This is a genomic window from Moritella sp. JT01 (assembly GCF_001574435.1).
Classification (GTDB): Bacteria; Pseudomonadota; Gammaproteobacteria; order Enterobacterales; family Moritellaceae; genus Moritella.
Genome location: NZ_LOCN01000019.1, coordinates 299,829 through 357,499, shown reverse-complemented (window position 1 = coordinate 357,499; position 57,671 = coordinate 299,829). Strand labels below are relative to the sequence as shown.

The following is a 57,671-nucleotide window of genomic DNA, read 5'->3' as shown; positions in this document are numbered from 1 at the left end:
GCTTTAATAAGCGCTGACCAATATCAGTCGCAACAATCGGTTGGCTACGGATCAACACAGGCTGTGCCACATATTCTTCTAACGACTTGATACGCTGTGATACTGCGGGCTGTGAAATACACAAAACATTGGCCGCTCGTTCAAAATTCTGCTGCTCTATCACCACTTGTAAAGCATGTAATAATTTATAATCCACTGCGTATTTCTCCCGCTTTATTATGCCAATATTACTCATTCATAATGACAGTTCTGAACATTCAAACAACATCATCCAAACACAAAAATAAGTTTAACCTATCAAGTATAACAATTATTAATTATACTTATCACCTTATTTTTTGTAATCTCTACAGCCTATTTTCTAGAGGTTCATTATGCTAACAGCAACAATTCAAGGGCTACTGCTTGGCGGTAGTATGATCATCCCTATCGGGGCGCAAAATGCGTATATTTTAAATCAGGGGATCAAGCGTAACCATCACTTTTTAACCGCGAGTATCTGCATTCTGTGTGATGCCTTACTAATCAGTGCTGGTGTGTTTGGTGCGGGTAGTTTGTTGGCATTAAACCCCGACTTACTACAAATAATCACTTGGGGTGGCATTGTATTTTTATCGGTTTATGGCGCAATGTCATTTCGCAGTGCATGGCAATATCAATACGGAAAAACCGAGTTAGATAGCACCCATAAATCCCGTAAAATGGTGGTAATGGCAACGCTAGCGGTCACCTTACTTAACCCACATGTGTATTTAGATACTGTGGTTGTGTTAGGAAGTGTCGGTAATCAATTTAGTGGCGATAACCGATTGGCTTTTGCCGCGGGGACGATTTTAGCCTCAATCTTATGGTTTTATGGCCTCGCCTTTAGCGCCGCTAAGTTTTCTAACTGGCTCAACCAACCCAAAATACAACGTGTTATCGACATCACGGTCGGTTGTATTATGTGGGTGATCGCCAGTAGTCTGTATCGCAACCTCGCATGATCTAACCACCGATTACGTATTGCTTGGCTTGTTGTTTTAATAGTTTTGCAAACAGCAAGCCAGCAGCGCCTAAGGTTTTTTATTGGCGTATACCAAGTATAACGACAAATCAAGGCGCACATGATCTTCGATGATGAGTTCCACCAGCTCACCATTCGCTAATTCATCTTGGATGCGACTAATGAGTATACCCAAACTACTTCAAAATGCTATATCAGAGACTAGCTGGGATATCAGTACAAGACGCAATATACAGATAATGGCGATTCCCTTTTCAAATATTGTAACGCTGTACTGTTATTCCAGCTAGCCTCCCGTAGGGCAAACCGAAAAAGGTATCTTCGGCGTTATTAAGCCTTGATTTAGAATAACTAAATCTTCGACTTAATGCCTTGAATATCCTCTCCTTTCGGTTTTCTGATTGTGCATCTTGAAGTAGCTTGGGTATTAATTGTTCACTATACTTTGCGCTTATAGCGAAAAAGGCAGATAATCAGCCCACCTATCCAAACGCGTTACCGACTCGTTTGGATATATTCCTATAACACCATGACAAAAGTTGAACATAAATGCGTTTAGATAAGTTTATTTGCCAAAGTACTAACCTGACCCGTACCCTTGCCAAGCGTGAGATTGCACGCAGCAACGTGAAAATTAATGGCGAAGTTGTACGTAAAGCAGACCATAAAGTAACAGCAGACATGGATGTTTGGTTTGGTGGTAAATCATTAAGCCAACGCCCACCGCGTTATATCATGATGCATAAACCATTAGATGTAATTTGCTCAACAGTAGATGAAGAACACCAATCAGTGATCAGCTTGATCGAAGCAGACAAGCGTGACGAGTTGCACATCGCCGGTCGCCTTGATGTTGATACCACAGGTTTAGTCTTGATCACCGATGATGGCCAATGGTCACACCGTGTTACATCACCTAAGCGTGAGTGCAGCAAACTCTACCGCGTACAACTTGCAGAGCCAATTGCACCAACAGCAGTGGCTGATTTCGAAGCCGGTATCCATCTGCGTAGCGAAGACAAACCTTGTCTACCTGCGAAATTAGAGATCTTAAGCGAAAAAGAAGTACTGCTTACGATCCAAGAAGGCAAATATCATCAAGTTAAGCGTATGTTTGCTAGTCAAGGCAATAGCGTTGTTGGTTTACATCGCGAACAGATCGGTTCGATCGTACTAGACCCAGCACTAGAATTAGGTGAATGGCGTTTCTTAACAGACGAAGAAGCTGCAAGCATCTAATCTGTACGTCCATCTAGACTAGAACGGTCATGTAAATCATAACAATCCGCAGCGATGACGATAGCGCGGGTTGTTATGATTCTTCTCTTAACACTTTATTTAAACCTTGATCGCTGTCACTTTATAGGCACAACGTCTTGCCCCTTCGACAATATGCTCTTCGCGCTCGACCGTTGCATACGGTGCTAACAACGTTTGAAATAAATTCAATTCTGAACGGCAAAAATTTAGACATTTCGATGCTGCGGCACAAATAGGACAATGGTTTTCCATCAACCAATAAACCGCCTTGTCATCAACAACAACTGTCGCCATATACCCTTCTTCACTACGTAACTCAGCTAACGCTTCCAGTTTACCCAGCAAATCAACTTTGCTCGCCAACCTGTCACTATAAAGCGCCAATGACGCTTGTTCTCGATGTGCAATAAGTTGCTCAAGCCCTTCATCACCAAAAATTACTTTAACTGAATCGATAAGCTGTATAGTCAATTCTTCATGCCGATCTGAGAAATGGCTATTACTCTGCGTTGTCAGTGACCAATACCGGGTTGGCCGTCCTCGCACAGCCTTTTTATCTTCAAAGCTAATATCGCCTTCATCTTCCAATGCTTGCAAATGTTGGCGCACGCCCATGGTCGTTAACCCTAATTCACTGGCAAGCACCTTGGCAGTTAATGCCCCTTCAACCTTTAATAGGCTAAGAATTTTCTCACTGGTCTTTTCTTTCATTTTGACTCCGCGTTACCTGACTACAGACACATTCGGCGTGCCTTCAGATGCTTTTATGCTTAGTATTATTACCGATACAAATATTAAGTAAACTTTTTTATTTACTTTATTTCAGTTTCAACCTTTACAAACTTAAGTAAAGCGTTTACTTTACTTAACAACTAACAAACAAAATGGTTACTTAATATGAAATTAGTTATCGTCAGTGGCAGTCAAAGAAACAATTCAGAAAGTGCAAAAGTAGCGGCTTATATCGCCAGCGCAGCAAACCAATTTAAAACCGTTCAACATATCGAACTGTGTAAATACCAACTACCCTTTTGGGATGGTGATGATGAAAGCAAATCAGCACCAGGTTGTGATTGGCCATTGATCAGTGAAGCGTTAATGCAAGCCGATGCATTCGTGCTTATCACCCCAGAATGGGAAGGTATGGCAACGCCGATATTGAAGAACTTTTTAATGATGTGCGCAAAGGATGACACTGCGCATAAGCCTGCATTGTTAGTGTCTGTCGTTAGCGGTATTAGTGGTGCATACCCGATTGCAGAATTAAGAATGAATGGCTGTAAAAATAATAAGTTAGTGGCGATACCAGATCACTTAATCATTCGTAATGTCGGCGATGTATTAAATGCAGGCACGGATGATCCGCAACTCAGCGAACGCGACCACAGTATTAGACACCGTATTCGTTACAGCTTGCATACATTACATCAATACGGCCATGCATTAGGACAAGTTCGTCAGTTACAACAACAGCAACCTTATTCCCAGCAAGAAAAATACAGTTACGCAATGTAGGCACAAATATTTATAACAACAATATTTATAACAACAATAAAAGGATATTATTATGATACATCTTGAGCATGTGAATTTAATCGTACGCGACATCGAAGAAACATTAACATTTTATCGCGCCGCATTTCCACATTGGTCAATACGGGGTGGAGACAAAGGTGAATGGTCTGGCAAACCAAGAAACTGGGTCCATTTTGGTGATGATTATCAATATTTGGCGTTTGGTGATAACGGTGTTGGTGAAAACCGCGACTTAGCAGGGCACCAAGTCGGCCTTGCGCATTTTGCCTATGTCACCGATGATATTACCGGTGTTATAAAACGCCTCTCAGATGCTGGTTTTAGCATTGCAAAAGATGGGATGGACGATGAATATCGCCAAAATATTTACTTCCTCGACCCCAATGGATACGAAGTTGAGTTTGTACAATATAATACTGATGTACCCAATTTAAGAAATCGATATTAACCTCTACTAAGTGCGCTAATTCAAGCCGCAATAAGCGCACTTAAGTCAAAATAAAAACATAAATAGTTGTCAAATAGGTTTCATACCGATGAGTTAAACCTATTACCGTTCCGTGATGATAATTATCAGTTTTGTGATGAGTCTCTAACTATAAATCTGAAACTTTGCATAACATCAAAAAATAAGTAATTATGAACCTAATATTAAGCGGCATAATGATCTCACGATACAGTCATGATGAAACCAAAACTTCACACTCTCCGTAGTGCGGTCATGCTACCGTTCACATTATTGCTTTTACTGACAGTCGCCATCATAACCCTTGTTCAAAATAACAGTTACGAAAGAATGCAGTCAAAGATTAGCGCTAAACTGCTAAATTCATACTCAGAAAATATTAAAACTAATCTCGATCATTTTTTAGAACAGCCTTTCAACACAACGCTCGCTATCGCAGACAATATTCAACGTAATCAACTCTACCAAGCATCAGATCTAACCAAAATAGAAGATTATCTACACTCTGCTATCAGCGATATCTACTATCAACAAAAACAAATCAGTACCATCTCATTTGGCAGTGAAAATAAAGATTATGTCGGATTTCGTAAAAACGAAGATCAAGATGTTTCGTTAATTTTACAAGATAAGCGTACTAACTATGAGCTAGAGTTTTATCATGGAGAAAGCAGTGATGATATTGTCGATTATAGTATCAGTCATTACGACCCAACAATTCGACCATGGTACGCGCCCTTCGCAAAAGAAAAAGCCGCAGGATGGGCGAAGATATACAGTAACGTAGATGAAAAAAATACCTTTACCATTTCCAGTATTTCACCAGTAATAAATGACGGCACATTAGTTGGTATCGTTGCTACTGACATCAATCTTCGCCATTTGTCTCATTTTATAGAACCTGAAAACCGCCATTTCAAAGGCATCACTTACATCACCGATAATCAAAATAAACTCATTGCTAGCTCACTAAAAGCATCGTTAACAGATAATGATAATAACCGCATCCAAGCAAAAGAAAGTAACAATGACCTTATTGCCGCTAATGCTCTATATATTGCCAATAGACAATTGCAGAATAAACATGCGCCAGCGACGTTTGAATTTGACCAAAATGGTATTCGTTACTTTAGTCGTATTACCGCTTACAGCAACAATAATTTACAATGGTTTATTATCGTTACTTTACCAGAAAATGTATTACTAGATGGGCTACCGAGTCAACAACGCTTAGGTTTAATCGCCGCACTGGCACTGGCCTTTTTTGGCCTATTAATGGGGTTATATTTACTGCGTATTATCACCCAACCCATTATGGATATTGCCGCAATATCACAGCAACTTGATCATAATAACTGGGATGTAACGATTAGAGAAGACATCAAACTCCATGAAACGACTCAACTTATTTCTGCCTTCAAATCTATGTCATCTCGTTTAGAAAGCTCATTTACTACATTACGCAAACAGTTACTGTTTGACAGCCTTACCGGCTTATTAAGTCGTGATGGTTTTGTTGAAAAGTTGAATAATCCAATTGCGCAACAACAAGGTATCCTTGTCTTGCTGGGGCTACGTTCATTTCGTCATACCAATAACAGCTTAGGCCAAAACAAGAGTGATCAGTTGCTTGTTACTATCGCCGCACGTTTACAACAAAACCAGGCTGACAACGTGACAATTAGCCGTATTGATAAAGATACTTTTGCTGTATTTACCCCGAACTACCAAGATCTCGAGCACAGCCATGCGTTTGCCGAAAGTCTATTAACCGACTTTAACCGCCCCTTCACGATTAATGGTACAGAGGTATTAGTGGGCGCTAACGCAGGCATAATGAGTGGTAAGTTCCACGACATAGACATGGATGTATGGTTACGCAATTCAAGTCTGGCATTGACGTATGCAGTGAAACAAGAACAAGTACAGCGTTGTCACTATCAAGATTACATGATCACCGCCTCGCAAGATAAAACCCGGTTAACTACAGATTTACAACGTGCGATCACCAATAATGAATTTGCCGTGTACTACCAGCCAGTGATTGATTTAACCAACGACACAATAGCAGGTGCAGAAGCTTTGGTGCGATGGCACAGTCCAATTCGAGGCATCGTATCACCGCTAGACTTCATCCCTGTAGCAGAAGACACAGGAATGATTGTCGACATAGGCAAACAGATTTTATTACAGGCATGTTCAGATACTAAATTACAAATAGAGCGTGGTCACTGGCCAGCAAACTTTGCGTTACACGTGAATATGTCTGTGTGTGAATTGCTGCACCCTGATTATATATCAACAGTAAAAGAGATCTTGGCGATCACTCAACTGCCCGCCGCCAATTTAACACTCGAGATCACTGAGTCGCGGTTAGTCAGCCAGCCATTACTCACCAATCAGCTGCTTGGTCAATTACGCAGTTTAGGCATACACATTGCGATTGATGATTTTGGTACCGGTTATTCCTCGCTTGCCTACCTCACTCAACTGCAGTTTGATGCATTAAAGATTGATCGCTCCTTTGTCAGTCAAATGCTCGACAGTGAAAGCCATGCCGCTATCGTTGCAGCTATTATCACCATGACCAGTAAGTTCAATGCTGAGATTGTTGCCGAAGGTGTCGAAACCGCCGAACAAGCTCAACATTTAAAACAACTGGGCTGTCGTTATGCACAAGGTTTTTATTATTCTCGTCCTAAACCATTAACAGAATGGGACACTGAGAATATTTGTACCGACTAATGACCGTTGATTAACAAGAAAGAGAAAGCAACGCCGTAGAAAACAAAACACCTTCACTTTACCTTATATATGATTTTTCATATGTTATGTATAACGTAAATAGGCATAATTCACTGTTAATAACGATAAGTCCATATATCCCACCAATTTACAACATTACGAACATCTGTAAGCTCAACCATACGCAGCGATCACAAAACAACCACAAATGGAACTACGTGTCACGAAATGGCGTAATATTAAGTAAAAATGAGATCTAGACTGAAAAAAATATTACATAAATGCGATAGCCTTCAAGTCCAACAACAATTAATTAACATTCGAAATCACAATAACAGTTATTCGATTACGATATATAATGCTTGGAGCTACAAATGCGCACTATTTTTACGCTACTAATATCTGCACTTAGTTTTAACAGTTTTGCCCTCGATAGTACTTATTTACAATGCTATGGTGTGAAAGACAGTTTCGCATCGCGCTCAGATTTAATTAAAAAATCATGGGCAGTCAACCCTAACAACCAGTACTTGAAACTTGACGGTTATTGGAAAGACAATAGTTATAATGCCGATACCGAAAACTACTTTATCGTGAAAGCCATTGATTCAGTGCCAGTCACTTCTGAGCAAGTACACAGTGTATTAGCCAGCATGTGTAGCAATACGCTAGTCAATAAGTATTCCGATGAGTTTATTAGCAATATTACTTATTTTGCTTCAAACAATTCTTACGGTTATGAATACCCTGTCATGACGGAAGCTGATGCGCTAGCAATCAACAATAGCGACTTACCCGTCGCGTATAACAACATGCTGCGTTATGCGTTTGCATCAAGTTATGTCTACAGCACAGAGCAAGGAGCAGATTCTTTCTCATTTACTGACAACGCAACATTCAAGCAATTAATGATCGATGCCAATAGCGCCGAGCTGAATATTATTGCAACTTATGCGGGTGATAGCGGTGTTCACGGTGTGGCGATTAAAGTACCAGCAGTGCCAAGTAAAAACCTAGAAGAAGAGATTATTATTTCCTTTAAAGGTACTAGCAGTGGCAGTGATGTGATGCAAGATGTCGAGCTCATGCTTGCAAATATCTCTGAAACGGATGAAGACTGGCAGGCTGAAGCATATCAGTTTACTCAACAGATCCTAGCGCAATACCCCGCTAACATAGCGTCGTTAACCCGTGGTTATAAAGCATCATCAGCAGCAAAGACCTATAACGTGGTACTCACTGGTCACTCACTTGGTGCGTATACCGCGATTGATACAGGCGTGAGAACGGGCATTTTAACACGGGTATTCTCATCACCAGCAACACGTATTATTGAAAAGTACATTCATGCGTTTGCCAATAAAATGCGTTACAACAACGTAATTAATATGGTACGAGAAAAAGATCCAGTCGCGACTATGTCGGGCCGTCATAACGAAAACATGATCTATTTCCCGAAAGCAGCAGGTTTAAACCCAGTCGACAGCCATTACTTAACCCCCTTCATTAACGATATCTTAATGCCACTGGCAAACGGTCAAGCAACCGTTGCCAACAAAGCGAGTCATGTTTATATCACTCCTGACTCCACCGTTGGCGCAGGCTTAACAGAATCAGTTAACATGTGGGGTCATACAAATTAAGACCATTTGAATTAGGCTATATAAGAAAAGGAGGGCATATCCATCATGGTATGCCCGTTATAGCCAGACTTACTTACAATAGACATTACGCAGCAAAGACATCCAATAACAATTAATTGACTTGAAACCAATCAATATAGTGACTTGGCATCACATCAAATTCACGACTTAAATCAGCCACCACAGACGCTACAATCACATCGTCTTTCGTTGCCATTTTAGCGGTCAGATCTTCAGCATGAATACCCGTGGTCAAAAACAAACTAGATATACCTGCTGTATTCGCGCCGCGGATGTCATGCTCTAAACTGTCGCCTACCGCAATCGCGTTATCCCAACCGTCTAATAAGGTATGACACATATCATAGACTTCGGCTTGTGGTTTACCATGCCAATGCACCTTGCCACCCATGGAGACGTAAACATTGGCAATCGAACCTGGACAGAGTTTTAATTCACCGTTTGGATTCATTGCCACCAGATCAGGATTACTCACTACCATTTCTAGTCCACGCGCATAAGCTATTTCCAGGTCAGCTTGGTATTCCGCCACACTGCCACGACCAACGCCGTAACACATAATAAGTGTAGCGTCTTCTATACCCACACTAGTTAAGCCACAGTCTTCTAGCACATTCGCATTGGTATTATCATCAAATGCAAAGGTCAGCGCTTTACTACCGAGATGGTCAAATTTACCCTGCTTAAAATTGTGACGCATGTGATCGCCGGATGTCAGTACATCGATATACAGATCGCGGCTGATACCCGAATCGGTTAAACGCTGATAAGAGAAATGGTGGCTATTACCACTGTTCGACAAGATCACGACTTTTTTGCCATGCTGTTTTAAAAATTGTAATGTCTCAATCGCGCTTGGAAACGCATCACCGCCATTGTGCAGTACGCCCCATTGATCCAAGATAAAGGTATCAAACTCGTTAATAATGTCTTTAAGACCGGAAATCATTTTCACTTCGTCATTACTCCAACAGCATCTGCTATTAGCCTTAAGTTGGTAATAGCCAGAACAAGATAACCCCACTATATACTTAAACCTACAAATTTGAAGAATATTAATATGGGGAAGGATCGTGTTAATAAGGTTAAATGTGATTACAGATCCAGTTTTATGGACTAGAAATTGTTAACTTAACTGTATTTTCTGTTGTGGTGAAGGTCTAGTGTCAAATAAGTTTAAAATTATAGCCAGTATCATTTTGGGCTGCGTAATAGCAACAACATTTACGGTACGTGAAATATGTCGAGATTGGCTTTTAGATTCAGCTCGTGAGCAAGCAGAAAACCAATTGCTCACCTATGTAGTTGATATTCGTCGGGTACTCGCTAGCTACAAATACCTTCCCTACCTTATAACAGAACAAGAAAGTGTTACCGCTGTACTCACTAACCCCCAAGCGTCAATAGCCCCCCTGAAACACACATTAACGCAGTTTGATAAAGCGGCCAACACCAAGGGCTGGTATTTACTTAGACCGGATGGTTCGCTATTAATATCAAGTCGCCATAATGCTCATTGGGATGCGCATAAAGCGGCAAACATTACCGCTAATCTACGTAATAAGAACGGAGAATTGGATAATGACAAAGGCGTATTCACATCCAGCTATATTGCCAATAGCACGGCTAATTATTATTTAAGTTTACCGATAAACCTCAGCGGAAAATTGATTGGTATTGCAGTCATTGAAGTCGACTTAACCGCATTAAGTGAACCTTGGCTTGCCGCCAATGAATTTATTCTCATTAGTAATACTAAAGACCAGTTCTTTTTGTCTAGTCATCCGCAAATTTCGGCGACAGAAATGAATACGCGAGGGACGAACGGTATTAAAGCTCGCCAACTCAGCAATGACGCTAATATCTATCACTGGAAAATTCATAATAACGATTATCAAGTGCAACAGGTTCAGCTAGATGATCTCAAGTGGCATATTTATTACCTAACCCCCTTAAGTAATCTATATAAAACCGTTGATATAGCCGGATTCATTACCGCTATTTTAATGTCACTGTTACTGTCAATTCTATTATACCGCCATGAACGTAGGCAAAAACTCTATTCGCACGCCGCATTAAAACAGATGATAGCAGGGACGAATGTCGGCTTAGTCTTATTGAATGACGATCGCAGTATCAGTTATATAAATCCAACCGCAATGTATTATTTTGGATTAAACAATGATGATGACAACAGCTTATATGCGAGCCAGCTACTCAGCCAACAACATGATAATAAAAATATTATCGAACAATTAAATGATCTATCAAAGATCCCAACCCTGACCGGTATTGAAGTTTTCGCGCATAATCATCAGGGACATAGCTTTCCCGCGTTACTGTCTATCACCCCACTAGCTTGGTCACAACAGCGCGGTTCGCTAATGACATTTGTTGATATCAGCAAACGTAAACGCGCAGAACACGCACTTTCACAAGCCAATGCACAACTGGAAACACGAGTACAAGAGACCACAGCAAAGCTTTACACTGCCCAAGAAGAATTATTGTTAAGCAGTAAGATGGCCGCTCTCGGTCGTATGTCCAGCGCAATCAACCACGAGTTAAATCAACCACTCACCGGTATCAGAACCTTACTATCAAGTAATATTTTATTTTTAGAACAAGGTAATACCAAGGTACTACGTTCCAACATGGCTTTAATCGATAAGCTCGTTGCACGTATGTTATCGATGACGGCACAGCTTAAAGTATTTGCCTTCAATCGTCCTGAGCGCTTAATGGCAACGTCAATAACCGACATATTAACAGAGGTATTCACGCTGCAAGAGTCTAAGCTAGCCAATATAGATATTAAGGTTGATGTGCCTGATTCATTGCCACAAGTCTTAGCTGAACCGCATCGATTACATCAAGTATTCGCAAACTTAATCAGTAATTCAGCGGCAGCGATGCAACATACTTCACAGCCACAATTATTCATTAACGCAAGTTTGATTAAAGGCATTATTTACATCAAGGTCACTGATAATGGATCGGGCGTGGATGATGACGCGTTAGCACATATATTCGAACCTTTTTATACCAGCAAAAAAATCGGTGAAGGACTGGGACTTGGGCTGTCCATAACAGCTAATATCATGCGCGATATGCAAGGTGAAATAACGGCAAATAACAACCAGCATCAAGCAGGGATGACCTTTACACTCACGCTTCAGGCCTGTAGTAATAATGAGTAGGTAACAACGCCGAGATTGAGGTGTTCACCTTAAAACACATTATTAAGCGCGACCCCGATACCGAAACGAGTCTGACTGTGATTATAATCAATCAGGCTTTCACCATACCCATTAAATATAGTGAAATAGCCTTTCAGTTTACCATATAAAGGCGTTGTTAAATTTAGTTTCACAGCGCCTTTACTGGTTGCAAAATTCTGACGTATTTCAGCACTCAATTCATATTTTCCAAAAGCATAACCGATACCGTACTCAACATGTCCCATATAGTCAGAAATATCCGGATTATCATCTCCATTAGGGCTAGCTGGATCCGTTTTAGCATCTTCTGGTATACGATACCAAGGCCTAACACTCCACACGAAATCACCCTGCTCATAAATAAACTCGGTATATACACGATTCCATGAACGAGACGATATTCCAGCACGGCCATTGGATTGATGCTCAAACCCAACCATGACAGCCGTATTGGCATCATTAGGATGCCAATCTAATGGCGCGACATAAAATATTTCAGGTCTATAATTCGTTTCTCTGAAGGGACTGGAAATTTCATGGGCATAAACTTGCCACCAAGCCTCGAGGGTAAAACCAGCATAGATGCGATCGCCGTCAACGAATAAAGAACTGTAGCTTAACGGCAGTTTCAGACTTAATTGAAATTTAGCTTCGACTTTTTTATAGCCATCGTCAAGGGAATTTAGAGTACGATAGGCTTCAGGGTTAATTTGATTAGTGCTATAAACAGGTAGAATATAGTTCATTCGGTGTGGAGTGAGTACAAATTCAGATGTGTCAGTTTGACGCTCTTCAATAATTCGCTTTGTCAGTAGCCCTGCTTTCACTTTTTTACCGCGGATAATGACTGAACCGTCTTCTTCAAGGCTGCTTTGCGCTTTGCATATCGCCCTTATTTCCCCTAATGTTACTTCTGCAGCACTATTAGCGACTTGCTTTTCAATACACTCATGTTCTGTCACCGCTTGAGCTTGATCACTAAGAGAAATACTGAGAAACACTAAACAGAAGTTTTTATAGTTTAATCGTTGCAAAATTGATTCCATTCCTGATAAACGCGAATATCCAGTTAGCGTATATAATATACTTAATAATATGCATAAGATATCACCCTTATTAGTACCACTCAGCGGCGATTAACCTCGGTATAGAGGTGACAGTATTTTATCTACCCCGTTTAGTTTAGTTTACATCTGATACCAGCTTATCACGTACCTTATTACAAATATAATCACCAATAGGGATCGCAGAAGTCGCCGCAGGGGATGGCGCATTACAAACGTGTAAACTACGTGGACTCTCTGCGAATAAGAAATCATGCACCAGACTGCCATCTTTCAATACCGCTTGTGCACGAATACCCGCTGGGTAGTCTTCTAGGTCAGTCACCTTTAATATCGGGCAGTACTTATTGACGAGTTTTAAGTAACCCGGTTTCCACCACGAATTTTTGGTTTCAATTAAACCCGTTTTTAAATTTTTAGCACTCACCCGCCAAAAACCAGGAAACTTAATCATGTCACAGATATCACGCAAATCTATATTTACTTTACCATAGCCTTCTCGTTTCCATCCTTGTACCGCATTCGGGCCGACCGTCACCGAGCCATCAATCATGCGAGTCAAATGCACCCCCAAAAATGGCAATTCAGGATCAGGAATGGGGTAAATCAAATGATTCACAATGTTGTTATACTGAGACTGTAAACGGTAATATTCGCCTCGATATGGAATGATTTGAAATTCGGTATCAATATTCAGCATTTTAGTTACCCTATCCGCCATTAAGCCTGAACAGGTAATTAAGAATTTGGCGACATACTCACGGTTCTCGAATGAATGCCCCAATACCGATTTTTTTTGACATCGAACGTTAATGTGATCACTGGTTTCGATTAAGTGAGTCACCTCAGTCTCCATCGCCATATCACCACCGAGCACACAGAATTCTACCGCCATTTTTTCGGTCACTAAGCGGTAATCAACGATACTGGTTGAAGGTACAAAAATTGCCCCTAACCCAGTAATATTAGGCTCTTTTTCAGCGAGTCCAGCGGCATCTAATAATTCAACGTCGATGCAATTATCACGACAGCGTTTATAAAGCGCTTCCATGCGTTGTAACTCTAATACATTGGTGGCAACCAATAGTTTCCCGCAGTTTTCAACCGGAATATCATGTTTGTGACAAAATGCTTTAGTCGCAGCAACACCCGCCTTACAAAAATTGGCTTTCATACTCCCCGGTTCATAATAAACCCCGGCATGGATCACACCGCTATTATGTCCAGTTTGATGCTGTGATAACTTGCCTTCCTTTTCGATTAATAATATCCGTTTTTCAGGCTCTCGCTGCAGTAATTGCCATGCAGTTGATACACCCACAATACCGCCACCGATAATAATATAATCATAAACGCTATTATCAGGGCTATTAGTTTCCGAACTACTTTTATCAAAACCCTGTGTAATCAAAGTCATTTTCATTATCCTTAATAAACAGCTGCGGCTGCAGGTGTCGTCACCACTGATTTATAACGACGATTACTGTAAATAAATAATCCCACAAAACTAAGCATCGCAGCAACTCTCACCACTAATGGTACATCAGGCCATGTCAGCGCTAAACCCAGTAATAATGAAAAACCGCGCAAGAAGATATTCAGTTCACTTTCTAAGTAACCTTCAATACCGGCAATAAATGCATAAGTACCTATGATGGCAAAAAAGCCAACCGTCACAACAGTCATCACATCCCAGCTAACAAGTGAGGTATAAGCCATTAAGATCGGCACAAGATAAAGCCCTTTCGCGATCTTCCATGCTGTTAAACCGGTTCTCATTGGCGGTGTACCTGCAATTGTCGCCGCGGCAAATGCGGTTAAACAAACAGGTGGCGTAACGTTACTGTCTTGCGATAACCAAAAAATAATTAAGTGCGCCGAGAGTAATATTAACGCTACTTTTTCTAGCCCTAACCCTTGCTCTAACAAAGTGCCCATAAAATCAACCGGCACTAAGCTTAATAAGGTTTCAGCTTGAACCTGCGACATCGGCTGAGTTAATGCTGCCATTTGGTCCGGTGCAGCGAGCATGAATATGCCTTGCGCCTGTGCTGGTAGTTGGCCATCCATTAACATTTGAATTAAGTGGCTTTCTGCTAATAGTGTATAGAGTGCGGGGGCAGATAACGTCCCTAATACAATATAAGCCGCCGTCACAGGTAGTCCCATGCCGAGGATTAATGACGCCAGTGCAATCAAGGCTAACATCAACATCAAGCTGCCACCCGCCCATTCGTTGATCATTAACGAAAATGTATTCCCAACACCAGTGGTACTAATCACATTAACAACCAAGCCTATACCGACCAGTAATACCGCGGTCGTCGCCATATTACGGGCACCTTGTTCTAAAGCTTCGAATACCGCTTTAAATCCCATTTTATTGGGTGACAACCAAGACGCAACAACCACTGAAATAATGGATAAACCCGCAGAATACGTTGGCGTAAACCCAGAAACTAATAAAAACACTAATACACCGAGTGGAATTAAGTTATACCAACCCGACAAAAACACTTTTGAGAATGACTCGTCAGAGGCAGTGACTTGTTGAATGTTACTGCGCTTCGCTTCGATGCGAACAAAAAAAGCAACAGAAAGAAAATAAATTAACGCAGGTACAACCGATACCGCGATGATATTTACATAAGGTACTTGCGTATAAGAAGCCATAATAAACGCACCCGCACCCATCACTGGCGGCATTATTTGCCCACCTGTTGATGCTGCTGCTTCTACGCCCGCTGCAAATCGAGCGGGGAAACCAGCTTTACGCATAAGTGGAATGGTAATAACACCTGTCGAGACAGTATTCGCCACACTTGAACCTGATACCGAGCCCATTAATCCAGATGCTATGACCGCGATAAATCCAGGGCCGCCAATCACTTTGTTTGCCGCCGCGCGAGAAAGGTTAATAATATAATCACCCACACCAGAGCGAACCAGAAAAGCACCAAACAAAATGAACATGAACACAAAGCTCCAGCTGATACGTGAGATAGCCCCAAACATACCCTCTGAGCTATAAAAGCTGCGATACAATAATGTTTCTACACTTAACCCAGGAAAATGGAACATACCTGGTACTAACTGACCCCACCACACCACATAGGTCAATGAAATCATAATTAATACCGGAATAAACCAACCAATAGTACGGCGGATCAATTCCAATACAATGATAATAGCCATGATTGAAAATACCCAATCACTGGTAACAAAGCGCACGCCACGTGCATACAGCGCATCTTCTGCAAAGGGGATATACGCTAAACAAGCAAGTGCCGCCAGCGCAATAATGATATCAACACCGAGTGCCAACTTACTGCTTTTTAGACTTTGATGTGCAGGATACCAAAGTGCACAAATAACAGAAAATCCAGCAAAGTGAGTCGCAGATGCCCATAATTCAGGGATCGTTGCAAACGTATTAAACCAGATGTGTAATATCGACAACACCACACCAAACCCTGATATAAACGCGGTTACCCAGGGGAAATCAATACGGGTAACTGACTCAAATTGTTCTAATTTTTCTTCGACCTGCTTGTCCATAACAAATTCCTTGTTGACTGCTGCCATCATGACAACAGTCCTTATCAGTATTTAATGTTGTTTGTTACAGTGCCGTTGGTAGCAATTCTGCAGGGATTGTTAAGCCGATTTCTTGGTAATAACGCACAGCACCAGGATGTAATGGTACTGGCAAGCCTTTAATGGCTTTTTCGACAGCCATCGCTTTCGTTGCTTTATGGATGCTGTTTAAGAAAGGTAGGTTTTCATAGATATTTTTAGTTAATAGATAAACATCTTCTTCAGATACATCATCACGCACCGCTAAGAAGTTAGGCTGAGCTATCGTCGTCACGGCTCTGCTTTGACTTGGGTAAGTATTTGCAGGGATCGTAAATTTAGTCCACAGCGGATATTCGCTGTTTGCTTGCTTAATTTGTTCGTCGGTAAATTGCAATAATGAGATATCATCCCCCATCGCCGCAAATGCACGCGTAATCGCACCCACAGGCATACCCGCAGGAATATTCATGCCATCAATAGCACCATTTTGCATCGCGTCCGTGCTTGAGCTATAGCCTAAATAGGCAAGGTTAAAACTATTTACATCGACGTTAACGCCACTCATGATCTGACGGCCCGAGTGCTCTGTGCCTGAATTTTTCTTACCGATTGAGAATTTTTTACCTTTTAAATTATTCAAATCACTCATCGTTCCCGTTTCAACTAACGAGCTACGCACCACAAAATGTTCCACGTTTTGCCACAGCATACTGACTGAGCGTAAATGTGTCTGTGGCCCTGTTTGTTTGAATTGCCCCTCACCTTGCCAAGCCCATGCGCCATACAAACCTTGTAGAATAGCAAATTGCGCTTCATCATCACTCAGCAGTTTTATATTTTCACCCGAGCCCGCAGAGCTAATAGCCGCTAATGAAAAACCATATTTAGGCTCAAGTTTAATCTTGCTCAACGTCGCGAGTGCGACACCCACTGGATAATAAGTACCTCCCGTCGATGCAGTCGCTAAAATATAACTGCGCTTCTCTTCTGCAATTGCAGAGGTCGCTGCCAAACTAAGCAGCACACTACTTACTAATAATGATTTTTTTAACATTCCTTTAAACATGGTCTTTCCTTGTTACTTTATTGTTATAAAAACTGCATTGCATATCGTTTGTCAGCACAAGGCAATGTCATCACTTCCGTTACGCATGACATATTGCAACAACAGTGCCACAAAGTTAAATCACTGTTAAATATAATTAAAACATTAAAACAGACGATAAATAAGCAAGATCATGCCTATATGGCGATTTTTGATAAGCAAGAAACAGCGCATAGCAGTAGTAAGGAGATAAACATCACATTAACAATATAAAAACATAACTAATTTATAATACGAGTTTGAAATATAATATAAACAGGTAACAAACACATACTAAAGAGGTAATTAAAAAAACAGTAATGAGTCATGTTAAATAAGATAGGTAGGATAAATAAATGGCAATAAGCAATATATTGCCACTTTGATTAAATATAGTCAGCTCGATGCAGATCATACTTTTGCATTTTCTGATTTAAAGTGCGGCGTGGTAAATCAAGTATATCCATGACCTCGATGATACTGCCTTTATGTAATCGCAATGCTTCAGCAATAACCTTCCTCTCAAAGTTTTGAGTTTGCATTGCAAGTGACAACTCGCTAGCGCTAGTATCAATCATTGAAAGCGGTTTAGTCACTAAAATATCAGCCACGGTTAACGCCTCATCTAACGCGAAACGGGTCGCTACATTAATCAATTCACGCACATTACCAGGCCAACCATACGCCAACAGGGTTTTTTCATCCATACCAGATAAGGGCTTGGCATTGATGTTGGCCAAATTAATGTAGTGTTCAAATAACAACAAAATATCCTCACCACGTTCACGCAATGGGGGTAAATATAACTGGGCAACGTTCAAACGATAAAAAAGATCTTGGCGAAATGCTTCATTGTCTTTCAAGCTTTCTTTGGCTGCGGCAATCACACGTATATCAATCGCAATCAACTTATTCCCCCCGACACGCTCTATTACCTGCTCTTGTAAAATACGTAACATCTTGACCTGCATGTTAATGGGCATACTTTCTACTTCATCTAAGAATAGCGTGCCTTTATCTGCATATTCTAGCTTACCCACTCGCTTTTTGATTGCGCCAGTAAAGGCACCGGCTTCATGACCAAACAGCTCGCTTTCAAATAGTGCTTCAGGAATAGCTGCACAATTTAAAGCAACAAAATCTCCATTCGAGCGTGTGCTCACCTTATGTAAGCAATCGGCAACCAACTCTTTACCACAACCGGTATCACCATAGATAATAACGTTGGTATCTATCTTGGCAATCTTAACCAGTTGTTGGCGTAACTCAACCATGCCCGGACTGGAGCCAATCAGGATCTGGTCTAAACCTTGTACCTGTTGTAAGTATTCCTCACGCTTATTCGCACCAAGTTGTAACTGGCGTTTCTCAATAGCACAGCCGACGGTCTCAATCAGCTTGTCGGGATCAAATGGCTTTTCCAAAAAATCAAAAGCACCATCACGTAATGCATTCACAGCCATATTGATATCGCCATGACCCGTCATCAAAATAATCGGCATTTCAGGGTTATTAGCCAATAATTTCGGTAACAGTGCTAAGCCTGAAATTTCAGGTAAACGCACATCAGAAATCACGATACCTGGAAAGGTTGTTGGTATGAGGCTTAATGCCGACTCGCCATCTGCACATTCGATAACATCATAGCCAGCTAGCTGTAGTCGTTGACTAATCGCCAAACGAACAATCTCATCATCTTCAATTAAAGCGACTTGAATAACTGATTGTTGTGACATAAATAATCCACGTCCTTGTATAAATAAACAATGCAGACAGGGTAAGAAAAACAGTGCCGATTGAAAAGGAGCTAGCTCGCAAATTACAGACTTAAAGGATCCATAAGCCCAAGAACAGTCAGTTAATCTGTATTCAGCCACTCATTCAAATACTGTTTTGTCATTTGGTTTTGTTTTTAGGCTACCAATTAGCTACATATTGCGCCTTATTCTGATATTCCTGCTCGTCTCTGATATAGCATCTTGAAGTAACTTAGGTATATACTGGGCGATATAACATTTAAAGAAAGAACCAAGAAAATAGGAATTGAAATGACGACTGTGATGTACGGAATTAAAAACTGCGACACCATTAAGAAAGCCAAAAAATGGTTAGAAGCAAACGAACTTGAATTCACATTTCACGATCACCGCGTTAACGGTTTAGATAAAGCACAACTGATCAGCTGGTGTGAAACACTCGGCTGGGAACAAGTGCTAAATAAACGTGGTACCACTTATCGTAAATTAACCGATGAACAAAAAGCAGGTCTCACAGAAGCAACTGCGATCGAATTGTTAATTGAACAGCCAGCGATGATCAAACGTCCAATTCTTGAAGTAAACGGTCAACTTACCTTAGGCTTTAAAGCCGATACTTACGCTGCACTATTCGCTAAATAATATATAAAAAGTACTTGCAGCACTGGCGGCTAAAGTAAGCCAGTGCTAAAAATAGGCTGTAAAAAGGAATTACTCATGTCAGACAGTTTAGTATTACAACTTGCCAAAGATCTACTTAGTCGTAAATCAGTGACACCCGAAGATGCGGGTTGCCAGCAAATGATCATCGAACGCCTTGAAAACCTCGGGTTCACTATCGAAACCATGGTATTTGAAGACACGACTAACCTTTGGGCTCGTCGCGGTACCACTGCCCCGGTATTTTGCTTCGCCGGTCATACCGACGTTGTACCAGTAGGTAAAATCGAAGATTGGGATACTGACCCGTTCGTACCCACTATTATTGATGGCTATTTACACGGTCGTGGCGCAGCAGACATGAAAGGTTCTATCGCATCATTCTTAGTCGCAGTCGAAAATTTTGTGAACGAACACCCTGATCACCAAGGTTCAATTGCATTATTAATCACCAGTGATGAAGAAGGCCCGTTCATCAATGGCACAACCCGTGTGATTGATACCTTAGAAGCGCGTAACGAAAAAATTGACTGGTGTATTGTAGGTGAACCATCAAGCACAAATAAAGTCGGTGACATTGTTAAAAATGGTCGCCGTGGTTCATTAACCGGTGACATCGTCGTGAAAGGGATCCAGGGTCACGTTGCTTACCCGCATCTTGCCGAAAATCCAATTCATAAACTCGCGCCAGCATTGACTGAGCTAAGCCAAGTGGTGTGGGATCAAGGTAATGAGTACTTCCCTGCGACAACGTTACAAATCACCGACATACGCAGTGGTGCAGGTGCAAGTAACATAGTACCGGGTGAAGCGACTTGTCAGTTTAACCTGCGTTATTCTACCGAGCTGACTGCGGATCTAATCAAATACCGCATTGAAGGTATTTTCGAAAAACACGGTTTAAATTACGAGATCAGCTGGATCCACAGTGGCCAACCCTTCTTAACAGAACCGGGCAACTTGCTAAATGCCATTACCGATTCAATTGAGAATGTGTGTGGTTATACGTCAGAGCTATCGACATCGGGAGGGACATCGGATGGTCGTTTCATCGCGCCAACCGGAGCACAAGTTGTCGAATTAGGTCCTGTAAACGCGACTATTCACAAAGTAAATGAATGTGTTAAGATTGCAGATATTGAGCAATTAGCTGAAATATACGAGCAAACGCTGGTTAAACTACTCGCACAATAAACACCGAACTTGTAAAAAGTGATGATCGTTATATAACGATTAACGCGAGCAGAATGATGGCTTCCCCCCTAATAAGCCATCATTTATTCCGCAAAAATGACTTTCCCATGACAGAATATCCTGCAAATCACCCCGTTATTGTCTAAACACCCCCATAACATCGGCTAGTAACCATATAAAAAACCGATAACCCCATCACATTCCATAACAAATTTTATAATTCATTAACAAAGTATAAAATTCAGTATTTACAACGTATTAACACATTTTAAATACCCATTACGACATTTTTCAGTGCCGTAAAATGGTTTTCTCATACCCTCCATTAATTGACTTTAATCAATCCCTGGCATATTGTTTATGCAGTTGCATAGTTTTTCAGAATGAATAATTTGTTAATGATATTGTTTTAATAAAAGGAAGTTGTATGGCTTTAATCCAAGCGCCAAATTCAGTTGTAATGGTTCGACCGTGGAAATTCTTCTCGAATCCAGAAACCGCAGTTGATAATGCATTTCAAAAAACCGGCCTCGATGAACAAGACTCGCTTGAGTTAGATCGTACTGGTATATCACTACAAGCAAAAAATGAATTTGATATCGTCGTCACAGGATTAAACGAAAACGGCATCAACGTCCACGTATTTGATGACTTTGGGGAAAAAGAAACCCCAGATTCAGTGTTCCCGAATAACTGGTTCTCGACCCACAGTGGTGGTCATGTTGCGCTATACCCAATGTTTTCACAAAACCGCCGACGTGAACGCCGCAGTGACATTATTGAAATGTTAAAAGCCAATTATCGGGTGCAAGATGTTATCGATTTCTCTGGTTTAGAGTGGGATAACCTATTTCTTGAAGGCACAGGCGCGATGGTATTAGATAACGTTAATCGCATCGCCTACACCGCTAAATCAAATCGTTCTAACGAAGTAATCCTTGAACGCTTCTGTACCACGTTCCAATACGAGCCAATGGCGTTTGACACGGCGGATGCCACCGGCACTGCGATTTATCATACCAATGTGATGATGTGTGTTGGCTCTAAATACGCCCTTATTTGTTTGGACATGATCCCAAATGAAGTACGCCGCGAAGCAGTTAGACAGCGTTTAGAAGAATCAGGCATTGAAGTGATTGAACTGAGCTTCGACCAAGTTGATAACTTTGCTGGTAATGCTATCGAACTCACGGGTAACGGCGATAGCCACCTGGTTATGTCACAACGTGCGAGAGATGCGTTAACAACCGAGCAAATTGCACGTATTGAACAACATTCAAAAATATTAAGCTTTAGCGTGCCGACCATTGAGTTAGCAGGTGGCTCGATCCGCTGCATGATCGCAGGGATCCATTTAAGCCCACGAACGTAATCTGGCATTAAGCTATTACAGTAAAAATGACCATCAACAAAATTTAGAAGATATGACTTATGGAAAAGGAAAAGGTTATGGAAACCAGTTATGTAAAATCAGCGACAGGTGAATTGAAGCAAGTATTACTTTGTTCTCCCACTTACCTTAATCTTTCACCAATCAACAAAATTGCTGAAGATTGGTTAGAAAAAGGCGAGAAGATTGATCAACAAAAATGCTTAAACGAGCACCAACAGTTGATTGATATCTACGAGCAAAACGGCATTAATGTCGAAGTACTTACGCCGACTGAAAATTTATCAAGTCAAGTATTTGCCCGTGACTTTGGTTTCAACATCAAAGAAGGTTATGTACTTGGTCGTTTTAAAGAAAAAATTCGCCACGCAGAAAGCCTGCTGTATGCAGAAAAACTCGCCGAACTTGGTGTGCCAATCATTGCCACTTGCCATGAAGGTGTATTAGAAGGCGGTGACTTCTGGCAGTTGGATGAAAAGACCTTAGCCATTGGTACGTTACAGCGTTCTGATGAAAAAGGTATCCAAAGTATTCGTGAACAGCTTGAGCCATTAGGTTATACGATTATTGCGGTGAATTCGAAACCAGAATACCTGCATCTCGACATGATCTTTAATATTGTCGGTGAAAAAACTGCCGTGACTTATTATGATGGTTTACCACAAGAATTCAAAGATTACCTTGATGAAACGGGCTACGACCTGATTAAAATTGAAGAAGAAGGGGTGTTTAAGCACTTCTGTAACCTACAAGCATTGGGTAACAAACGCATTATCTCGTTAAGTGCAAATACAGCTGTAAACGCGCAATTACGTGAACGTGGTTTCACTGTATTTGAACTGCACTCTACCGAGATTTTAAAAACCGGCGGTGGTCCACACTGCATGACGTTCCCATTAGAACGTCACTAAAAATTAATACGGCAGTGTGTTTCTTATAAGATCTGCGTTAAATATTTTCTAACGAAATAGACAAGATCGCAGACGCACTGTCGATACCGATATTGACCAGTTCATTATCTTTGAATTTGTACGAGGCCATGCTGCCTTCGAGCCATAAACCATCAATTAATGCATTGATTTTAATGGCGAGTACTTCACATTCATGATGATCAACTGAGATGTCTTCGGTCGCTAATGCAGCACGAATTAACGGTTCTAAAATTTTGGTTGTTTTAGCATACTCATTAGTACGAATAGCCGCCATTTCAGGGTCGATGTAAGTCATCGGCAAGAAATTGGCCCATAACAATACGGTACGTGGTGACACAATAGGCTCTGATAGAGTCGCTTGAATAAAGTGCTGTAATCGAGTTTTAGCGCAAACGTCTTGGTCGTTAATTTCGCAACGGGCATTGACGTACATAATCTCGAGTAATGCGGAATACGCTGCGCGGATCAGTTCGTCTTTACCGGAAAAGTAAAAACGGATCAGACCGTTAGTGACATTCGCATATTCAGCCACATTACGTACTGTGGTTTTTTGTAAACCTTCGTTAGCAATGCAATCAAGTGTGGCATTGATTAACTCTTGTTTACGGTTTTTACCTTTTGTTCCTTTCGCTGGCATAGGCAGGTATTTAATCCGTATTTAAGTATAAGAGGTGTTTTACAAAACAAAATTAATCATACCCCTAGGGCGTGATGCTGGCAATTTATTAAGCTAAACCGAATAAAAATAGCACTTAACCCGATGCACATAACTGATGTGTATCTCATGATTAAACGTATTAGATAAACCACTCATTGATTGTTGTAATCATGAATGTAATGGAAAAATTCGATTTTTCTCTTTTACCTTAAACAGAATTTAACAAGGATCACCATGATTGTTTTAGAGATAAAAGATATTAAAGCGGTAATTGCGAAAGTTGGCTACCAAGACTTTTTTGCACAGCTTAATGATACATTGACTGAAGATTATAAAAACTGGCACGACTTTGATAAATGTCCACGTGTTGCCAACCATGTTGACGATGGTGTTATCGAATTAATGCCGATTTCTAATGCTGAAATGTACTCGTTTAAATATGTAAATGGCCACCCAAAAAACCCAGCGCAAAACAAAATGACAGTAATGGCGACAGGCCAACTATCGTTAACTGAGACTGGCGAACCGCTTATGTTCTCAGAAATGACTCTGCTTACTGGTTTCAGAACGGCTGCAACATCAGCAATGGCGGCGAAACACTTAGCCAAGAAAGATTCAGAAGTATTAGCGTTAATCGGTACTGGCGCACAGAGTGAATTCCAGTTCTTAGCGTACTCGTTCATCTTTGATTTAAAAGAAGTACGTTACTTTGATACTGATCCTGCAGCAATGCGTAAATTTGAACAGAACATGGCGCGCTTCGACATTCGCCTAACACCGTGTAAAGACGCAAGAGAAGCGGTTCAAGGTGCTGATTTAATTACCACGTGTACAGCAGACAAGAAATACCAAACAGTATTAACCAAAGACATGATCAGCAAAGACGTATTCATTAACGGTCTTGGCGGTGATTGCCCTGGTAAAACAGAAATCGAAAAAGAGTTAGTAGAAAGCGCAACGATTGTTGTTGAATACCTACCACAGTCACGCATTGAAGGTGAGATCCAACAACTGGGTCCAGACTTTACTTGTACAGAACTACACGAGATTGTGAAAGGCGAGAAAACACTGAACGTTGCTACAGACGGCACTATCTTGTATGACTCAGTAGGTTTTGCACTGGAAGATTACTCAGTACTACGCTTGGTCTACAAGCTTGCTAAGCAACATAACATCGGCAGCGAAATGGAACTAATCCCTGAACTGGATGATGTGAAGAACTTATTCTCACTACTATAAAATTAGCTCCCTAGTCTGTCGCGGCTAGTCAGCAGTTGTTAAAATGAATAAGCCTTTGGCCAAAACACCCACGGTAAGCACTGTACTGCCGTTGGGGTTTTGGTCTTTTTTCGTTCTCTTCCGCTGCCTCTACTGTTTAAAATATGGCATTCACTGGTTATAAAATTATTTTAAACTTTTTAAACACCGCCTAGACCCGCATAAATACTGACTTACGGGTCAGGAAATAACGCTTACGCCCCCCCCTATCTAAAATAAAGCCTTTACAACATATCAACCCTTGGACTAATATCTATTCGTATAGGCGCGTTGATGAAACGCGACTTCCTCGCACACACGATTCGCTTGTACCGCTTAAACTAAAATCCTTATAATTTTTTGCACAGTACCATCCATGAACCCATTGAATTAGGGTTTTCCTTGCGCCCGCAATATCTTACAGCGCAAGAATAAGAGCCTGTGCAGACAAACAGAAGATAGATGTCATGCGTATAGAACAAGAATTGAAGCTAGGTTTTAAAGATGTACTTTTCCGCCCAAAACGTTCGACTTTAAGAAGTCGTTCACAAGTAAGCTTAGAGCGTACATTCACTTTCCCTAACAGCAAGTACACTTGGACAGGTGTACCGGTTATTGCTGCAAACATGGATACTGTAGGTACATTTGAAGCGGCAAAAGAACTTGCTGCGCACAAGATGCTAACAGCTGTACATAAGCATTATACTGTTGCCCAATGGAAAGAGTTCCTAGAAGCAAACCCAGAAATCTTTGACCATATCTTTGTATCAACTGGTACATCAGATTCGGATTTCGAAAAACTTCAACAAGTTCTAGCATTAGATGAGCGTTTACAGTTTATCTGTATCGATGTAGCTAATGGTTACTCAGAGTTTTTTATTGAATTCGTACGTAAAGTGCGTAAAGCATACCCTACCAAAACAATTATGGCTGGTAACGTAGTTACTGGTGAAATCACAGAAGAACTTATCCTGTCTGGCGCAGATATCATCAAAGTTGGTATCGGCCCAGGTTCAGTATGTACAACACGTGTTAAAACAGGTGTTGGTTACCCACAACTTTCTGCAATCATCGAATGTGCAGATGCTGCACACGGTCTTGGTGGCATGGTTGTTGGTGACGGTGGTTGTTCTTGCGCTGGTGATGTTGCTAAAGCATTCGGCGGCGGTGCTGATTTCGTAATGCTTGGCGGCATGTTAGCTGGTCACGACGAAAGCGGCGGCGAGCTGTGTGAAGTTGATGGCAAGAAAACAAAGAAATTCTATGGCATGAGCTCTACCACTGCGATGAACAAACACGCAGGTGGTGTTGCTAAATACCGTGCTTCAGAAGGTAAAACTGTAGAAGTACCTTACCGTGGTCCAATCGAAAATACTATTTTTGATATCCTAGGTGGCGTTCGTTCTACTTGTACTTACGTTGGCGCAGCGTCATTAAAAGAGCTAAGCAAACGTACTACCTTTATCCGCGTACTTGAGCAAGAAAACAACGTATTCGGTAAAGAATAAATTAGTTATTAGGTATGTAGGTCTAGAACTACATACCTAAGCTAACAAAGGCGAGCATTGATTTTATCATCATGCTCGCCTTTTCGTTTTTTGGAATTTGAATAGATTTTAGCTAAAGTGAAAAATCAGATGGGTTTCATATTCCAGTATTTATGATAATAATATGAGGTACACGATGCTTGCTCTGGAGAATACATTAATACTAGAATCATACACAGTCCCAACAATAGGCCAATCACAAGACCTATTATTGGTGAACTACTTGATATTAAACTTATATCTTTATATTTTTATCGCTAAAAAGAATATTTTCAATATTAATTAATTCATCACTACCAATATCACTTCCTGAAATGGTCGTATGACCAGAACTTGATGTATTGGTCATGTAATTCCCTGACACCCCTGAAACCTTATACGTATCATTACCCTGACCACCGTCGATTACATTATCGGCACTGTTACCTTCGATTTGATTGTCTTGCGCATTACCTAAAATATTCAATGCTTCATTGCCTACGATTTTAACATTCTTAAAATATTGTGATTTAAATGTGTACTTTTCATTCGCATCATCAGAACGAACAAGTTTAAACTCACTTGTACTGAGGTTTTTATTAATGCCAACACTGTCTAAGCGCACTGTAAACTCATGGAACTTTGGCAAAAATTCATTTGCAAAAACGAAACCACTCGTATCTGAAGGTAATGTTTCACGAGTAATATATCGGTAATTATCCATCCCTTCATACTCATCTCTAAAGCCTTCATACATACCATAGTAAGCATCTGCAACAGCAGCAAAATATTCATGAGAAAAAGTTTGCCCCATAACATGCTCACTAGGTATATTTTTAGGTATATCATCCCCACCCCAGTCATCATCCCACTGAGCCTTACGCTTTTGATCATTAGTTGCTCCATTCCCCTCAGGACTCCAAATGGAGCTTTTATTTATATAATCGTTCGAAGCATCCTTATCATCATAAATATATAGCCCTGTTATTGGATTAAATTTCCAATCCTTATAAATAGACAAAGCATGATCAATTATGCGTTTTTGTAATCCGCCATAATTACCATCAGAAGTTAGAGGCGAAATGCCGTGGGCTTGAACAAAATGTAGGATTTCTTCTACTGACGCATCTCTAACCTGACCTTTTCCATATCCAGTAAAAAATGGGGCTTCACCTGGATAAATAGTTTCGTCGTAGCCAAGAGATTGAGCTCGTACAATCCAATCATACTTTTGTAACAAATCCGAGTTTCCTACAAGTATTGGTATGTAAGAATCTTCATCAAGACCCGATAGTCTAGGATCGCCAGTTGCTTTTAACTCATCAATAATTTTCTGAGTTAAATCCCCTATTTTACCTTCCGTTGCAGCAAGATTTAGAGCAGCGCCTCTATCAGCTATTGATTCTGCTACAGCCTGCTTTGTCAATTCAGTATTCTCTCCAGTTTCTGTCAAGAAAGAAATAAGAATACCTATAGCATAACGAAGATCTTCATCACTTTCATTTGTTGCCAAGATAGTTATAGCTTTACTCTTGTTACTAGTAAGTGGAAGCTGTATGAAGTAGTCATAACCAGCATCCTTAGCTATTTTAAACTCAGTAGGGAATACGGTATTAAACGGTTTATTGAAATCATATGTAACCGCACTTATTAAAGTTGGAGTTGGAGCAGGAACAGGAGCAGGAACAGGAGCAGGAACAGGAACAGGAGCAGGAGCAGGAGTTGGAGTTGGAGTTGGGTCAGCTGAGTCTCCTCCTCCACATGCTGTTAATAATACTGTGGCAGCAAGAAGTGATATTTTTTTCATATGATAGGCCTACGACTAATTAACTAAGTAAAAATACATTGTAAAAAGACATTAAAACAAATACCACAAGAGCACCCTTGAAATTTATTAAAAATCTATTAAAAATCATGATGGTGCAACAAGGATCACAAACTATCATTTAACAACTGTACGATATTGAGACAATTGAAAATAACATCAACCAACACCTCACAAAACCTTAGTTAAGCTTGTTATATATCTTGAAATCTCTTTGATATATATAAATACTCCTCATCACACAGAAAACAATGTTTTGACGAACACTATGCACATGGAGTGAGAAACTTAGTGAATAATCGTGACCTGCTGTCAGGACAGTTTTATGAATGATTGAACAACAAATCTTACACACACTTACGCACGCACTCTTTACAAATGGCAACGCGACTGTAAAGTAAATGCAACATTTTGAATAAATTTAGGTTGGACTTTAATGGGCAGTATACAAAAAATTCTAGTTATATCTCTATTAACGACTTTGCTGGCATCATGCGCCTACCATGAATACGACCCATCGAAACCTGATGAATATGCTAAATATTGGTGTGAATCTGAGAACAGAAATAATTCCATATTTTCTGCTCTTGATTCTAACCATGAACGATCTGTTCTTGATTCTTACCGTGGACGAAAAGATCCAGCTCAAGATGATTGTGATATATACTTTAAATAGTATCGCTAAGATCACAACAGCAACAAGATAGAACCTAAAAATGCAGGTAATCTATAAGACTTGTTGAAGCAAAAGCATCGACATACTTAAAGAGAACGAATACAACTAAAGCAGCCAATAGATTTGTGATCAAGGTAACTTTAAATAGGTTTATCATGAACAGCCCTTTTAGAATATAACATTTGTATAGCAGGTCATCTCGATTCCCACATCAATCGGATATTAAAATCGACACTAAGATAATGTGCGTTCCTGTTATTTATTTTCAAGTCCGGTTAATAATTAACAATGACCAATATACAACTGATTCTATTATTATTTTAATTTATAGCAAAGGAAATAAAGGCTGTTTTTGGTAAACCGTGATTGAACTTATAAATATGCACATACCATATGTTAATAAGAGCCATTAATGGAACTCTAATAGGACATTTAATCGGGTACGGTTGGTTTTGTTAAAAACCCATTTAAAATGCCATGTGTTCTCACCAATAGACCGCATATCGCTGAATTTATCCCAAAACCAAAAAAGCCTCCAATCTGGAAGCCAAACTCAATGAACCACTACATAGCGAGTCTATATCCATATATCATTTGTTGCAGTAAGACTGTCAACTTCATTATCTCCTGTATTAAGAACACCACGAGGTTCAATTAATAACATTTTCACTTCACCATCAGCAAATGGTTTATGCTCGACGCCTCTAGGGACAACATACATTTCTCCACTATTCAAAGTGACATGTCCATCACGAAAATCTATACGAAGGTTTCCCTCCAGCACTATAAACGTCTCATCTGTATTTTGATGTTCATGCCATTCGAAGTCACCTTCTATTTTTACTATTTTAATTTGGTAATCATTCATTTCAGCAATTACCTTTGGCGACCAAAGCTCATTAAATAAACTTAACTTTTCTTTAAAATTGATTGCTTTATAATTGTCGGAGGCCAAATGATCAGACATAATATATTTCCTTTTTTGAATGTATATCGATGTGAGTGTATTCATGAGCCATGATTTAAAACGGTTTGCCCCAAATAGTCTTGAACGTTTGTGCAAAACTAAGTTGGTAGATAAAATGCGTAGTAGCAAACCTGTTAACGGGGTGGAAATATTGCAGGCATGGTTTGCAGGTCCAGCATATGATACGCATCGCCACGATACATATGCTATTGGGCTGACGGATCAAGGGGTTCAGTCATATGACTATCGAGGCGCAAAACGAACAAGCACTCCAGGCAAAGTGATGGTCTTACATCCGGATGAGTTGCACAATGGTCGCGCTGGCTCCGATGAAGGCTTTGGATATAGAATGTTATACGTTGATCCGGCCTGTATCTCTGACGCAGTTAGAGTGATCGTCGGCCGCCCCTGCCCGTTACCATTTGTTAGGGAATCTGTATCAGAAAATAAAGTGCTGGCTCATGCTATTCAACTTGTATCAATGTGCTCAGAAAAGGCAAAGGAAACCTTGGCCAGAGATGAAATAATCTTGCACTTGGCAAACGGTTTGATTGCTGGAGATCCCGATTGCAATAAATTAAATAGAAAGTACACAATTAATTATCAAGCAGTTGATAGAGCTCGTGAATATTTATACCATGCTAATAATCGAATTGTGCACTCTACTGAATTGGAGAAAGTCACAGGTTTAACTCGCTATGACTTATCTCGGCAGTTTCGCAAAGTGCTGGGAACCAGTCCATATAGATATTCAGTCAATCGTCGTTTAGATGCTGCACGTCAATTGATCCAACAGAATAAACCTATTGTGGAAGTTGCTTTTGAAACAGGGTTTTCTGATCAAGCACATTTTAGTCGACTGTTTAAATCTGCGTGTGGTATTACACCTGGCCGTTATGCATCGATTGCTAAGTGAAACTATCTAAATGTATTGATTAGAACTCTATCTAACATATTGTATGTAACAAGCATAACCAGAACTTAACTTAACTGAAATAGATAAATAAAAATCAGTTAATCCGTTATGCGCACTTTTCTACGCCCTGCTGCAAAAAACGCGATGCCAACACCCAAAATAAGCAAGGTAGATGGCTCAGGGACTTCTTCGCTTGCTGTATAACCGATGATGTTATCAATAGAGAAGGCTGCTCCACCGCCAGAAAATTCAGCATGAACCAAATCTTGGAAGGCATTAGAGACTGTAAATAGCTCAAAATCATCAACGCCGTTACGCCCATCAAAAATACCGTCCAACACAAAATTTTCTGAGACATTAACCCCTAGATCAGTAATACCGGAAAGTGTTATTGCGTTCGCATTTGCCTGTCCGTCTCTCCAAAACTCCGCACCGTCAAACTGGGAAATCTCAAACGTGTCGCCGGAAATAGAATCCACATTGATGGTAAAAGAGCCATTATGCACAAAAGCAACCTGTGTGCCGTTGTTTGTATACAGCACTTCATCATTACCAAGATCAATATGGCCGTTTCCATCTCTTGAAAGCACGAAATCATTGGCTATAAAACTGTTAACAATTAAGTGTGTATTATGAGTAACAGCAACATCTTCGAAATCAATAATAGTTGCCATAGCAGTGGCTGCCATGCCCCACAAACTGACTACAACAATAGAGTTCCGTAAAAAAATCGCTATTTTTTTAATTTTCATATTCAGCTCTCCTAAAATATTGCTTGAGAATTATGTGAAATATAAATCAGCACTAAACTACTTTTAGCATGTATCGTTCCAACATATGCAACCTATTGTTATTTATGTGTATTTTAAGAATGACATATAGTTATCTGTTTATTAGGTGTAAAAAATACTGACATGCAAGAAGGGGGATCAGATGGAGGTAGAATTGATAGCATTATGTATGTGTTGGTAGGCAAATGGGCTGGCACATACGTTTTAGAACTGAGTATTCAAGCTTGTCCGATATCTTGAAACCTCTTTGATATATATATTAATACTCTTCGTTACACAGAAAACTTTTTTTGTATATTTTAACTTTTTTTTAGTAAAAGGATAAACATGGATAACAAGACATTAGTATTATGCACCATAGCTGCATTTTCCCCATTTTTTACAAGTGCGGCTTCTGAGCAAGAGGTTATTTCTCATGTTTCAGATAAACAAATAAAAGAACAAAGATCAGCCTTAGCAGCCAATACTCAGACTAAAGGCTTCGGTCCTCAGTCACCACGTGATATAGACTTAATACAAGGCCGAAACAAACAAGTATTTTCACAAGCTCCTGAATACACAAAAATGAACCTCTGTAATATCCATTTTCATAAAAATGCAGAGCATAAAGGCGGGGAATTTACCCAATATGCAGGTAACGGAGACGGTCAAGGCTATCAAAGCGGTTATAAATACTCAGGTATATTAACCCAACAAGAATTATCTCCACTTAAATATGAAGTCGGTGCAAGTAAGCACGGTAGTTTATACCCTGGCGATACAATTGAAGCTCACTATGTCTATTCAACTGCTCAAGTGAGCCCGGGTCCAACTTTAGGCTCATGTTTCAGTGATACAAATAAAAACCCACAACTTAGAGTCGAGACTCAAGTTTACGTACTTGTTAACGATCCAGAAGCGAACAACTTTATTGAGTTAACTAAGCTCGGTATGGCCAATGGTGTTAATCAAGCAGTCAATATCCCAAGTAATACAGGTACTCCAGTACAGTATGCTGGTTCAACAACTGGACCGAGTTATAACGAAATAGGCTCTCCTTTTCAAGTTAGCTGGAGCGTACGTCCACAAATAATGAAGGTGAGTATAAATAGCGTAGGTAAGTGGCTAAAAAGCAATGTTTTTGACGAACACTATGCACATGGAGTGAGAAACTTAGTGAATAATCCTGACCTGTTGTCAGATCACTAACCTCAGTTCAGCTTAAGCCATTGCCATTGCCATTAACCTATTCTTTTTAATATCGGTAATATTAAGCGATGGCTTTGGTGAATTTATCACAACTTGAATGACATGATATACATCATATTTGGTCTGAAGAATACGTCTAACATCAAATGTAGAATTTAAGTTATATTGATTTGTAACCAATTGTAATTGTTAAACATAAGTCACACTATTTGGGGACGGACACACTATTTCCTACTGCTTATCCGTCTGTTCTTATAAGATACCGACGCAGCTATAAAAATGTTTATAATTCAAATCCATATCATCATTTATCTATCATCTATGGTCTTAATTTAGCCATTTTTACAGTGGCAATGTTCCAAGTCCATAACAAGGCTGTATGACCTTCTGTTACTATCAATTATTAACGAGTTATTTTGACCATGATGTTTTTTAGAAAATTATTAGTGATTTCTTTTGCCCTATTCGCCCTGTCTAGCTGTGCTAGTAATCCCCACCAAACTGACGCCATTGCGACGGTAAGCAGTAATACGTTTGATAATGGTTTCTTTTATGCCATTCATGCTAAGCAAGAAAGCTCAGATAAAATTGAGTTACGCTTAATGATAAACTCTGGGTCGTTAAGTGAAACAGATGAACAATCTGGCTATGCGCATCTACTTGAGCACATGGCCTTTAACGGTACCAAAAACTTTCCAAAGCTGAAAATTTTTGAGCTATTCGAAAAGTCTGGGTTAACATTAGGTCATGATATTAATGCCTATACCTCTTTCAATGAAACGGTTTACACACTTTCTATCCCTAAATCTAATCCTCAATTACTCGCCGATACCCTGTTGTATCTCCGAGATATTTTAATCGATATAAAATTGGAACAGAGTGAATTAGACAAAGAGAAAGGCATCGTAGAAAATGAATATCACCTGAGCACACAACAAGAGAAGTCTTATGATTATGCTCTGTTCGATGACTACATAAAAGACAGTGAATACGAAAATCGCTTACCAATAGGCACTATTGATAGCATTAAAAACAGTACTGTAGCTTCTGTTAACGCTTTTTACAAAGATTGGTATCGCCCGAATAATGCAAGATTACTGATCACCGGTGATGTGGATAGTGAGAGTACGACTCAATTAATCACAGCGTTGTTTGCCACAATAGATAAATCAAAAAATAACCAGAAACAACCCGTCTTAACCCCCCCGGCATTAAACACCGAGACTCAGGCTTATAGCAGTAAAGTGATTAATTTTTCACAAACAGACCTGTTCTTCGAAGTCCCTGAATTTAAAATTACCAACAGCCTAGATCTCAGCCAAGCATTCAAGCTCGATATGTTAAGCATGCTATTCAATTACCGTTTGAATGCAGCCAACGATCAGCGTGAGGAACCCTTTCGTTATGTGGGTATTTTCCATAATTCATTATTAGGTGATAAAGCGGTTGAGAACATCGCAGTGAGTCATCAAAAAAATGAAAGCCAACAGGCCGTTAAATTTATTGCTCAAGAGCTAGCACGCATCCAGCAATACGGTTTTAGCCAAGCTGAATTTTACCTACAACTAGCGCAGATAAAATCAGCTCAAGCCCAGCTCAACAATAGCTATATCAATCAAGACGCGATGCAATTAGCTGAAGGGACGATGGCTGCTTGGTCAACCGGGAATATTGAATTCACACTGGATATTGAACAGCAGGCTTATCAGTTATTACTGAGCACAGTAAGTCTTGAAGAGCTTAATCAGCTCGCCAATGAGCTTATCAACAGCCCACGTAAGATGACCTTCGCTACGCCTTATCAAGCAGACAAGCCTGATTTGTTCGCGGCAGATAAAATATTTGCCAATACCATTAATCAACCGATTGACAATATTGTCATTAACATTGAAACGTTAACCTTACCAATCGTTAAAAATAGTGCTGGAGCAAGTCAAATTAGCAGTGAACGTTATGATGCTGAACAACAGCTAACCCAGTGGCAATTAAGCAATGGTGTGAGTGTTGTTTTACAGCCAGATCACAGCATTAAAAACTCAATACATATTAAGTTCACAGCCCCCGGCGGTACCAATGCATTTACCAAGCAACAGCGCGCTGCGAGTTATCTGTTGATTAATAGTTATTTAAATAGCGGTTTAGAAGGACTATCAGCGCAAACAATACAGCAAAGATTTAACCAAGAACGTATCGACATTATGCCAATTATTGATGCCAACAGTCATGGTTTCAACATGTACTCGATTAATGAGCCTGAGAGCTTGGAGCTGTTGTTCTCAATGCTATACAGCAGTATGACCAACGCGACAGTAAATGATCATCAATTTTCCCTAGAAAAGAAAAGCACCATTGAATACCAACAAAATAGCCTCGCGTTACCAGAAGCCGAAACATGGATAAAAACAGGTGAAATTCTATTCCCTCATAATCCTCAGCAGGAACAAATTTCGGTGCAGGAATTAGCCGCGGTACAACAGACTGATATTGAAGCCCTTTATCAAACACTGTTTAATAACGCCAATGACTATAAGCTAACTATCGTCGGTGACTTTGATACTGCGCAGTTAAAACCGATTATACTACAATACGTTGCGACGCTGCCCAAGGGTGAAAAAAATACCTTTGACCACCCTGCTCAATCGTTAATCGCCAAGCCAGCTGATCTGGATGAAACAACGAACCCGCAAAATAATGGCCAGGTACTGTTTTACACTGTCACCAATACTCCAAACCAAAGTATTAAAGCCGTTTATCAGGCCGAATTAATGCAGGCTATGATTAGCCAAACGCTGACTAAGATCGTCAGAGAGCAATTATCGTTAACTTATTCTCCTTCAGTCAGGGTTCGCGACCAAGCTGCAGGCCTTGCGTTTACCGAAGTGATGATTGAGTTAATTACTAAAGTTGAAGATATCGAAACAACTCAACAGGTTGTTGATGACATCATTGATGATTTACTGACTAACGGCATCACACAAGCACAACTGGACGAAAACAAGAAAATAATAGCGCAAGATCTGGCTTATTCACTCAATGAATCACCAAGTAAACAGTGGCTGTTACACCGTGACCATTTGTTTAACTATGCATTAGGCTCAACTGAAAATGCACCGGCGATATTCAACAGTATTTCAGTTGCAGACATGAACCAGTTTATTCGCGTCTATCTGGACCCAAGTAAAACCCTTCGACTGACTAACAGACCGCAACAATAATAATCAATTCCGACAAATCAGCACACCACCTTTGGTAAGCCTACCACTGGTGGTGTATTGCGACCAATAGCGACAAACTCAATGAAAAATAAGCTATAAATATAAATGAACAAATATTCAGCACAATATTAAATATCTATTTAACAAAGGTTAATTGCGTATTTTATATGCGCATTTAAAGACTTAATATCTGCTTTCATGTTGATATGTATAGCTAATCTGGTTATTTAATTGTTACTGATGGAAAAACTAGTGAGTCATACTGTTACAATATGTTTCATTAAAGTTTAATAAAGATATTGAAAAATGTAATTTCTATGTTATTTTCCTGTGATCTCAGTGATTTATATTAAATCACTCTTTCCCGAAATTGAGTCTAATGAAAATAACAATCAAAATTAAATTAACACTTACAATTTGCGTAATGCTATTACTTGTTAATGGATTCTTTATTACCAGTATTTTCATGACTGAAAAGACAGTTCTAGAGGCAGAGAAAGTTAACATTCGTACGAAAGTCGAAAGCTTAATAAAGAATAACTTACAAGGTCAAACCGACAACCTTAGCCTCTCTTTAGCCAGTTTATATGAATCATCTTCCGCCAATAATATTAGGCAAGAACTCCGCACTGAGATCTTAACATTCAAAAAGACAATTACAGGTATGTATACAGACTCCCCGTCGGACGACGATGCAAAAGCAAATATCTATGCATTTATAGATAACTATCGTTGGAATGGTGGACGTTACATTTTTGCTTATGATGCGGATTCATCTGAATACATGGCAAATGGTGCAAACCATCGCATTATTGGAACGTCGAGCTATAACTCACAAGATAAAAAAGGCAATTACTACGCTCGGGATATTATCAATAGTGCTAAGAAATCAACCGTGGGTTATAGCCAATATTATTTTCTAAACCCTGCATCTGGAAAAGTTGAAGAGAAAATGTCAGCATCTTTCTATTTTGAACCGCTAAACCTTGTTGTTGCGACAGGTGAATATACGAGCCGATTAAAACAAAGCAAAATTGATATGGCATTGAATGCGGTCGGTCTTACTCAGTATGGTAAAGATGGCTACTTTTGGATTCAAGATGCAAACGGTAAAATCCTTATGCATCCAGACGCGAAGTTAATCGGTACTACTGCGGACTTTACCCTTAATGCAGCAAATCGTCTTCAAAATAAGTCTGATATTTTTATGTCTGCGGCATTTAAAAATGAAAAAACGAATAAAGTAGAAAATAAGATCCTGTATGTACGTAACATCTTCCCTGATTGGGGCTGGTCATTAGGTACAGGTACTTATGAGAGTGAAATCTTAACCATTGAAGATAGCTTGACTACCGCGACAGCTGATATTTTCGATACTGAAATAATAAATAACTTTAAATTCGCGACTATACTTTTCATTCTTGCAATTGTGCTTTCACTTTGGATTATCAACCGAATTATTCGTGAATTACTTGTGCTGAAATTAAGTATTGATAATTTATCGACCGGCGAAGCGGATCTGACTTCGAGATTAGTCATTAAGGGGAATGATGAGGTCGCTGATATTAGCCATTCTGTGAATAACTTTATTGGTTACTTACAATCAATGATGTTAGAGATTTCCGGCGCGTCAAAAAATATTACACGTGGTATTCATGATATTCATTCACAGTCCGAGCGTAATACGCAAGCACTGGATAATCACAGTGCAGAAACAGAATTAGCAGTAACGGCTATTACCGAGATGAGCACAACCGCAGACATTGTAGCCCAAAATGCACTCCAAACAGCAACCAGTACACAAGTCGCAAATGATAACGCGAAAGCATCTAAAGTAACGGTTATCGAGGCATCAAATAGTGTCATGTCTTTAGTGACTGAAATGGATGATACGGCAAAAAGTATCCATGCGATGAATGAAAGTACGAATAATATTGCAACGGTATTAGAAGTCATTGGTGGCATTGCGGATCAAACGAATTTGTTAGCATTGAATGCCGCAATTGAAGCGGCAAGAGCAGGTGAACAAGGACGTGGTTTTGCCGTTGTGGCAGATGAAGTGCGTTCTTTAGCAGCCTTAACCCAAGATAGTACCGCTAAAATTAATGATATGTTGCAAAGCCTGACTGTTCGAGCCAGCTCTGCCGTCACCGCAATGAATAATACGACGGAAAGCTGTCAGAAAGTGGCAGAACACACATCATTAGTAACCAAGAGCCTAGATAGTATGACAGGATCTATCGTTGAAATTAATGATTTAAGTACGCAAATTGCAACCGCGTCTGAAGAACAGAGCTCTGTGACTGAAGAAATAACACGTAATATGCATACCATCCAAGAGATGGTGCAAGTGTTAAGTCAAAACGGTCAAGAAACAAAGATAAGTGTGCAGAGTCTTACCGACGAAAACGAGACACTCGCTGCGTTAGTTGCGCGTTTTAAATTAAGCTAATACGGCTTATTTCAAAAAAACCAAAGCAATGCAGCCCGCACAAATCATAATGCCCATCACGCCATTCAGCTCAGTAAAATCCGTGTACGACAATAGAGAATGACCCAATAACATGGGTCATTCTCTAACGTAATACATATCAATATGAGTAACACATGATGATAGATTAGAGACTCAGGTCAAGTAACGCCCTGATACGAGCGTCGAGCTTGACTGATTTATACCCAAGCTACTTCAAGATACACAATCAGCAACTTGAAGTAGTTTGGGTATATTATGCGATTTCTTTGAGCTCACTAATGCTTTTAAGGCCGCGTCTGGTTTTTACTTGCAAGGTATCTAACGCTGAGCCCAATTCAACAACATTAGAACCAATGCTAAATTTACTATTAGTAAGATATTGATGCTTCACACTGAATTTACTAAGCAGCAAGCCCATATTACTTTCAGGCATTAGTTTTGCGATTACGACACCAAATAAAAGAAATGTTTCGCCACAATCCGGATCATTGTCTCCAAGGCCTTTAATCGCAGTCACTTTGCAAAAAGTACTTACCTTTCTTGTGCTTGTGACTACACAAACGATACTTCCTTCTCGAAGCTCTTTCCAAGCAGCATTTTTAACATTCCCTAATTGCTTTTCCGAGATATCAAATATGACATCTGATTCTGTTGGGTAGCATTTTTTGTAATTTTTATTATGTATGTTATTTAGCAAAAACATGTCTATTTCCTAATTATGTACAACGCTGTCATGATACAGGTAGTTGTAACCACGCAATTATAATCTTTCTATATTGTTTTTATACTATGTCTATAAACGTAGTCAGCTCTGTTAGCGGCTGATTAAATAACAGCTAACCGTCCTATAGTAATCCTACCTGCACCACCAAGCAAGGATTCCAGCTTACTCAACACTTAAGCTTAGGTCAATTATACCACTTAGCAGTATATGCGATGTTAACATATTACATCACATGTCCCATTTTCATCTATGCCTAGCGCGTCTAAAAACAAGCTATCATGACCATAATACTGATTCCGGTCATGAAACAGCTCATAGGCAAGTGTCGTTGGTTGTTTTGGTTACATCAGAAGTTGATAATCGGTTTACCACGCCAAGTACATTGAGGCGTTTTGTTCCAAATCCATTTGTTTGCTAACGAGAACCTTAGATACAAAAAAGCCTCCAATGAGGAGGCTAAATTAAAGGCGCTATCAAATAAACAGGGTTTATTTTATAGACGGCTTTGCGCAACCTTAACTGCAGCGTCTAAATCAGGAATTGTCGTCAGCTCAGGTACGCGCTGAAGATAAATAATCTGATTGTTCTCATCTGTTACGATAATGCTACGAGCTAACAAACCAAGTTGTTTGATCAATGAACCCGTTTTTAGACCAAATGAATGATCTAAAGAATCTGATAAGTAAGTCACACCATCAAGGTTATGTTCCTTGATAAAGCGTTGTTGAGCAAAAGGTGTATCTGCGCTAAGTGCGTAGAATTCAATGCCTTTCAAATTATCATTTGAGTTAACATAACTTGATAAGTCAACGGCTTGCTGCACACATACTGGCGTGTCAACTGATGTCAAAATACTGTATACTTTGATTTTTTTGCTTTCTGCACTCGTATCGTACGACTTTAAGCCAGACGTCATAAGTACAACAGATGGCATAAAGTCACCCACTTTTAGTGCATTACCAGTCAAGTCAAACTTGTTGGTTTGCTCAAGTGTTACAATTTGACCAGTACCAAAACTTGCACTTTCTTTTGTCGTTTCAAATTGTGCAAATACACTAGTTGAAAGTAAAGCAGATAATAATATTACTATTTTTTTCATCGTATTATCCTAAAGCAGCAATAGCTGCATCGTAGTTTACTTCATCTGTGATTTCAGATACTAATTCACTGTGAACAACCTTACCGTCTTCATTTAAAACGATAACAGCACGTGTTGCAAGACCAGCAAGTGCGCCTTCATTTAAGTTAACACCATAGTCTTCTGTGAACGTTGGTGAACGGAAGAAAGAAGCAGTTTTAACACCTTCAATACCTTCTGCACCACAAAAACGGCTTGTTGCGAACGGTAGATCCGCAGAGATACAAAGCACAGTTACATTGTCTATACCCGCTGCTTTTTCGTTAAAAGCACGGACGCTAATCGCACATACAGGCGTGTCAACACTTGGGAAAATGTTCAACACAACTTGCTGTCCTTTTAGGCTATCAAGGCTTAACTCAGTCAGATCTGCAGCACAAAGCGTAAAGCTTGGTGCAACTTGGCCAACTTGTGGGAAAGTACCAGATACTGAAACAGGTGTTCCTTGGAAAGTAATCGACATTATTAACCTCATAATTATGGTTTGCTTGGCACGTTAGATTACGAGCCATAAAAAATATTTCTTGATCTAGATCAAGATTTATACATCGACAATCTACCATAAGGTTATTCTTAGACGTAAGTAAAGTAATGTAAGGCTATGTAAGGGTATATAGTAATTGGTTAAAAAACCCAAGTTAATAAAAAAGCCATTAAGCATGAATACTTAATGGCTTTTCATTCAAAAAAATCAGGCTAAGCGAGATTACCTCAGTTTAAATTGAGCCACAATTGATTTCAGTTGCTCATTGGCGACGGCAACATTTACCGATTCTTGAGCGGTAGATTGACCGTTTATGGCTAGCTCTTGCGCCATTTCACGGATCGCAGTCATGTTACGAGTCACTTCATGAGAAACACTACTTTGCTCCTCAGCCGCGGTTGCAATTTGCGTGTTTAAATCATTAATTTTCGTTACAGAACTCGCGATATGGTCCAAATCTTCAGCGACCGTATACGTGTTTTTAGCAGCCTGCTGGCAAGTTTCTTGTGTCATATTCATCGCTAATATCGCAGAACTTGAACCCGCGGTTAATGCATCCAGCGTCTCTTTTATTTCAGCCGTACTCACTTGCGTTCTCGCCGCTAGCGCACGAACTTCATCAGCAACAACAGCAAAACCACGACCTTGTTCACCCGCTCGCGCAGCTTCAATTGCCGCGTTAAGCGCCAGTAGATTTGTTTGTTCAGCAATCTCACCAATCACATTAAGTACTTTAGTGATAGCTTGCGTATCTTTCTCAATCTCTTGGATACTTTTTGATGAACTTTCTACATCTTCAACCAGCTTAGATACGGTTGATGTAGTCGAAGTAACCGTCACTTTCGACGTACTTACCTGCTTATTCATTGCATCTGTAAATTGTGACGCTTCCTCAGCATTACTGGCAACATCATTTGCTGTTGCGCTCATTTCTTCTACTGCAGCTGCAATTTGGTCTGTTTCAATTGAGTGAGCATCCAATACTTGATTATTGTTCCTCGTTTGCTCTTCTAGTTTCCCAACACTTTCGGAAATATGTTGTGAAGAGTTATCGATCTCTAGCATCAAGGTTTGCAGGTTCGTAATGAAAGCATTAATACCTGCCGAAATATCACCTAAGTCATCGTTACTTTCAACCGGTAAGCGACGCGTTAGATCACCATTACCTTTAGATAAATCCATGACAACTTCTTTCAGTGATACAATCGGACGGTAGACAATGTTCAATATCGTAATAGTCAAGAATAAGCCTACTGCGAGCATGATAGCAGAGACCACAATAGCACTTTCTAACGCCTCATCAACTTCTGCATAAGCTACAGACTTATCAACACCAATAAATAAGTACCATCGTTTTCCATTGACGAGTGTAATTTCTTGCGTAAAGGCTAACTTATCGACACCATCTAAAGTATAAGTTGTAGTATGTGCACTTTCACTTAACATACCGGATTTAACATTACCCATGCCGATATCTGAAAAATTAACACCCGTTTTCAATGTGAGTGAATTGGATGCTAATGCATTACCATCGCCATCCATAATTGCAGTCACAGAACCAGGGTAATTAACATTTTTAACGGTTTTTTCAAGAATTTCTAAACCAATATTACCTAACAGCACACCATTACCAATATTACGCACGACTGAAATAACCGGAAGACCGGTACTCCTAGCGTTATAAACATCCGTTACATCTAGTGTTGCTGTGTTCTTACCTTTGGTATACCAAGGGCGTTTACGCGCATCGTAACGTTCTATAATCGCAACGCCATTAACCCAGTCTGAATTTTGAGCTGTAGAATACGTGACGCCATCGTCAAATGCGAAAAATACGCTCGCAAAACCACTGGTTTCTTTTATGAGTCGCGCGATTGTGACGTAATCATCACCTAGGCCATTCGACTGGTATTTTTGAGTGATCGCATTAAGCGCATCCGTTTTTGTCGTAAACCAATCTTCAATTTTTTTAGCTTCGTAGCTTACGATTGAACTCGACAGCAGGTTCACATCTTCAATGGTTTTAGATTTAATTATATTGTAAGAAATTATATTTGAAACAAGTAAAATAGCGGTCAGTAAGATAACTACCGACAATATGATGAGTCTTTTGAATCCTAAATTTTTTATCATTGTTTTTATTCCACAATTAGATAGATCAGAGATTAACTGCTGAGATAATTTGCATCCATAAAAATTAACCGCAGTAGTGTCAAACAAACTTAGAATATGCTTTAAATTAACCTCATACTCTTCTCTACATCCTTCATTCTCTATTTATCGCTTCCTAATAACGAGAATATTCTAAATAATCCATCAATGACACAATGCAGCGTATCGACCATTTCCCGTAAAACATTAATAAAAAACGATAAAATGATGAGTTACATGCAGAGAAGTAACGTAGTACCGGGGAAAAGCGAGGCTAAAACTCGCCTATAGAAGTGATTCTGAAGACACACGGCAAGAAAGCTGGCGATCAATGTGATACCTGATTAACTATGTTAGCGCTGGAATATATAACATTTTGAGGTCTACGTTTATTTATTCCCTAATGCCTTCGCAATAGACGGAATAGCTTTTTCGGCCGAACGCCCTATTACATACCCACCTAATCCGATATAAAATCATGTGCAAACCGTTCTTCAAGAGTAATAGCGCCGAGCGCATTGAGGAATTTACGTTCCAAATCAATTTGCTTACTGACTAAGTCAATTTTCTTTTTTGTATAGAGCTATAACAGATAATTAAGCAAAGAGACGTTGACTAGCAACAATCAACGCCTTATTACACGAGATATTAGGCTACATGCCATAGCGGAACGGTTTACCAGCATTGACCATATCGCGGTGCACAGGAGCAAGCGCATTAGCATAAGCGGCAAGCAATGCCATTGTATACTCGCTGCGGTCATGTAAACTCTGGTCAGTACATTCATGCTCAGATATCAGAGCATCATCGCAGTGCCGAAATATCAGATGATCAGGCAGAAAACACACATGGTTGTTTTTGTTACCCGTCATTCGTAATTCACTAATCGGGTAAACACCATTAACAGTTGAAGAAACGCCCACCAGCAGCGCTGCCTTGTGAGCTAATTCCTCGTCAGTGGCTAGCATCAAAAAATTCTTTAATGCAGGCGTTGCCATTCCATGCCATTCAGGAGTAATAAAAATGAACGCGTCCGATTGCTTGAGCGTTTGCGCAATAGATTCCCATGGTTTCCACTCCTCATCGCCTTGCCATACTCCCTCATTCCAAAATGGCAGATCCAGTTGATGTAAATCGAGAACCGTTACCTTGTCAAAATGGCGGTCAGCCAATGTTTGTAGGTAATAGGCAACATTCAGGCTTTGAGAATTCGCTCTTTGACTTCCAGATACTATAGTAAGCTTCATATTAACTCCGTTTTACACTTTGAAATTGTGCTAAATGATTAGTTTGTGCGGATGGCCGAGGCGCAGCCAGCGCGATTGAAAACAAAATGGCTGAAGCGCCTATAAATTGAGGCCAAGTCAGCGTTTGATCTAGGATAAGATAACCAAGGAAACAGGCCGAAACACTGCTTAAAAAGCCGATAAAAGAAACCGACACGGGTGGTAGTTTTTCGATACCACGAAACCAGAGAAAGTAACCTAAAATGCTACCAATAAGACTCAAATACCCATAACCAAAGTAGTTTGTTGCCGTCAGTTCGGTTGGAATACCTTCCACCCAAAGTGAAACAGGTAACAGAATTATACCGCCAAATAATAACTGCCAACCGGTAAATCCAAGCATTGTCATCCCCTTTGGACGCCCCCATTTTTTTGTCAGCACGACACCTAACCCCATGCTTAAGGTGCCAAGAATGGCAATCAACACACCTTCGACATTTAGTTCCGCAGAGCTATTTAGCACCAGCAGGCTCACTCCAAAGATACCGAATCCACAGGCGATCATTTGTTGTGAAGAAAAACTGGCGCCCAGCAAGTACCAACTCAAGATCATGATAATCACAGGCTGACTAGACATGACCATCGACGCCATGCCACCCGGTAGGTAGGTTGCCGCAAAAAACAAACAATAGAAGAATAAACCTATGTTTAAAAAACCGAGCGTAGCCAAACGCAACCACCACATCCCGGCAGGCTTTGTCTGGCTAATTAGCACCAGTAATATCCCTGCGGGAAGCGCACGGATGGTTGAAGCGATAAGTGGACTTTCTGGTGGTAATGCTTCTGTTGTCACTATATAAGTACTACCCCAAACGATGGGCGCAATTGCGGTTAACGCGATTGTCTTAATTTGTTGAATCCTATTCATCATTCACCTTCACTGATAGTTGCCAATCTCTTACGAAAGTATCTTTTTAAAAAGATACTATTTAAAAAGTAATGGAAAAAGATCCTTAAATCAAGTATCTTTTTGAAAAGATATTTATTTGAGAGATAAAAATGCCATCAGACAAAGTCGATAAAATCCTTGAACAGTGGTTAACTGTTAGACCCGATCTGGATTGCTCTGCAATGGGGATTATCGGGCGATTACGTCAAACCAATGACGCATGGAAGAAAAAGTTAGATCCTGTTTTTAAAGAAAATAAATTAAGCGGCATTGAGTTTGATATTTTGGCCACCATACGTCGCAGCAATACAGCGGTTACCCCAACAGAGTTGTATCATACCCTTATGCTCTCCTCTGGGGCGGTCAGCATGCGTATTGAACACTTGGTGAAAAGTGGATTTGTCCAACGCATTGCTAGCGAGAAAGACCGACGTAGCTGTAAAGTAACTCTGACTAAAAAGGGAGTCGAGTTGATAGACACAGCATTGAATGCGCATGTTGCCAACATGGACAACATGCTCAGCGTACTTAGCAACCAAGAGCAAGCGCAGTTAGCTAACTTGTTAAGGAAGATACAGTTAGCAGACCAATAACAATTAAAAGGAAGTTTAATGGACATTGATATTCGGAAAGCGGAATCGAGCGAGTATGCTTCACAACTCACTCAAAAAAATATGAAAGTATATTATAAAGCAAGAAGCCTGACATGGGATTAGAGTTAAACGCTACGTCCGTTCATATTAAATAAATTTAACGCTAGGCGTAAATCCCATTATTCCGCATCGACTTCGTGTACCACATCATCGATACATATCAATCCCTTGATAAGATTCTAAAAATTGTCGACCACAATCAAACCCTTGTTGATAATCATAATCAAGCGATGTCTTTTTGCTACCAATCAATTTTGATTTTAATAACCGAGTTGGATGCAATTCGTATATGGAAACATCTTCTGGGGGACTCTCTAAAAACATCTGAGCTTTGAGATACGATTCTTCATGATCGATTAACTTATTCATTATTTCTTTGGTTTTTAAATTTTTAATGTACGGTGTTAATTTAGCTAAAAATTTATGTTCATATTTGACCTCTGGCGGTGCAGTTCTAATCACGACAATATGTTTATAGCCTTGCCGATGTACCTCTTCTAAAGGTATTGGCGCCTGCACACCACCATCTAACCAATGATATTTATCGAGTGTAGCAGGCGTATTATAAATGCCCGGAATAGAACAACTCGCTTTTAATGCCAGCTCCCAACCGGCCCCAAATAAATCAAAATAATCCACTTGATTATTATCAGCTTGAGTAGCCGTCACTAACACTACACGGTTTTTCATATTTTCATCACCACGATTCCAATCAAGTGGTATCTTTGTTTTTGTTTGTTCAATCAACCAATCAAGATCCATACCTTTACTCTCGAATAAAAAAGAACGCATGTTAAAGAAGTTTTTATGCATTGTGGCTTCTGTAATCACACGATAGGCGTGCCTATATTGACCACAAATATAGGAGGCAAGATTTAATGCGCCTGCCGAGGTACCAATTAATAATGAAAATGGATTAAATTTTTCTTTAAGAAAAGCATCTAGCACCCCTGCAGTAAAAATACCTTTTTGACCGCCCCCCTCGACAACAAGCGCAATAGAATTGGCTTTATTAACACTGTAATCTCGGTTTTCTTGGGAACGCTGTGCTGAATAGTAGTGGTGATTACCTGACATTAAAATTCCTAAAATAATCCTGATCAAGGCACGTGAAAACACGCGATGATGCACGGATATTTCGTTTTGGTAAGTCCATTACATCGAGGAAATCATGCTATTTCAGGCACAGTCAATGACCTCCAAGAAGACAAAATCCACGAAGGTATCCACACTCAATGTAGTGTACTTTTAAACGATAAATAGCGATGGCAATACTGCCATATTGAAGGACTCCTGCTTTAAATAATGCTATTTGTCACGCAGACGCGAGAGCTGATTGATCAGCCTAAAGTATTTCAGGAAAATAGAGAGCATCAACAATTAGCAGTATTATCTTCGATAGATATACTTACTCGTGCTGATAAAGTTCAATTTATACTAATCTTACGATGTGCAAGAACCTGATTTTAGACAGAAAAAGTCATAAAAATTGCATAGAGGAGGTAGTCTGAAGGTTATGGCGGTGTCATCTCTGTACCTTGAACTTGAAATGTATAATTATACGAAAACATATAATAAAGCAGGGCTATAATACACTTTGTTTAACTTTAAAGTAAAGACGCAGTTTCACTAAGTTTATCATTTACGCCTCAATACCTTAGCAATAGACAGTATCAATTTTTCGGCAGTCAACCCAAGCACTACGTCCGCGCGTCCTTAGCTGTTTCCATCACCACCAGCGTAGTAATTGAATTTACCTGTGGGATCTCGCCTAATACATCAGAATGAAAGCGTTTGTAAGCGGTCAGATCAGCAGTCTCGACTCGCAGCAGATACTCATTGGCACCAGTAACATTGTGGCACTCAGTCACCTGCTCCACATCCATGATCTGCTCTTCAAAACCGCATTGAGATTTTTGACTGTGGCTCGACAACCCAATAGTGACATAAGCGATAAAGCCAATACCCAATTTTTTTGAATTTAGCACGGCCCGATAGCCTTGAATAACGTCACTACGTTCCAGTTCTTGCACACGGCGTAATGTCGCAGAAGCCGATAATCCGATCCTTTCTGCAAGCTCTACATTCGATAATCTACCGTTCAATTTAAGCTCACGCAATATTCTTGTGTCAAACCTATCCATAACAACGATTCCTTGTGTATTTTCTTCAATCAGCGCAAATATAGGCACAAAATTTACCCCGTATTTGCTTAAAATACAACTACAAATCAAAACTAAAATATGGATAAATATGGAATATCAACAGCTTATACCACTAATAACTTTCGCACTTGTTTCAACCGTATCACCAGGACCAAACAACATTATGCTAATGACCTCTGGGGCAAATGTTGGCTTTATGCGTACTATCCCTCACATGCTGGGCATTATTCTTGGCTTCAGTTTGATGGTTGTTTTAGTTGGCTTTGGTTTGATGGGTTTGTTCACCGCTTACCCTGTTATTCAGCAAGGTTTACGTATTGCGAGTATGCTTTACCTGCTTTATTTAGCGTTCAAGATCGCCAAAAGCAAGCCTATGACGAACGAGGCATCTGATTACAGGCCCATGACGTTTCTGTCTGCTGCCAGTTTTCAGTGGGTAAACCCGAAGGCTTGGACAATGGCGCTAACTGCAATCAGCGTTTATGCAGCATCCGCTGAACTAAAAGATATCATGCTCGTGTCTCTGATCTTTGGTCTTATCAATGTCCCTTCCGTCAGCCTTTGGGCCATCGCCGGAAAGCAATTGCAGACTAGCTTGCAAGCACCAACAAAGGTGAGGATTTTTAACTACGGTATGGCAGGACTACTGGTGTCTTCAATTCTTCCGATGATTTAACGTCATGTTGAAAATGATGAGGTATATACGGTGAGATAACGCTTGGTTTGTGGGTATGTTTACCCACAAACCAACGATACTACGATACTACGATACAGGGTATTTTGTGCCAGAACGTTGTTTACGTGTCAAATACACAATAGCGGAGCTCACAGCCACACCGATAAATACCCACTCCAAGGTAAACTGGCTAATACTCAAGATCCGATCAATATAAGACTCAATACTTGAGTAGTAGAGGTACAATACAAATTTTGCACCACTCTGCGTTAGTACCATTAACGCGATGATAGTCTGTAAAATCAATTTATTGAATCCTGAATAACGGTTCAAATAAATCAAATAACAGATAAAAAATGATGCCATCACAGGTTCAATAAAAGTAACAGAAGCAATCACGTCTACCTGCCATGGATAAGGCACCTCTAAAACACCTGCTGAATCAGGGGACGTCAAATATGGCATCAGTGGCTGAATTATTTCTTTTAGTGTCGGCAGAGCAAAGAAAAAAGCCAGTACACTAAAAATAATAACTAACAAAATACTAATCACCTTACCGTTTAGTGCTGACCCTCTACTAATAACAACAATCCCCCCAGTTATCATTAACGTAATTAACAATTCAGGTAAATAGCTGTAAACCCATAAAAACAGATATTGCTGATCAACGGTATAACCGGCTGTTAGTGGTAAACGTATAAACAATTCTTGCAAAGCTGCCATTGTAATAAAAACCACAGACCACTGCTTGATAAAACTTGGCGATATTCTCCACTCTTTAACTCGTTTGCTCAACCATAGTATTCCAATATTTTGCAATACGAACAACGCCAGAGGCCCCCACTCAGGCGGTTCCCATTGAGGGTAACTTACTCCTGCTTTAGTCATTTGAATATGAATGCCGACAGCGATAATACCTATGATAAATAGATAAAATCCAAGCCATAATTTAGTTTTCATTTTTAAAACTGTCATCTATCCCTCCAGTTTAAGCCGTGTCTGAACTGGCGTTATCACTTTTGTTAACTTCAAACTCAAGAATGTCACCTGGCTGGCACTCTAGTACTTCACAAAGCTTGTCGAGTGTTGATAACCGGACCGCTTTCGCTTTACCGTTTTTTAAAATCGACAAGTTTGCTTCTGTGATACCAACAGCTTCAGCCAAGCTTTTTAAGCGCATTTTTCGCTTCGCCATCATTACATCTAAATTAATACAAATAGTCATCTCGGCTCCTTAAATTGTGTGGCTGTTTTCAGCTGCAAGAATATAACCTTCTTTCATCACCCATGAGATAATCAAGATAATAAAACCAAGCACCAATGTTAAAAAATCCACCCCTAAAAATCCAACTGAAACTATACGTTCACCAGGGGGATTATTAAATGACAAGATAAGCGACATTAATGTGCCGTAAACGACAGAAGCACCAACCCAATAGAATAAGCTGTAGCCTAGTTTTTGATAGCTCATCACATTATCAAGTGTGAAAATATCATTCCGTTCGTAGCTGCGGAATAAATTAATCAGTACCTTAAGCGCATACATAATGATGCTGCATAAAAATAAGCTGGCGATCATGGCTAATATTCGCGTTGTTAACGTTAGCGGTAACTGTGTGTAACTATCAATGTTATGAGTGATTTGAATGGCCCCTAACGATGTAAGAAAATCATATGATGTTTCAACCGTTAGCCAGTAATAACATACCGCTATTGGGGTGAAAACAAAAAGACTTTGAAAAAATATGCGTGCACGACGGCTTTGCTTTTGAATCTTGGACATAATGAGTAATCCTGTTGAGTAGATAACTGGATACTAAGGCAAAAATAAGTGCATTTCAATAATTAATTATCGTTTTGCGATAATTAATTATCAAATAACAACCTCACCACGTATTGAACTATTAGATTTACATCATAAATAATCACTAATTTTACGCTTTCTTTACGCGAACAACTGACACTAATTTGCTACAGTATTTACAAATCATTCTTTATGGCTTGTTTGTATGATGCACAAGTATTGGCGTTCTAACCTCGTGTTTTTCACGTTCGTTATATTAATTAGTGCGCTATTAAGTAGCGTTATCATTGATCTGCTGTTCGGTGCAACGATTGCGATATTACTTATTTTGCAGTTAGCCGTGGTGGTCGTAGCCTTACGGTGTAACGCGAAGTTTGCTTATTTTGCAGCTATCTTCGAAGCCGTGAGTTTCAATTTCTTATTTACGACTCCGCGTTATTCATTACAGATGTTTCATATGGACGATATCGTGAATCTTCTGGTATTTGTCATTGTTGCACTGACTGCGAGTCAATTGGCGGAGCATTATCAACGTCAAAAAAATGAGTTAAAACAAGCTCAGCTTAGAAACAGTATCCTACTCTCGGTTTCACATGATTTACGCACGCCATTAGCGACGATCATAGGCACACTAACGACCCTAAAAGAATACATGGCAAAGCTTAGTGAAAGCGAAAAAATAGAGTTGTTAGACAGCGCAACAGTAGAAAGCCATCGGCTGCATCAATACATAGAAAACCTACTTCAGGCAACCAAGTTGCAGCATGGTGCACTCAAATTCAATAAAAGTGACGATTCCATTTTAAACGTTGTTAACCAAACTATCGATCGTTTTCCAGAATCACGGCAACGCATCAAGCTCATCGCTGCAACGCCATTACCGACGTTACAGATAAGCAGTTCCTTGATTGAACAGGCTATTTTTAATGTTTTAGACAATGCGCTTCGTTACACCCCTTCAGACGACATGGTCAATATCAGCGCCTACCAAGCAGATAATGAGGTCATTTTAGACATTCAGGATGAAGGCGACGGAATAACGCTTGAGCAAGCTGCACATATTTTTGACTTGTTTTATAGCGATAGTCCGCACAAAAATAATGATAGTGGCACCGGGCTTGGTTTATCCGTCGCGAAGGGTATTTTGACCGCTCATAACGGTAATGTTGAAGCGATACCGGTTACGCATGGCTGTCTGATTCGTATACGTTTACCCATCACTAAGGAGATCAAATAATGACTTATAAAGTATTGGTGGTCGATGATGAACCACAAATTCATACTTTTATTCGTATCTCATTGGCTGCGGAAGGTTTCGACTATATTGGGGCGACATCGATTAAGTCAGCTCTGGACATTTTCCGTCGAGAACAACCGCATATTGTTGTGCTTGATCTGGGACTGCCTGATGGGGATGGCATTCAATTTTTGCGTACTATTCGTCAAACCGTTAAGACGCCCGTACTTATTCTAACAGCGAGAGATCAGGAAGCAGAAAAAGTACGTCTATTAGAAGCTGGAGCGAATGATTATTTGAGCAAGCCATTCGGCATTAAAGAACTGATTGTGCGCATTAAAGTACTTGTTCGTGATTTGGTCGATAACGCGCCTTGCTCAGACATACTCGTCAGTAACCGACTTCAATTACAAAAAAGTACCAATCAAGTATGGCTGGATAGTAAAGAAATCGCCTTAACAAAAAAGGAGTTTTCTTTCGTTGAAAAGCTAATGAACCAGCCAGGAAAACTAGTAAAACAAGCGGATTTACTGGAGGATATTTGGGGACACACGCATCGCTGTGATACTCATTATCTACGCATTTTAGTGAGTCAGCTACGTAAGAAATTGAGCGACAGTGCCGATCGGCAACAACTAATAAAGACAGAGTCAGGGCTGGGATATCGCTTAATTTCAGATAATGCTAGACATCATTAATCCTAAAACATCTTTCGTTTCATTTCATTTACTGAACATGACGATACTTAGCGGCGCTTGCGGGTGCTTATTATCACTTTTTTAAAATAGGAAAGGCAGTCATTATGGCTCATTTTACAGTTATCGGTTTGGGGCGGTTTGGTGTCTCTGCCAGCTTGGAGTTAATTCATCTTGGTCACACAGTTACAGGGATAGACAAAGATCCTAAACTTATTGAAAAGTACGTAGAAGAACTGACTCAGGCGGTTATCTGTGATGCTACCGACGAAAGTGTGCTAAGCGAATTAGACCTCGCAAACAGTGAAGCAGTGCTGGTTGCAATAGGGGAAGACATGGAGTCCAGCCTGCTTTGCACACTAGCATTAAAGAATCTTGGCGTAAAAGGCATCTGGGTTAAAGCGAGTACGAAGGCCCACCATACGATAGTGTCCAAACTAGGGGTATCACGGATAATTCACCCAGAAGAAGAAATGGGGGTTCGTGTCGCTCAAGCCCTTAATTACCCTATGGTGAATAATTATCTATCCATAGGCCATGGATTTTATGTGGTGGAAATTCGCATAAAACCAACGCTGCATAATAAGCTAATCTCTGAAGTGATTGGTCATACTCGGAATCAGGTGAGTGCGGTTTTAGTTAATCGAGAAAAGGAAGTTTTCACTCACATTAATGATGATTTTGTATTACATGTGAATGACACGTTATTGTTGTGTGGCACACGTACGGAACTTAAGTACATAGCTCCAAGGTTGGTGTAACGTGGTATTGTGGCATCCTTCAATCTCACCCATTGAGCGTAAACCCAAAGCCGGCAATAAATTACTTGGCGCACCACCGCTCATCTTGAGTGGCAGTTTTGCACTTTTAATTCTACTTGGAACCTGCTTACTGAAATTACCGATGGCAACGCTAGTGCCTATTTCTTGGTTGCAAAGTTTTTTTACTGCAACATCAGCGATAACCGTCACAGGTCTCGTTGTGGTCGATACGGGAACGGCATTCACGCCATTTGGTCAAACCATTATTGCACTACTGATCCAATGCGGTGGCCTGGGATTAATGACGTTCGCAATTGTCACACTGATTGCGCTCGGTGGCAAAATCAGTTTTTTGCAACGCACAGTAGCAAGAGAAGCCTTTAACCAGACCGACACCTCAACATTGGCATCGACAGCCAAGTCGGTATTGGCCTTTTCATTATTCGTAGAACTGATTGGTATGGTGATTCTCTCGGTATACTGGAGTGGTGAATTGGGTTGGAAAACCAGTTTATTCCATGGGTTTTTCTATACCATCAGCGCATTTAACAATGCCGGTTTTGCCTTGAGTGCGGATAGCTTAATGCCTTATGTCGCAGATCCTGTTGTTAACCTGACAATTACAGGGCTACTCATTATCGGCGGTCTTGGATTTTCAGTCTGGACTGATCTACGCCGTAACCGACGCTGGTCGCGCTTGACCGTTTATAGCCGGATGATGATTACAGGAACAATATTCATCAATGCAGTCGCCGTTATTGCCATCTACCTGATTGAATACAATAACCCAAATACGTTAGCGCCACTCAGCGAACTGGGAAAATGGTTAGCATCTTGGTTTCAGGCTGTCAGCCCTCGTACAGCGGGCTTTAATACCTTAGCAATTGACCAACTTGAAGATGCAACCACTGCCCTAATGTTAGTATTAATGTTCATTGGTGGAGGCTCGTCAAGTACCGCTAGCGGGATTAAAGTCGTCACTTTTATGTTACTGATTCTCGCTACCTATAGTTATTTGCGTCGTGATGAATCGATCTACGTATTTAAACGTGAAATAGCCAAAGACACGGTGAGTAAAGCGCTGGCGTTGACGATGATATCAATCGGGATCACTTGGCTAGCCATTTTTGCACTGTTACTCAGTGAGAAAGCACCCATGATTGATATTGTGTTTGAAGCGGTTTCCGCTCTGGGTACGGTCGGCTTATCCCGAGGTTTAACAGGCAGTCTTTCTGAATCGGGTGAGTTTATTATCATTTTTATGATGTTTATGGGACGCTTGGGGCCATTAACGCTCGCTTACTTTCTCGCGAGCCCAAGAACAAAAAAACTGCGCTACGCAGAAACTAAACTTGCCATTGGATAGGTGATTAAACGACAGAATATTCTTTTAAAGATTAACTGTGTTTCCTAGACTGTAGGAAACACAGTTACTTACTTTTCATCTTTAATTAAAAATAGATGTGCAAATCATTATGAATTTGATGAGATCACATCTGAACTCATTAAAAGAGTTGATGTGATGCTGATGGAAACCCAAGAACTTGAATACTCTTTAATTGTGAGATGAAGCTTGAATACTCTTCATATTCTCAGCGTTAAGTCCAAGACGATATCTATTATAATCCTTAATCATGTAAAATGTGTTCTGGCTCCAGTCTTTTTTAGATGTCATAACCACATTACCGTTGACCATTTGTATACCGGATTGCGTATCTGGAAAACCAGTAATAACCTTAAGATCTTTCGTATCCACTACAGTTCCTGCTTTCAGTAGCTTCGCTAGTGTACTAGTCTTAACTGTAAATCCACCAGCACCCACGCCATATGTTGCATAAAAGTTATCACTAGTTAAATCATAATCAAATTGTTCTACATCGTCTTTTAAATCTTTAAACAAATCTGTCAGAGTTGGAAGCCCACCAGCTTCAGCGTCACTGGCTTCTTCCCAAATCCCCTGCTTAAGCACATATACATAATCCTTGTCGTCAACTACATTGTAGACAAATTTAAAAGGTAATCCTGCAACATTACCTTCATTAGGATTAGGAAAGATACCATAACTAGTTACGATCTCATCATCCCCTAAATCTTTTATTGTAGCCTTGAAATTTTCGACTACTTTAAAGGATGCATTCCCGATAAGCTGTTTATTTTTAATGTCATAGACATATACATAACCACCTGAGAATGATGAAATTAGATAGTCGTTACCATAAAATTGCCATTTTATATTTTTTGTACCGTCAAGATTAACATATTGATCAAGCTCAGTATCAAATACTCTTACAGCACCATTATCCGTGTTGACAATAAATTCATGATCAGACTTATTTATTGTTTTGTTCATGTACTCAGAAAGTGATTGATCCGGGACAGTCTCAGTAACAGATAGTAATCTGTTCATATCCGCTAAAGATATAAAATCCGTAGGGTTTACTATATCTTCGTTATCACTTAGATCGGTTAATTTTTCGTTTGAACTTCCAATGATATAACGTCCACTAAGATTGTAATCTCTATAATAACATTTATCTGTAAAATTAGGTTCATACACTTTTGGGAAGTTCGTAAAGTTAACGACACGACGTTTACCATCACTACCAACAGGAGATATATTAAAGCGAGACCTCTTTTCTAGATCCAGCGGTTCTGGTTGTTGAGGACATGTATTACTAGCTAGCATGGCTGGAGTTATACTAAAAGATTCAACTCGACCTCTGTCCTTGCTATACGCTCTCTCCGTATCTTGAGTGGATTCAGGTGTCCCCGTTGTCAACTTATAATCTATATCTGCGCCTAAAAATTCTGAAACTATATTGTCAAAGTTATACTGAAGAACACGATCAGAGCCTGTAGAGCTATGTCCACTGTTACTGTTACTTCCACCTCCGCCACACCCCATCAGAAGCGAAGATAGCAATGAAGCTACTATAGTATTTTTACTTATATTCATTAGTTTTCCTAATTTATTTTTGAGTTGTTATTTCGATTTCGCAGCTTAGTCTTTAAAAAAAACATATCAAGAGGCACTCATATTAGGTTCGGTCGTTAATAATCCACAAATTTAGGATTAATGGAAGATAAGCTAATAAAAAATAAAGATTTAAAGTAAATAAGGCGAACCTCACTCTATCCTTTTGTAAAATAACAATTACCTTACTTTACAGAAATTGACTGTAATTCAATTTTCTTTACAATCGCTGTTCTTAAAATAAACATTTATTCTTTACAATCATGAGGTTAACATTTTAACTTTGTATGAACTGACGAATATTACGTACGTATTTATGGCGTTACATATTCATTGATTGGTAATCAATATTTTGTAAGATTAGTAACTAGATAAAATTTTCGACTAGAATGAAGGCTAACTAACTGCCGTTTCAATTAGACAGGTTTAGAGCTAAAAACATGGTTTATCCATTGGCAATACATTACATTATCTTAGGTAAAATCTGATGGTTATGATGGTACCCCAGATGAATTACCAGAGCATTTAAGGGAGGCTTCCGTAGAATGTGCTTGGTTTCAATACGTCGAAATACTGAATAACGGTCACTCTTGGGTCGTACACAATGATAAGAAGACGAGCTACCATTAGTCGCAATCCGTAAAATTTCTGCATGGGTTTTCTTTCAAACCGCGTCTGCTCTGATAAGCACAGCCACGTTTACGCCACCTTAGATAAAAAGGTTGAAGATGCGATAGCCTTAATGCGTGTGCATTTAAACCTTTATTACAACAATTAACACCCACTGATTTAGACATGCAGTTTTATCACAATCTCGCCCAACAGAACTATAATATGTTAATCAATTCAATTACAACGGATCAATGCAATGCAGAAGTCTAAGCTACTGTGGCTACCGTTCGGCATTGCTGCTGGGCTAGGTATCATGGCCATTAATAACTTCATCATGGAAAAAGACGTTGTATTAGAAGCGATCGAACCTAC

General features: G+C 39.9%; 48 protein-coding genes (2 of these 48 cut by a window edge). 24 read left to right on the top strand and 24 right to left on the bottom strand.

Annotated features, from left to right (window positions below; all coding sequences use genetic code 11):
* Positions 1-196, bottom strand: the beginning of a protein-coding gene (locus AKG98_RS16010; RefSeq protein WP_067048084.1) for a LysR family transcriptional regulator ArgP. Its footprint begins 689 nt before the window's first position; only the first 196 of its 885 coding nucleotides appear in the window; it begins with the start codon at positions 194-196; its stop codon lies beyond the left edge, outside the window.
* A 178-nt stretch (positions 197-374) separates the two neighbouring features.
* Here AKG98_RS16010 and lysE point away from each other — a divergent pair, with 178 nt between their 5' ends.
* Both lysE and rsuA read left to right on the top strand, forming a co-directional pair.
* On the top strand, positions 375-986 hold the full coding sequence (lysE, locus tag AKG98_RS16005) for an L-lysine exporter (RefSeq protein WP_067048082.1): 612 nt from the start codon (positions 375-377) through the stop codon (positions 984-986).
* Positions 987-1,555: 569 nt separating this feature from the next.
* Complete coding sequence (rsuA, locus tag AKG98_RS16000) at positions 1,556-2,245, top strand: 16S rRNA pseudouridine(516) synthase RsuA (protein ID WP_067048079.1); 690 nt, start codon at positions 1,556-1,558, stop codon at positions 2,243-2,245.
* Between the two features lie 99 nt (positions 2,246-2,344).
* Here the strand turns inward: rsuA and AKG98_RS15995 are convergent, their stop codons facing one another.
* Positions 2,345-2,977 (bottom strand): metalloregulator ArsR/SmtB family transcription factor, encoded by a 633-nt coding sequence (locus AKG98_RS15995; protein WP_067048076.1) that lies wholly within the window; start codon positions 2,975-2,977, stop codon positions 2,345-2,347.
* A 186-nt stretch (positions 2,978-3,163) separates the two neighbouring features.
* On the opposite strand from AKG98_RS15995, the gene AKG98_RS15990 reads away from it, so the two are divergent.
* From AKG98_RS15990 to AKG98_RS15975, 4 genes are all read left to right on the top strand, one after another.
* On the top strand, positions 3,164-3,781 hold the full coding sequence (locus AKG98_RS15990; RefSeq protein WP_067048074.1) for an NAD(P)H-dependent oxidoreductase: 618 nt from the start codon (positions 3,164-3,166) through the stop codon (positions 3,779-3,781).
* A gap of 52 nt (positions 3,782-3,833) precedes the next feature.
* Positions 3,834-4,250 (top strand): VOC family protein, encoded by a 417-nt coding sequence (locus AKG98_RS15985; RefSeq protein WP_067048071.1) that lies wholly within the window; start codon positions 3,834-3,836, stop codon positions 4,248-4,250.
* A 234-nt stretch (positions 4,251-4,484) separates the two neighbouring features.
* Positions 4,485-7,013, top strand: a complete 2,529-nt coding sequence (locus tag AKG98_RS15980) for an EAL domain-containing protein (protein ID WP_067048068.1) — start codon at positions 4,485-4,487, stop codon at positions 7,011-7,013.
* Positions 7,014-7,387: 374 nt separating this feature from the next.
* Positions 7,388-8,656: a hypothetical protein gene (locus AKG98_RS15975; RefSeq protein WP_067048066.1), complete on the top strand. Its 1,269-nt coding sequence runs from the start codon at positions 7,388-7,390 to the stop codon at positions 8,654-8,656.
* 112 nt (positions 8,657-8,768) lie between these two features.
* Here the strand turns inward: AKG98_RS15975 and AKG98_RS15970 are convergent, their stop codons facing one another.
* Complete coding sequence (locus AKG98_RS15970; protein ID WP_067048064.1) at positions 8,769-9,626, bottom strand: TIGR01459 family HAD-type hydrolase; 858 nt, start codon at positions 9,624-9,626, stop codon at positions 8,769-8,771.
* Positions 9,627-9,840: 214 nt separating this feature from the next.
* On the opposite strand from AKG98_RS15970, the gene AKG98_RS15965 reads away from it, so the two are divergent.
* Positions 9,841-11,877 carry an ATP-binding protein gene (locus tag AKG98_RS15965; protein WP_067048062.1) on the top strand — a complete coding sequence of 679 codons (2,037 nt, stop codon included), beginning with the start codon at positions 9,841-9,843 and terminating at the stop codon, positions 11,875-11,877.
* A gap of 29 nt (positions 11,878-11,906) precedes the next feature.
* Here the strand turns inward: AKG98_RS15965 and AKG98_RS15960 are convergent, their stop codons facing one another.
* The 5 genes from AKG98_RS15960 to AKG98_RS15935 all read right to left on the bottom strand — a co-directional run bounded on the left by AKG98_RS15960 (position 11,907) and on the right by AKG98_RS15935 (position 19,361).
* Positions 11,907-12,944 (bottom strand): phospholipase A, encoded by a 1,038-nt coding sequence (locus AKG98_RS15960; RefSeq protein ID WP_067048056.1) that lies wholly within the window; start codon positions 12,942-12,944, stop codon positions 11,907-11,909.
* Between the two features lie 136 nt (positions 12,945-13,080).
* The gene (gene lhgO, locus AKG98_RS15955; RefSeq protein ID WP_369814931.1) at positions 13,081-14,385 is read right to left on the bottom strand and encodes an L-2-hydroxyglutarate oxidase; all 1,305 of its coding nucleotides are present in this window, start codon (positions 14,383-14,385) and stop codon (positions 13,081-13,083) included.
* Positions 14,386-14,390: 5 nt separating this feature from the next.
* On the bottom strand, positions 14,391-16,550 hold the full coding sequence (locus AKG98_RS15950; protein ID WP_228140327.1) for a TRAP transporter permease: 2,160 nt from the start codon (positions 16,548-16,550) through the stop codon (positions 14,391-14,393).
* A 34-nt stretch (positions 16,551-16,584) separates the two neighbouring features.
* Positions 16,585-17,607: a TAXI family TRAP transporter solute-binding subunit gene (locus AKG98_RS15945; protein ID WP_067048052.1), complete on the bottom strand. Its 1,023-nt coding sequence runs from the start codon at positions 17,605-17,607 to the stop codon at positions 16,585-16,587.
* A 404-nt stretch (positions 17,608-18,011) separates the two neighbouring features.
* Complete coding sequence (locus tag AKG98_RS15935; protein ID WP_067048048.1) at positions 18,012-19,361, bottom strand: sigma-54 dependent transcriptional regulator; 1,350 nt, start codon at positions 19,359-19,361, stop codon at positions 18,012-18,014.
* A gap of 312 nt (positions 19,362-19,673) precedes the next feature.
* Between AKG98_RS15935 and AKG98_RS15930 the strand changes: the two genes are divergently transcribed.
* The 4 genes from AKG98_RS15930 to AKG98_RS15915 all read left to right on the top strand — a co-directional run bounded on the left by AKG98_RS15930 (position 19,674) and on the right by AKG98_RS15915 (position 23,537).
* On the top strand, positions 19,674-20,024 hold the full coding sequence (locus AKG98_RS15930; RefSeq protein WP_067048046.1) for an ArsC family reductase: 351 nt from the start codon (positions 19,674-19,676) through the stop codon (positions 20,022-20,024).
* 75 nt (positions 20,025-20,099) lie between these two features.
* A complete protein-coding gene (gene dapE, locus AKG98_RS15925; protein WP_067048045.1) occupies positions 20,100-21,236 on the top strand; it encodes a succinyl-diaminopimelate desuccinylase in 1,137 nt (378 codons plus the stop codon).
* A gap of 427 nt (positions 21,237-21,663) precedes the next feature.
* Complete coding sequence (gene ctlX / locus AKG98_RS15920) at positions 21,664-22,608, top strand: citrulline utilization hydrolase CtlX (RefSeq protein WP_067048036.1); 945 nt, start codon at positions 21,664-21,666, stop codon at positions 22,606-22,608.
* Between the two features lie 77 nt (positions 22,609-22,685).
* The gene (locus AKG98_RS15915; RefSeq protein ID WP_067048034.1) at positions 22,686-23,537 is read left to right on the top strand and encodes a dimethylarginine dimethylaminohydrolase family protein; all 852 of its coding nucleotides are present in this window, start codon (positions 22,686-22,688) and stop codon (positions 23,535-23,537) included.
* Between the two features lie 37 nt (positions 23,538-23,574).
* Here AKG98_RS15915 and AKG98_RS15910 read toward each other — a convergent pair whose 3' ends face one another.
* Positions 23,575-24,195: a TetR family transcriptional regulator C-terminal domain-containing protein gene (locus AKG98_RS15910; RefSeq protein WP_067048032.1), complete on the bottom strand. Its 621-nt coding sequence runs from the start codon at positions 24,193-24,195 to the stop codon at positions 23,575-23,577.
* A gap of 255 nt (positions 24,196-24,450) precedes the next feature.
* On the opposite strand from AKG98_RS15910, the gene AKG98_RS15905 reads away from it, so the two are divergent.
* Both AKG98_RS15905 and AKG98_RS15900 read left to right on the top strand, forming a co-directional pair.
* Complete coding sequence (locus AKG98_RS15905; protein ID WP_067048030.1) at positions 24,451-25,455, top strand: ornithine cyclodeaminase; 1,005 nt, start codon at positions 24,451-24,453, stop codon at positions 25,453-25,455.
* Positions 25,456-25,940: 485 nt separating this feature from the next.
* Complete coding sequence (locus AKG98_RS15900; RefSeq protein ID WP_067048027.1) at positions 25,941-26,981, top strand: GMP reductase; 1,041 nt, start codon at positions 25,941-25,943, stop codon at positions 26,979-26,981.
* A 274-nt stretch (positions 26,982-27,255) separates the two neighbouring features.
* Here AKG98_RS15900 and AKG98_RS15895 read toward each other — a convergent pair whose 3' ends face one another.
* Positions 27,256-28,806: a hypothetical protein gene (locus AKG98_RS15895; protein WP_067048024.1), complete on the bottom strand. Its 1,551-nt coding sequence runs from the start codon at positions 28,804-28,806 to the stop codon at positions 27,256-27,258.
* A 1,271-nt stretch (positions 28,807-30,077) separates the two neighbouring features.
* Entirely contained in the window at positions 30,078-30,467 is a 390-nt protein-coding gene (locus AKG98_RS15885) for a cupin domain-containing protein (protein WP_067048018.1), read from the bottom strand.
* A gap of 115 nt (positions 30,468-30,582) precedes the next feature.
* Here AKG98_RS15885 and AKG98_RS15880 point away from each other — a divergent pair, with 115 nt between their 5' ends.
* Positions 30,583-31,383: an AraC family transcriptional regulator gene (locus AKG98_RS15880; protein ID WP_067048260.1), complete on the top strand. Its 801-nt coding sequence runs from the start codon at positions 30,583-30,585 to the stop codon at positions 31,381-31,383.
* 98 nt (positions 31,384-31,481) lie between these two features.
* Here the strand turns inward: AKG98_RS15880 and AKG98_RS15875 are convergent, their stop codons facing one another.
* Positions 31,482-32,135 carry a PEP-CTERM sorting domain-containing protein gene (locus tag AKG98_RS15875; RefSeq protein WP_067048015.1) on the bottom strand — a complete coding sequence of 218 codons (654 nt, stop codon included), beginning with the start codon at positions 32,133-32,135 and terminating at the stop codon, positions 31,482-31,484.
* Between the two features lie 366 nt (positions 32,136-32,501).
* On the opposite strand from AKG98_RS15875, the gene AKG98_RS15870 reads away from it, so the two are divergent.
* From AKG98_RS15870 to AKG98_RS15860, 3 genes are all read left to right on the top strand, one after another.
* Positions 32,502-33,362 carry a delta-class carbonic anhydrase gene (locus tag AKG98_RS15870; protein WP_067048013.1) on the top strand — a complete coding sequence of 287 codons (861 nt, stop codon included), beginning with the start codon at positions 32,502-32,504 and terminating at the stop codon, positions 33,360-33,362.
* Positions 33,363-33,784: 422 nt separating this feature from the next.
* On the top strand, positions 33,785-36,577 hold the full coding sequence (locus AKG98_RS15865) for a pitrilysin family protein (protein WP_067048009.1): 2,793 nt from the start codon (positions 33,785-33,787) through the stop codon (positions 36,575-36,577).
* Between the two features lie 379 nt (positions 36,578-36,956).
* The gene (locus AKG98_RS15860) at positions 36,957-39,029 is read left to right on the top strand and encodes a methyl-accepting chemotaxis protein (RefSeq protein WP_067048006.1); all 2,073 of its coding nucleotides are present in this window, start codon (positions 36,957-36,959) and stop codon (positions 39,027-39,029) included.
* A 274-nt stretch (positions 39,030-39,303) separates the two neighbouring features.
* On the opposite strand, the gene AKG98_RS15855 is transcribed toward AKG98_RS15860, so the two are convergent.
* The 6 genes from AKG98_RS15855 to AKG98_RS15830 form a co-directional block, all read right to left on the bottom strand.
* Positions 39,304-39,753 (bottom strand): hypothetical protein, encoded by a 450-nt coding sequence (locus tag AKG98_RS15855; protein WP_067048003.1) that lies wholly within the window; start codon positions 39,751-39,753, stop codon positions 39,304-39,306.
* A gap of 514 nt (positions 39,754-40,267) precedes the next feature.
* Positions 40,268-40,873 carry a peroxiredoxin gene (locus tag AKG98_RS15850; RefSeq protein WP_067048000.1) on the bottom strand — a complete coding sequence of 202 codons (606 nt, stop codon included), beginning with the start codon at positions 40,871-40,873 and terminating at the stop codon, positions 40,268-40,270.
* A gap of 4 nt (positions 40,874-40,877) precedes the next feature.
* Entirely contained in the window at positions 40,878-41,378 is a 501-nt protein-coding gene (gene tpx, locus AKG98_RS15845; RefSeq protein WP_228140335.1) for a thiol peroxidase, read from the bottom strand.
* Between the two features lie 240 nt (positions 41,379-41,618).
* Positions 41,619-43,529, bottom strand: a complete 1,911-nt coding sequence (locus tag AKG98_RS15840; RefSeq protein WP_067047994.1) for a methyl-accepting chemotaxis protein — start codon at positions 43,527-43,529, stop codon at positions 41,619-41,621.
* 671 nt (positions 43,530-44,200) lie between these two features.
* Positions 44,201-44,794, bottom strand: coding sequence for an NADPH-dependent FMN reductase (locus AKG98_RS15835; RefSeq protein WP_067047992.1), 594 nt, complete (start codon positions 44,792-44,794; stop codon positions 44,201-44,203).
* A 1-nt stretch (position 44,795) separates the two neighbouring features.
* Entirely contained in the window at positions 44,796-45,704 is a 909-nt protein-coding gene (locus AKG98_RS15830) for an EamA family transporter (protein WP_228140326.1), read from the bottom strand.
* A 128-nt stretch (positions 45,705-45,832) separates the two neighbouring features.
* Here AKG98_RS15830 and AKG98_RS15825 point away from each other — a divergent pair, with 128 nt between their 5' ends.
* The gene (locus AKG98_RS15825; protein ID WP_067047970.1) at positions 45,833-46,315 is read left to right on the top strand and encodes a MarR family winged helix-turn-helix transcriptional regulator; all 483 of its coding nucleotides are present in this window, start codon (positions 45,833-45,835) and stop codon (positions 46,313-46,315) included.
* 207 nt (positions 46,316-46,522) lie between these two features.
* Here AKG98_RS15825 and AKG98_RS15820 read toward each other — a convergent pair whose 3' ends face one another.
* Positions 46,523-47,452: a patatin family protein gene (locus AKG98_RS15820; RefSeq protein WP_067047967.1), complete on the bottom strand. Its 930-nt coding sequence runs from the start codon at positions 47,450-47,452 to the stop codon at positions 46,523-46,525.
* Positions 47,453-48,075: 623 nt separating this feature from the next.
* Positions 48,076-48,519, bottom strand: a complete 444-nt coding sequence (locus AKG98_RS15815; protein WP_067047965.1) for an Lrp/AsnC family transcriptional regulator — start codon at positions 48,517-48,519, stop codon at positions 48,076-48,078.
* A gap of 109 nt (positions 48,520-48,628) precedes the next feature.
* On the opposite strand from AKG98_RS15815, the gene AKG98_RS15810 reads away from it, so the two are divergent.
* Complete coding sequence (locus tag AKG98_RS15810) at positions 48,629-49,216, top strand: LysE family translocator (protein WP_067047963.1); 588 nt, start codon at positions 48,629-48,631, stop codon at positions 49,214-49,216.
* Positions 49,217-49,303: 87 nt separating this feature from the next.
* Here the strand turns inward: AKG98_RS15810 and AKG98_RS15805 are convergent, their stop codons facing one another.
* From AKG98_RS15805 to AKG98_RS15795, 3 genes are read right to left on the bottom strand one after another with little or no spacing between them, the layout of a single operon-like run.
* On the bottom strand, positions 49,304-50,191 hold the full coding sequence (locus AKG98_RS15805; protein ID WP_067047961.1) for a hypothetical protein: 888 nt from the start codon (positions 50,189-50,191) through the stop codon (positions 49,304-49,306).
* A 13-nt stretch (positions 50,192-50,204) separates the two neighbouring features.
* On the bottom strand, positions 50,205-50,441 hold the full coding sequence (locus AKG98_RS15800) for a helix-turn-helix transcriptional regulator (RefSeq protein ID WP_067047959.1): 237 nt from the start codon (positions 50,439-50,441) through the stop codon (positions 50,205-50,207).
* A 9-nt stretch (positions 50,442-50,450) separates the two neighbouring features.
* Positions 50,451-50,999 carry a DUF2975 domain-containing protein gene (locus AKG98_RS15795; protein WP_067047957.1) on the bottom strand — a complete coding sequence of 183 codons (549 nt, stop codon included), beginning with the start codon at positions 50,997-50,999 and terminating at the stop codon, positions 50,451-50,453.
* Between the two features lie 229 nt (positions 51,000-51,228).
* Here AKG98_RS15795 and AKG98_RS15790 point away from each other — a divergent pair, with 229 nt between their 5' ends.
* The 4 genes from AKG98_RS15790 (at position 51,229) to AKG98_RS15775 (ending at position 55,079) form a co-directional block, all read left to right on the top strand.
* Positions 51,229-52,257 (top strand): ATP-binding protein, encoded by a 1,029-nt coding sequence (locus AKG98_RS15790; protein ID WP_067048257.1) that lies wholly within the window; start codon positions 51,229-51,231, stop codon positions 52,255-52,257.
* The gene (locus tag AKG98_RS15785; RefSeq protein ID WP_067047954.1) at positions 52,257-52,955 is read left to right on the top strand and encodes a response regulator transcription factor; all 699 of its coding nucleotides are present in this window, start codon (positions 52,257-52,259) and stop codon (positions 52,953-52,955) included. The genes AKG98_RS15790 and AKG98_RS15785 overlap by 1 nt, the downstream gene beginning before the upstream one ends.
* 104 nt (positions 52,956-53,059) lie before the next feature.
* Positions 53,060-53,713 (top strand): TrkA family potassium uptake protein, encoded by a 654-nt coding sequence (locus AKG98_RS15780; RefSeq protein WP_067047952.1) that lies wholly within the window; start codon positions 53,060-53,062, stop codon positions 53,711-53,713.
* Between the two features lies 1 nt (position 53,714).
* Entirely contained in the window at positions 53,715-55,079 is a 1,365-nt protein-coding gene (locus AKG98_RS15775) for a TrkH family potassium uptake protein (RefSeq protein WP_067047950.1), read from the top strand.
* A gap of 189 nt (positions 55,080-55,268) precedes the next feature.
* Here AKG98_RS15775 and AKG98_RS15770 read toward each other — a convergent pair whose 3' ends face one another.
* Positions 55,269-56,669 (bottom strand): hypothetical protein, encoded by a 1,401-nt coding sequence (locus tag AKG98_RS15770; RefSeq protein WP_067047948.1) that lies wholly within the window; start codon positions 56,667-56,669, stop codon positions 55,269-55,271.
* A gap of 886 nt (positions 56,670-57,555) precedes the next feature.
* Here AKG98_RS15770 and AKG98_RS15765 point away from each other — a divergent pair.
* On the top strand, positions 57,556-57,671 hold the beginning of the coding sequence (locus AKG98_RS15765; protein WP_067047946.1) for an efflux RND transporter periplasmic adaptor subunit. It continues 1,216 nt past the right edge of the window; 116 of the gene's 1,332 nt are visible here — the first part of the coding sequence; the start codon lies at positions 57,556-57,558; the stop codon falls past the right edge of the window.

Coding starts and splice junctions, on each gene's coding strand:
- lysE (WP_067048082.1), top strand. CDS start 375: ATGCTAACAGCAACAATTCAAGGGCTACTGCTTGGCGGTAGTATGATC.
- rsuA (WP_067048079.1), top strand. CDS start 1,556: ATGCGTTTAGATAAGTTTATTTGCCAAAGTACTAACCTGACCCGTACC.
- AKG98_RS15995 (WP_067048076.1), bottom strand. CDS start 2,977: ATGAAAGAAAAGACCAGTGAGAAAATTCTTAGCCTATTAAAGGTTGAA.
- AKG98_RS15990 (WP_067048074.1), top strand. CDS start 3,164: ATGAAATTAGTTATCGTCAGTGGCAGTCAAAGAAACAATTCAGAAAGT.
- AKG98_RS15985 (WP_067048071.1), top strand. CDS start 3,834: ATGATACATCTTGAGCATGTGAATTTAATCGTACGCGACATCGAAGAA.
- AKG98_RS15980 (WP_067048068.1), top strand. CDS start 4,485: ATGATGAAACCAAAACTTCACACTCTCCGTAGTGCGGTCATGCTACCG.
- AKG98_RS15975 (WP_067048066.1), top strand. CDS start 7,388: ATGCGCACTATTTTTACGCTACTAATATCTGCACTTAGTTTTAACAGT.
- AKG98_RS15970 (WP_067048064.1), bottom strand. CDS start 9,626: ATGATTTCCGGTCTTAAAGACATTATTAACGAGTTTGATACCTTTATC.
- AKG98_RS15960 (WP_067048056.1), bottom strand. CDS start 12,944: ATGGAATCAATTTTGCAACGATTAAACTATAAAAACTTCTGTTTAGTG.
- lhgO (WP_369814931.1), bottom strand. CDS start 14,385: ATGAAAATGACTTTGATTACACAGGGTTTTGATAAAAGTAGTTCGGAA.
- AKG98_RS15950 (WP_228140327.1), bottom strand. CDS start 16,550: ATGATGGCAGCAGTCAACAAGGAATTTGTTATGGACAAGCAGGTCGAA.
- AKG98_RS15945 (WP_067048052.1), bottom strand. CDS start 17,607: ATGTTTAAAGGAATGTTAAAAAAATCATTATTAGTAAGTAGTGTGCTG.
- AKG98_RS15935 (WP_067048048.1), bottom strand. CDS start 19,361: ATGTCACAACAATCAGTTATTCAAGTCGCTTTAATTGAAGATGATGAG.
- AKG98_RS15930 (WP_067048046.1), top strand. CDS start 19,674: ATGACGACTGTGATGTACGGAATTAAAAACTGCGACACCATTAAGAAA.
- dapE (WP_067048045.1), top strand. CDS start 20,100: ATGTCAGACAGTTTAGTATTACAACTTGCCAAAGATCTACTTAGTCGT.
- ctlX (WP_067048036.1), top strand. CDS start 21,664: ATGGCTTTAATCCAAGCGCCAAATTCAGTTGTAATGGTTCGACCGTGG.
- AKG98_RS15915 (WP_067048034.1), top strand. CDS start 22,686: ATGGAAACCAGTTATGTAAAATCAGCGACAGGTGAATTGAAGCAAGTA.
- AKG98_RS15910 (WP_067048032.1), bottom strand. CDS start 24,195: ATGCCAGCGAAAGGAACAAAAGGTAAAAACCGTAAACAAGAGTTAATC.
- AKG98_RS15905 (WP_067048030.1), top strand. CDS start 24,451: ATGATTGTTTTAGAGATAAAAGATATTAAAGCGGTAATTGCGAAAGTT.
- AKG98_RS15900 (WP_067048027.1), top strand. CDS start 25,941: ATGCGTATAGAACAAGAATTGAAGCTAGGTTTTAAAGATGTACTTTTC.
- AKG98_RS15895 (WP_067048024.1), bottom strand. CDS start 28,806: ATGAAAAAAATATCACTTCTTGCTGCCACAGTATTATTAACAGCATGT.
- AKG98_RS15885 (WP_067048018.1), bottom strand. CDS start 30,467: ATGTCTGATCATTTGGCCTCCGACAATTATAAAGCAATCAATTTTAAA.
- AKG98_RS15880 (WP_067048260.1), top strand. CDS start 30,583: ATGCGTAGTAGCAAACCTGTTAACGGGGTGGAAATATTGCAGGCATGG.
- AKG98_RS15875 (WP_067048015.1), bottom strand. CDS start 32,135: ATGAAAATTAAAAAAATAGCGATTTTTTTACGGAACTCTATTGTTGTA.
- AKG98_RS15870 (WP_067048013.1), top strand. CDS start 32,502: ATGGATAACAAGACATTAGTATTATGCACCATAGCTGCATTTTCCCCA.
- AKG98_RS15865 (WP_067048009.1), top strand. CDS start 33,785: ATGATGTTTTTTAGAAAATTATTAGTGATTTCTTTTGCCCTATTCGCC.
- AKG98_RS15860 (WP_067048006.1), top strand. CDS start 36,957: ATGAAAATAACAATCAAAATTAAATTAACACTTACAATTTGCGTAATG.
- AKG98_RS15855 (WP_067048003.1), bottom strand. CDS start 39,753: ATGTTTTTGCTAAATAACATACATAATAAAAATTACAAAAAATGCTAC.
- AKG98_RS15850 (WP_067048000.1), bottom strand. CDS start 40,873: ATGAAAAAAATAGTAATATTATTATCTGCTTTACTTTCAACTAGTGTA.
- AKG98_RS15840 (WP_067047994.1), bottom strand. CDS start 43,529: ATGATAAAAAATTTAGGATTCAAAAGACTCATCATATTGTCGGTAGTT.
- AKG98_RS15835 (WP_067047992.1), bottom strand. CDS start 44,794: ATGAAGCTTACTATAGTATCTGGAAGTCAAAGAGCGAATTCTCAAAGC.
- AKG98_RS15830 (WP_228140326.1), bottom strand. CDS start 45,704: ATGATGAATAGGATTCAACAAATTAAGACAATCGCGTTAACCGCAATT.
- AKG98_RS15825 (WP_067047970.1), top strand. CDS start 45,833: ATGCCATCAGACAAAGTCGATAAAATCCTTGAACAGTGGTTAACTGTT.
- AKG98_RS15820 (WP_067047967.1), bottom strand. CDS start 47,452: ATGTCAGGTAATCACCACTACTATTCAGCACAGCGTTCCCAAGAAAAC.
- AKG98_RS15815 (WP_067047965.1), bottom strand. CDS start 48,519: ATGGATAGGTTTGACACAAGAATATTGCGTGAGCTTAAATTGAACGGT.
- AKG98_RS15810 (WP_067047963.1), top strand. CDS start 48,629: ATGGAATATCAACAGCTTATACCACTAATAACTTTCGCACTTGTTTCA.
- AKG98_RS15805 (WP_067047961.1), bottom strand. CDS start 50,191: ATGACAGTTTTAAAAATGAAAACTAAATTATGGCTTGGATTTTATCTA.
- AKG98_RS15800 (WP_067047959.1), bottom strand. CDS start 50,441: ATGACTATTTGTATTAATTTAGATGTAATGATGGCGAAGCGAAAAATG.
- AKG98_RS15795 (WP_067047957.1), bottom strand. CDS start 50,999: ATGTCCAAGATTCAAAAGCAAAGCCGTCGTGCACGCATATTTTTTCAA.
- AKG98_RS15790 (WP_067048257.1), top strand. CDS start 51,229: ATGCACAAGTATTGGCGTTCTAACCTCGTGTTTTTCACGTTCGTTATA.
- AKG98_RS15785 (WP_067047954.1), top strand. CDS start 52,257: ATGACTTATAAAGTATTGGTGGTCGATGATGAACCACAAATTCATACT.
- AKG98_RS15780 (WP_067047952.1), top strand. CDS start 53,060: ATGGCTCATTTTACAGTTATCGGTTTGGGGCGGTTTGGTGTCTCTGCC.
- AKG98_RS15770 (WP_067047948.1), bottom strand. CDS start 56,669: ATGAATATAAGTAAAAATACTATAGTAGCTTCATTGCTATCTTCGCTT.